The sequence below is a fragment of the Caulobacter sp. GW456-12-1-14-TSB4 genome (genome assembly GCF_059424195.1).
Window position 1 is genome coordinate 1 of record NZ_JBWKZF010000017.1, and the last position, 57,671, is coordinate 57,671.

Sequence of the window (57,671 nt, forward strand, 5' to 3'; positions counted from 1 at the left end):
GCCCAACCCCACCCCGTGGACGCAGCAGGCGGCCAGGGCGGGCAAGCCTGACCAGGGATCGACCAGGAACAGCGCGCCCGCGACGATCGCCAGCGCCGTGAATCCGATCGCCGGCCGCAGCACGCCGTCCCCGGTCTTCAGGCGGGTGATCACCATCGGTCCGACCAGGGTCCCCAGGACCAGGGCGAACAGCAGCGCCGCGCCCGTGTGATCGTCGGGTCCCGCGCGCTCGACGAAGGTCACCATGCGCGCGGTCATGCTGAGCGGACCGGCCTGGGCGGCGGCGGCCAGCAGCAGGCGCGTGATGCCGCGCGGCGTCTTCAGCCCGACCGTGGCCGGTTTGGCCGGGATCGCCCGCGCCGGCCCCGCCCAGGCGAGGATCCAGCTGGCCGTCGCGGCGATCAGGACCGCGATGACGGCGACCACGACGACTTCCCGCCCGGCCGGCGTCCCCTGCCCGACGATCAGGAAGGCCAGCGCCGCTACCGACAGCCGCGCCAGCGCGCTCAGCACCTGACGCCAGACGACGTACTGGTGGGCGTCCGCTTCGTCTCGCGGCAGCAGCGAGACCAAGGCGTTCTGGGACACGTCATAGACCGCATAGGCCGTGCGCAGCAGGGCCAGCGTCAGGGTCAAGTACAGGAAAGGCGTGATCGCCCCCAACGGCGGCGTGAACACCACCAGCAGCGTCCCAGCCGTGGCCAGCGCAGCGACGAACTGAATCTGCAGAATCCGGCGGCGACTGCCCTCGGCGCGCCGCAGGACGTAGGCCATCGCCACGTCCAGCCCCGCGCCATAGGCCATGGACAGGAACAGCAGCAGTCCCGTCTCGCCCGCCGACAGCCCCATGCGGACATTGGCGTAGTAGGCCAGCAGCAGGTCGGTGAACGTCCAGGCCAGGCTCTTGGCGAAATGGCCGGCGCCGTAGGCCGATCGCAGCAGCGTCGCCTGGCCGCGATCGCTCGTTCGGACGTGCTGTTCGATGGCCGCCATGCAGCGTCTATGGAGCGCGATCAAAACGGTTCGATGACGCCCGAGGGCCATTGGCGCTGTCGTCCAACTGTCATGGGTGATCGATAAGCAGGCCCGAGCTTTCCTTGGGCCATCACGCCGGGCATGTCCGCCTGTTTCCGCACCTGTGTGATCGGGGTCTCCCTGCTGCTGCTGCCGGCCCATGCTGCGATCGCCGCCGCGCCGATCAGTCTGGGCGATCGTCTCACGAAACTCGCCGCCGACATGGACATCGTGATCCTCTACGCGCCGGACTTGGTCGCCGGACGGTCGGGCCGCGCCCCGCCCTCGGGCCTGCCAGCGCGGGCGACGATTGAGGCGCTGCTGATCGGGACCGACGCTAGCGTTCGGGAGGTTAGACACGGCGTCTTCGTGCTGGAAAGGCGCGGCGTGGTCGCATCGACACGCCCGGCTGGCGGATTGGAAACCCCCGGTTCCAGCGAGGTGGAGGCGGTGACCGTCACGGCCGCCTACGCCGCCAGCCTCGACCGGTCCCTGGCCCTCAAGCGCGCCTCGGCCTATGCGCTGGACGCGGTCAGCGCCGAGGACATCGCCCGCCTGCCCGCCGCCAACGCCGCCGAGGCGCTGCAGCTTGCGCCGGGCGTCAGCCTGGAGCGGCACCGGGGCGTGGGCCTCTATGTCAGCGTCCGGGGCCTGGGTCCCCAGTTCCAGAACGTCCTGCTGAACGGCCGGCCGTTGGCCATGAACGACCTCGTCGAGAACGGCGGCTTCCGGGGGCGGCAGTTCCGCTTCGAGGTCCTGCCCGCCGACGTCATCGACCAGATCGAGGTCGCCAAGTCGACCACCGCCGACATGGACGAAGGCGCGCTGGGCGGCAATATCGACGTGCGAACGTTCAAGCCGCTGGATCGCGGGCGGCGCTCGATCGTCTCGGTGCGCATGTCCGAAGGACGGGCCGACCGGACCGATCCGTCCGTGTCCGGCGTCTGGAGCTGGGTCGACGACAGCGGGCGCTTTGGCCTGCTGGCGGGCGGCGTGGTCGAGCGGCGGCGTATCCGCAACGATCGTCTCTACCAGACCGGCTGGAACCTGAATCGCTTCACCAGCGTGCTGGGTCCCGGCCTCTACACCCCGACCCGCACGCGGCCGACGATCGAGCTGGAAGACCGTCGCATGGCGTCGGGCGACTTCACCCTGCAGTGGCGGCCCTCGCCGCACTGGCGGCTGGACATCGATCTGCTGGCGACGCGCTTGGACGCTCACTACGACGAGTACGGCCTGGACATCTATCCGGACGACGCCTCGATCTCGAACCCGCGTTTTGTGCCGGGAAGCCAGGTCGTCAAAGGCGATACGGTGCAGGCCGGGATCATCGAGGACGCCCGCTGGATGGCCTCGCAAGAGACCAGCCTGAACCGCCACGACCTGTTCGCCCTCGGCATGCACGAGCAGTGGACGGGCGGCGCCTGGACGGTCGACGCCGACTACGCCTTCTCCCGCGCCCGCAGCTATCATCCGGACGGGCGGGGCACGGTCCGCGCCCGTGTCGCCTTCTACGCGCCGCTGGAATACGACTTCAGCCACGGCCTGGCGGGCGGCCCGACCCTGCGTACGACCCGCGACTACGCCGATACCGCCAGCTTCGCCGGCCAGACCTTCGACTACACCTGGAAGGACTCGCGCGACACCGACCAGCTCTATCGGTTGGACGCGCGCCGCGACCTCGGCGACGACAAGCTGTCGTTCGGCTGGGAGTCGCACATCCGCAAGCGCGACTATCGGCGGCGCGACTGGAATCTGAACACCCTGGTCGGCACGCCCCTGACCAGTCTGGGACCCCAATACTACGGCCGCACGCCCTTCGACGACTTCCTGGCCGGGACGCCGGCCGACCTGCCGCGCCGCTGGGTCGCGCCCAACGCTCGCGCCTTCTACGACCTGCTCTACACCCCCGCCGTCGCCGCTCAAGCGCCGTCCCTGGCGGACCTGCGCAATTCGTTCGTGGTGCGCGAGGCGATCACCTCGGCCTACGCTCGCTACGACTTCGCCGCCGCCGTGCTGGGTCGGCCGGTCAGCGGTGACGTCGGCCTGCGCTATGCCCGCACCCGCCAGACCTCGGTCGGCGTGGTCTCCAGCGGCGACGATCCCCTGCCCGCCCAATGGCGAAAGGACTATGGCGACTGGCTGCCCAGCGCCAATCTGCGGATCGACCTGACGTCGAACCTGCTGCTACGCTTGGCCGCCTCACGGGTGGTCAACCGACCCAACGTCATCGACAGCGCCCCGCGCATCACCCTGGCGCGCGACACCCCGACCGCCAACGGCGGCAATCCCGAGCTGGCCCCATTCCTGGCCACCCAGGCCGACGTCTCGCTGGAATGGTACTTCCCCGGCGGCGGAGCGATCAGCCTGGCGGCGTTCGACCGACGGCTGGACAACTACATCACCGCTCAGAACACCTTCATCGAGGTGCCGGGGCGCGGCCAGATTCTGCTGTCGACCAATGTCAACGGCGGCGACGCGCGGTTGCAGGGCCTGGAGGCCACCTTCAGCCGGATGTTCCGCGAGCTGCCGGCGCCGTTCGACGGGCTGGGGGTGCAAGGCGCCGCCACCCTGGTGCGCAGCCAGGCCAACTACTTCGCCGGCGACCGGATGATCAGCAACGCGCTGCTGGGCCTGTCGCGCTCGACCTGGAGCGCGCTGGTGTTCTACGAGAAGGGCCGGGGCTCGGTGCGACTCGGCTACAACTGGCGCGGTTCGTACCTGACCTCGATCGGCAGCTCGGTCACCGCGCCAGCCACCACGGCGGCGTTCGGATCGCTGGACGGCGCGGCCTCGTGGCGGCTGAACCGCCAAGCCACCCTTTCCCTGGAGGGCGTCAACCTGGCCGACGCCCGCCGTTACGTCTATGGCGAGAGCCGCGACCAGCCGATGGAAATCCATCACTGGGGCCGGTACCTGTCCGCGAGGATGAGATGGGCGTTCTGACCTTCCGTGGCGCGGGCACGCGCGCTGATCCGCCCGACGGGCCCAGCGAGTCCGCGCCGGCCAATCCGCCGCTGGAGGCGCCGCGCTTCGAGGCGCTGGTGTCGCGCTATCGTCGTCCGTTGCTGCGTTTCTTCCAGCGCCGGTCGGTCGGGGTCGAGGACGCCGAGGACCTGACGCAGGAGGTCTTCATGCGGCTGTCGCAGCGGTTCTCGCGCCTGCACTGGGGCAATCCGGACGGGCTGGTGTTCACGGTCGCCTCGAACGCCCTGGTCGACCACGAACGTCACCAGCGCTCGCGCCAGCGCGGACGCCATGTCGAGGTCGATCCCGCCCTCCCCGCCGACGAGCCGAGCGCCGAGACCGCCCTGGCCGGACGCGAGCGACTGGCCAGGCTGGTGGCTGCCCTGGACGACCTGCATCCGAACGCGCGCGCGGTCTTCGTGCTGTGCCGCTTCGAGAACCTGACCCAAGCGGAAGCGGCGGCGCGCCTGAACCTGTCGCTCAGCGCCGTCGAGAAGCACATGATGAACGCCCTGGCCCGCCTGCGCGACGCCATCGAGACCGCGCATGACGCCTGACCAAGACCTCGATCCCCGCCGCCTGATGGCGGCCAGCCTGACCCGAGACCTGACCGCCGTCGAGCAAGCCGCGCTGGACGCCTGGTCGGCCTCGTCCGCCGAGGCCCGCGAAGAAATCGCCCGCACGCGCGAGGTGTGGCTGGCCATGGGCCTGGCCGCCGATGACCCGACCGTCCGCGCCCTGCGCCGCGACGTCCGCCGCGAGGCGCGCCTGGACCGCCCGGCCGCGCCGGACCGCCGGCCACTGATCGCGGGCCTCACCCTGCTCGCCGCCGCCCTGGTCGTCGGGGTCGTGCTGAAGGTCCAGCCGCAGGTCGACACCTATGCCGCGCCCGCCCACGCCTCGGCGCGCCTGACCCTGGCCGACGGCAGCCACGTGGTGCTCAGCCCCGGCGGTCGCCTGACCACCCGCTTCAAGGCCCACGCCCGCGACGTCTCGCTGAACGCCGGCGACGCCTTCTTCGAGGTCGCCCACGACAAGACCCGGCCGTTCGAGGTGGCGACCTCGGGGCGGACGCTGACCGTGCTGGGCACCCGCTTCAACGTGGCCGGCGGCGATCGGCTGACCGTGTCGCTGGTCGAAGGCTCGCTGCGCGTCAGCCAGCCGGGCGCGGCCAGCGTGCTGCTGCGTCCCGGTCAGCGCTATGTCGGCGCGGTCGGCGTCGGCGGCGACGCTCGAGCTGGCGATGTGAAGGCCGACGCGGCGTGGACCGACGGCCGCGTCGTGCTGGCCGATGTCAGCCTGTCCGAGGCCGCCGAGCGATTGTCGCGTGCCTCGGGCCGCAAGGTCGCCCTGACCGATCCCGCCCTCGCCCGTCTGCGCCTGTCCGGCTCGCTGGACATTGGCCGGATGGACGATGTCGGCGCGGCGCTGGAGGCCCTGCTGCCGGTCCGTGCGCGCCTCACGCCCGGCGGAGACCTGAATCTGTCGCCGGACGAGAGATCGTCTCGACACGGATAAAATCCAGACTTTTCAACAGGATCGTCGCAAATATTTCACCGATGGCGGACTGAGGGCCGGCGTCGGCCCTTCCGTTCTTCTGCCCTGACCCGCGCCTCCCCGCGGGCCCAGCAAAAGATCGGGGGATATCATGTCCAGTTCGAAGTTCCTGTCCGCGCCGTGCGCGGGCGCCGTCGCCGTCCTCGCCTTCGCCGCCCTCGGCGCGGGCCAGGCCCAGGCTGCCGACACCGCCGCGCCGGCCGCGCCCGCCGCCGAACCGGCCGACGCCGTCGACGCCGTCGTCATCACCTCGTACGGCAAGAGCCTGCAGGCCGCCGCCGCCCTGAAGCGCTCGGCCCAGTACGGCCTGGACGCCGTCAACGCCGAGGACATCGGCAAATTCCCGACCCGCAACGCCGCCGACGCGCTGCAGCTGGTCACCGGCGTGACCATCGACCGCCAGCGCGGCGCGGGCCTCTATGTCAGCGTCCGGGGCCTGGGCCCGCAGTTCCAATATACCGAGCTGAATGGCCGCTCGATCGCCGTCAATGACCTGATCGAGAACGGCGGCGCCAAGGGCCGTCAGTTCCGCTTCGAAGTGCTGCCCACCGAGCTGATCTCGCAGATCGAGGTGGTGAAGACCCCGACCGCCGACATGGACGAAGGCGCCCTGGGCGGCAACATCAACATCAAGACGTTCAAGCCGTTCGACCTGGGCAAGAAGGCCGCCTTCTCGGTGCGCGAGACCTATGGCGACGTGCGCAAGAAGGCCGATCCGTCGGTCTCGGGCCTGGGCAGCTGGACCAATGCCGACAAGACGATCGGCGTGCTGGCCTCGGGCCTCTATGACGAACGCCACGTCCGCAACGACCGCCTGTACCAGACCGGCTGGAACCTCAACAAGTTCACCTCGGTGCTGGGCTCGGGCCTCTACACGCCCACCCGCACGCGCCCGACCGTCGAGACCGAACACCGCAAGCTCTATTCGGGCGCGATCTCGGGCCAGTGGAAGCCGAACAGCGACTTCCAGACCGATGTCGACCTGCTGGTGACACGCCTGGACGTCGACTACGACGAGTTCGGCCTCGACATCTATCCGGACGACACCACCTTCGCGACGCCGCAGTTCGTGGCCGGCAGCCAGAAGGTCGTCGGCGACACCGTCGTGGCCGGCACGATCAACAACGTGCGCTGGATGGCCTCGCGCGAGACCAGCCTGAACCGTCACGACCTGACGGTCTTCGGCATCAAGCAGGCCTGGACGCCCGGCGCCTGGACGTTCAACGCCGAGTACGGCTATTCGCGCGCCCGCAGCTATCACCCGGACGGCAAGGCCACGACGCGTGACCGCATCGCGTTCTTCGCGCCGCTCAGCTTCGATTTCTCGCGCGGCTACACGTCGATCCCGCAGCTGACCACGACCGTCGACTACACCAACCCGGCCAACTTCGTCGGCCAGGCGTTCGACTACACTTGGAAGGATTCGCGCGACAGCGACGAGACCTTCCGCCTGGACGGCGCGCGGGTGTTCGACAGCCCGCTGACCAAGATCGCGTTCGGCGTCGAACAGCACAACATGAACCGCACCTACCTGCGTCGCGACTGGGTGCTGAACGACATTCTCAATGTGCCGCTGACGACCCTGGGCTCCAACTTCTATGAGCCCATGCCCTATAAGGGCTTCCTGAGCGACTTCGCCGGCAACACGCCGCGCACCTGGGTCACCCCGACCCGCAACGCCTACTACGACAAGCTGTACACGGCGGCCGTGGCGGCCCAGCCGTGGTCGGCGGCCGACCTGCGCAACTCGTTCATCGTCGACCAGAAGATCCACAGCGCCTATGTGCGCGGCGACTTCAAGTTCGGCCTGGGCGGCGTGCCGGTCAGCGGCAACCTGGGCGTCCGCTACGCCGAGACCAAGCAGCTGGCCAGCGGCACGCTGACCAGCGGCACGACACCGGTGCCGGTCGGCTATCTGAAGGAATACAAGAATTGGCTGCCCAGCCTGAACCTCAAGTTCGACCTGCGTGACGATCTGGTCGGCCGCCTGTCGGCTTCGCGCGTCGTCAACCGTCCCAACGTCACCGACAGCGCCCCGCGCATCAGCGTCAGCCGTGACTCGCCAACGGCCTCGGGCGGCAATCCGGACTTGGATCCCTTCCTGGCCGACCAGTACGACGCCTCGCTGGAATGGTACCCGGCCCCGACCACGGCCGTGACCGCCGCGGTGTTCATCAAGACGATGGACAACTACATCACCGCCCAGAACACCACGATCCAGGTGCCGGGCCGCGGCGACGTGCTGCTGTCGGCCAGCGTCAACGGCGGCGACGCCGAGGTGCGCGGCTTCGAGGCGGCCTACAACCAGTCGCTGTCGTTCCTACCCGGCCTTCTGGACGGCCTGGGCGTACAGGCGTCGGTGACCCTGGTGGACAGCAAGGCGAACTACTTCGCCGGCAACCGCCAGATCAAGGACGACCTCGTGGGCCTGTCCAAGACCAGCTACAACCTGGTCGGCTACTACGAGAAGGGCCCGATCAGCGCCCGCCTCGGCTGGTTCTGGCGCTCGCGCTATCTGCAGTCGATCGGCAGCACCACGACCGCCCAGTCCTACATCGCCGCCTACGGCTCGCTGGACGGCTCGCTCTCCTACCAGGTCACCCCGCAGTACGCGCTGACCCTGGAAGGTTCGAACCTGACCGACGAGGTCCGCTTCACCTACGGCAAGACCACCGACCAGCCGATGGAGATCTATCACTGGGGCCGCACGGTCTCGCTGACGCTCCGCGGCAAGTTCTAAGCCATCCCCTGAACGCCCTCTCCTTTTAGAGGACGTCACCTTACGCGGGCCGGTCGCATCCCGACTGGTCCGCGCTTTTCTCATTCTCACGAGGTCGCCATGCGCTCGCTGTTCCTCGCCGCCGCCCTGTCGGTCGTCGCCTTCGCAACCCAGGCGGCCGAAGCGCCGAAGATCAACGGCCTGCATTGGCTGGGCTCGCACAACAGCTATCGACCCGAGCTCGATCCCGCCGCCCTCGCGCACCAGCGCCAGGTGATGGGCGAGCGCTCGCGCGGCGTCGAGTACGGGCACCCGCCGATCAAGGCGCAGCTGGACCTGGGCGTCCGGCAGCTGGAGTTCGATCCCTACGCCGACACCGCCGGCGGCCTCTATGCCGCGCCGTACGCCAACGATCCCACCAAGCTCGCGATCATGAAGCAGCCCGGCGCCAAGGTGCTGCACGCCCCGGTCGTCGACGCCCGCACCCTGTGCCTGCGCCTGTCCGACTGCTTCGCCGAGGTCGCGACCTGGTCCAAGGCCCATCCTGATCACCAGCCGATCCTGATCTTCGTCAACACCAAGGAAGAGCCTTTCAACAATCCGGCCATCCAGAACCCGCCGCTCTGGACGGAGACCGACTTTGCCGGGATCGACGCCGACGCGATCAAGGCGTTCGGCCGCGACCGCATCGTCACGCCAGACGACATCCGGGGTGCGCGCGCCACCCTGCGTGAGGGCGTCACCGGCGGCGGCTGGCCGACGGCCGCCAGCGCACGCGGCAAGGTGCTGCTGGTGCTGGACGCCAATCCCCGTATCGAGGAAGCCTACCGCGCCGGCCACCCGTCGCTACAGGGCCGCGTCCTGTTCGGTCTCTATGCCGAGGACCAGGCGGAGGCGGCGGTGTTCAACATCCAGGATCCGCGCCCGGAAGAAGCCCACATAAAGACCCTGGTCGCCCAGGGCTTCCTGGTCCGCACGCGCAGCGACGCCGACACCACCGAGGCCCGCAACCACGATCTTGGCCGCCTGAAGTCGGCGGAGCGGTCGGGCGCGCAGATCGTCAGCACCGACTACTATCCGGGCGCGCCCGACCCGCTGGACCTGGACTTCGTGGTGCGCCCGTCCTGGTTCGCGCCACATCGATAGACACAGGATCCCCCGCGGGGCCCAGCGACGCCCGCCGCCTCATCGCCAATTGGTCGAGGCGATCCGTTGGTGAGGTTGGTCGAGCTTTCCGAGCCGCGGCCGATCTCCCTCCAGGAAATCGGCGATCAGGAGGGTCGATAACAGGACAGATCAAATAAGTCCTACAGCACAGCTTGTGCTTCGCCATCACGTCGCGTCAAGATCATCGGCAGGCGCTCGCTTCGCCGGCCTGTAGGCTGTCGAGAATACGAGTTTGCCGTGAGCAGCTTGAGATAACGTGGAAAGCTTAGCCTTGCGAACTCTTCATATCTCAAAGCGCGGATATCCCTCGTCAGCGACAAGACCTTTCTAGTCGGTCATTTCCGCTCCCGAATTGGGATAGGCCACCTTTGCGCCCCAAGGTATAGGGGGTTCACATCGCACCAATAGGACGCAAAAAGTGTATCGGATCGCCGAAGGATCTCTAACACTGGCCTCCGAATGGCAGGATCAGAGCGTCAACGTGCTTTTGCCGATGGGCGCCAAGGCGCATGGCGCAAATCTTGTCATCGCGAGGGACCGTCTACCGCTTGGCATGACCTTCCACGACTATGTCGCTCAGATGCGCCAGAACTTCATGGCGCAACTGGCGGGATGCGAGATCTTCGCCGACACGACCAGTCAGGTCGATGGTCGCGAGGCTCAGCTTATGGAGCTCAGCTGGCGTAGCGACGGCAAACCCATCCATCAGGTCATGGCGCTGGTGCTGCACGAAGCCAATGCCGTACTCACCTTCACTGGATCGATCCCGGGCGGACGCGACGAGGAAACGCGAAACGCGCTGATCTCGGCGATCATGTCGTTCACCTTCGCCCCGTGACCGACGCGACCCCCATAGCCCACGACAAGCTACGCGAGCTTGGCGAGCGCACCGCGGCCACGAGCAACGCGAGCACGGTGTCGGCGATTGCAACGACGGGGCACGTCGCCTCCGCTGGCATCGTGGCCGCGGGGGCCTATTCGGCCTACAGCTCGGGCGGATTGACCGCGCTGAAATGCTTTGGCGGCCGTGTCGCCGCACCGATCGCGGGGGCCATGGCGGGCGCATGGATCGCCGAGCAGGTCCATGCCGACGAAGGGGCGTTCTGGGTCGCGCAGCAATTTGGCGCCCAGCGCCTCGCGGGCCCTGGGAAACAGGCCGCGCACGTCACGCACCAGATCGCGCATAGCAACGCCTTTGCGGGTCTGCTCGCCGGCATAGCCGCCGGTATCGTCGTCGGGGCCCTTGTCGCGGTGAGCGCCGCCGCGATCATCGGTACGGCCGGGATGGCCGCGCCGCTCGTGGGCGCGGCGGTCGCCTTCGGCGCCGGCGCGGCGGGCGGGTTCGTCACCGCCGCGATCGCGGGCGCAGGCGCCAAGATGGCCACCCTGTCCGGCCCGATCGCCAGCGGCTCTCTCAATGTGTTCTTCGAAGGCAAGCCCGCGGCGCGCGTCACCGACATAGCCGCCTGCACCAAGCATCCGTCGGTCCCCTCGCTGATCATCGAGGGTAGCAAGACCATCTTCATCAACGGCCTGCCGATGGCGCGCATCGGCCACAAGCTGTCGTGCGATGCCGTCGTCCAACAGGGCTGCGACACCGTGCTCGGCGACGATACGACCGGCAGCTACGGAACCCCCGACGCCGAACTGTCGATCGCCGAGCAGCTGTTGCTCTCGGTGGCCGAGGTCGTGGGCATGCGGTCGGCCGTGCGCCAGGGCGGGTTGCTGGACGGCAGGCTGCGGCGGCTGTTCGGCGAGCCGGTCGATATCGTCACAGGCGACTACGCCGACCAGCGGACCGACTTCCACTATCCTGGCATCCTGCCCCTGCGATTGGAGCGGACCTATCCTGGGCGCATGCAGGTGGAGGGCATGCTCGGCCCGCGCTGGATCTGCAATTGGTCGCAGCGGGTGCTGCTCGACCAGAAGGCGGGCACGGCGCTGCTCGAGGATGCGGAAGGCCAGCGGCTGTTGTTCGCGATCGGCAGCGCGTTCCAGATCGACGCCCGCCACCTCAAGGCGCCCTATTATTGGCTGACCGGCACGCGCGACCAGCTTCGCCTGTTCGACAGCCGCACCCAGCAGTTCCTGCTCTTCGCGCCCGCCGGCGACGCGGGGACCCTTGAACTGGAGGGGATCGAGGATCGCAACGGCAACCGCATCCTGTTCTATCGCGACGCCAAGGGGCGCCTGACGAAGATCCGCCATGCGGACGGCACGATGTTCAACGTGCAAACGACGCCGCAGGGCTGGCTGATGACGCTGTCGATAGAAGGCGAGCGCGAGCCGCTCGTACGCTACGACTATGATACGGACGGGCGCCTACTGAATGTGGTGGGCGCGTTCACCGGCGAATTCCATTATCGCTACACGTCCGAAGGCTGGCTGAACGGATGGCGTGACAGCGGCCTGACCGAGGTGGAGATCGCCTACGATTCGGCCGGCCGGGTCGTCGGCACGCACACCGGCGAAGGGATGTTCAACGATCGCTTCCTCTATTTCCCGGAGGAGCGCCGCTCGCGCTATGTCGACGCCACCGGGGCGGTCTCCAGCTTCCGCTACGACGACAACGGCCTGGTCGTCGAGGAGGAGGATCCGCTCGGCGCGCGCACGATCAGCGAATGGGACTCGCTCGAGCGATTGCAGCGACGGATCGATCCCGCCGGCCGCGAGACGCGCTTCGCCTACGACGGCGACGGGCGCCTGATCGATGATACCGATTGGGCCGGACGCAACACCCGCTGGGCCTATGACCGCTGGGGCGCGCTGGTCGGTTTCGAGGGGCCTGACGGCGCCGCCAGTTGGACCCGCGATGCGCGCGGCAACATCGTCGCGTGGAAGGAAGCCAGCGGCACCTCTGGCCATGCGGAATATGACGCGCGCGGCGCACTGGTCCTTGAGCAACTCGCCGGGTTTGGCGCCACGCATTGGGAAAACGACGCAGCCGGCCGTCCCCTCGTCCGCCATGATCCTGGCGACCGGATCACGCGCTACGAGTGGGATCGGATGGGACGCCTGCTGGCGCTCACCGACCCCGCAGGACGGACCAGTCAATGGGCGTACCAGTCCTCGCCCGATAATCCGCGCGGCGCGATCAGTCATTCGCACACGCCGGATGGCGGGGAGATGCGCTTCGCCTACGACGGCGAAGGACTGATCAAGGCCCGCATCCGGAGCGACGGGCAAACCGTCCGCTTCGTCCATGGCGCGTTCGACACGTTGCGTGAGATCATCGACCCACTCGGCGCCACGACGCAATTCGCCTATGACGGCGCGGGCCGCCTGGCGGCGATCACCGACGCTGTCGGACAGCAATGGCGCTTCCAATATGATCCCGCCGGGCGGCTCTCCGCCCAGCTCGACTGGGCGGGCCGCGAGACGCTCTATCACCGCGACGTCCTCGGCCGCATCCAGAGCAAGCGGATGCCGGACGGGGCGGAACAGCATTTCGAGTGGGACTCGCGAGACCGCATCGCGCGGGTGATCGCGGGCGAAGACGCGATCTCGTATCGGTATGACGATCGCGACAGGCTGGTCGGCGCCAGCACCTGGATCATGGCCGATGGCGCGCCGCGGCGGATCGCCGATGTCTCGCTGGCCTACGACGGCAAGGGCCGGCTCGCCCGCGAGGAGCAGAACGGGATCGTGGTCGCCTATCGCTATGACGAGGCGGGGCGTTGCGTGGGCCGCTCCAGCCCTAGCGGCGAGACGGCGCTGGCGTTCGACGAGGCCGGGCTGCTCACGCGCTACGAAAGCAACGGCCACGCGCTGCGCTTCGCCCACGATGCGAGCGGGCTCGAGACGCTGCGCGAGCTGGCCGCGATCGGTACGCCGACCGCGTTCCAGCTTCGCCAGCGCTACGATCTGGGCGGGCGGCTGGCGGAGCAGCGCGCGGGCGGCGTCACCGTCTTCGCGGCCGGGCGGAAAGAGCCCGACGCCCTGGCGCGCCGCTACGAGTGGGATCGTCTCGGCCGCCTGGCGGGGGCCGCGGAGACCGGCTCGGCGGCGGGCGAAGGCGTGACGCGCTATCATTACGACCTGCGCGACCAGGCCGTGGCGGTGGAGCGCAACGGCGGCCGCGAAACCTATCGCTACGACGCGTTGATGAACCTCGCCGAGGGCCTGGCGGGCGAGCACCGCTATTGGCGCGACTGCGTGGTCGAGGCGGGACCCAACCGGTTCCGCTACGACGCGCGCGGGCGCATGACCGAGCGCATGCTCACGCAAGCCGGTTTCCGCCCGCGTCGCTGGCGTTACCGTTGGGACGGGTTCGACCGCCTCGTGGGGCTGGAGACGCCCGACGGCGCGCGCTGGCGCTACACCTACGACGCGTTCGGGCGCCGGGTGGGCAAGGTGCTCCTCGACGAGCCCAATCGCCGCGTGGACTATGTGTGGCAGGGTCAGGCCATCGCCGAGGCGTGGCATCGTGGCGGCGACGGCTCTGCCGGCTCCAATGTGCTCTGCATCGAACGCTGGCATTTCGAGCCGGATGGGGTGCGCCCGCTCGCCAAGGAACTGGTCGGCGCCGGAGACGACGGCGCACCCGCATGCGGCGATACGGAACTTCTGCCGATCCTCGCCGACCAGATCGGCGCGCCTCGCGCATTGTTCAATGCGGAAGGAACGTGCCGCTGGCGCGCCGAGCCCGAGCTATGGGGCCGCACACGCACAGCGCGCGACCTGATGCGCGAACGGCATGGCGAAGCCGGGCGCGAGACGGACGAAACGTCATGCGCCCTGCGCTTCCCGGGCCAGTGGGAGGATGCCGAGAGTGGCCTGCACTACAACCTAAACCGCTATTACGACCCGGAGACCGGACAGTATCTGTCGCCCGACCCCATCGGGGTTAGCGGGGGCCTGAGAACCCATGCCTACGTACATGATCCCGTGCGGTGGATGGACCCCCTCGGCTTGGCCGAATGCAATTGGGGCCAATGGTTCGCCAACAAGACCGGGACGTCGCCACCCGCAGGCATGCCTCGCCCGCACGCGCACCACATTGTCTACAAGGGCCCGTTCGCCAACAATCCGGCGATGCAGTCGGCGCTTGCCCGCAGCCGGGGCGTCCTGTCGAAATACGGCATCGACGGAGTCAATGACCCCGACGCCCTTATGTGGGCCCCCAACAAGGGCCACAGCGTCGCCAATGCGCGCACGGTGGCCTCCCGGTTGGAAGCGGCCGATGCTCGTGTTTCGGCGCAAAACTTGCCCAAGGCCGATGCGACAACGGCTATGAAGACCGAGCTGCAGCAGATTGGCCAGGACGTGTTCGGCTGGCCGTGATCGAAAGGACGCACGCGTGAACTGGAATGCGGAAGTAGAGAAGCTCCGGGCGGCGACAATCGCAGCGGCTGATGCCTTGACTTCGTCTATCGAAGGGCAGCGCCTCTATGCAATCTGTCTTCATACAGCGGATGACGGCATGAGCGTTGGATTCTGCGCCAATACCGAAGAGGGATATGCCGAGAAACGCGCCTCCGAGGCCGAAATCGAAGACATGACTCCGGACTACTTGGCGTATCTGCGCTGGGCTCCCGCGGAGTGGCGGTACGAAATGTTCGGCGACGACCATTTCGCGGACGTCAACAGCGACCTCACCGCGGCGAGCCTCAATGGAACCGAGAATTTCAGCGTCTATTTCGACCGCCTCATCGACGCGATGATCGATGCGCTCACCCATCTGCGAGCCGAGCGGGCGCAGGCGCTCGACGGCGTCACCCTATTCGTGACGATCTCCGACAGCGAAGAGGCCGAAGCGGTCGAGCAGCGGTCCGCCAATCGCCTGAATCCGCCAACGCTCGCCGGTGAGTTCAAGCAACCATTGCAGCAGAACTAGGTCGCTCAGCCCCACGTCTTCGGCCCCATCTCCCAGCTGTCCGAAAAACGCAGGTTGTCGCCCTCGCGGAGATGAGTTGTGAATTGGAAAGAAATTTCTGAAGAAATTCAATCATCCACACTCAAGGCGATTGGGGCGCTCTTGCCTCGATATGATAAAGAGCACCTGTATGCGCTGGCTCTGTTCACGTCCGATGACGGCGCAAACGTCTCGATGGCCGCAAACACCGAAGAAGGCTATCGGGCGCATTTGGCCGCTGAAGCCGAGGACGAGCCGAACTCGCCTGAGGATGAAATCTATCATCGCTGGGCGTCTGCCGAATGGGTCGTGGAAGGCTGGGACAGGGCTGCCTTTCTCCGGGTGAACGCGCTGCTCGCGCGGCAGGAGAAGTCGGATTTCGACAGCTACTTCGGCAATCTTATCGAAGCGATGACCACTGCGCTGGCGGCGGTCAAGGAGACGCTGAGCGAGCGACTCGCGGATGTCACGGCTTTCGTTACGGTCACGGACAGCGACGCCGCCGAAGAGATCGAGAACGCTTCGGTCTCGCGTATCAACGCGCCCGATCTCGCCAGCCGCTTCTTGAACCGCTTCGATTGAGCCCAGGCCGGTGTCGAGTCCAATCCACATCTCCTGGGACGAGTGGGGTGACAGCTCCGAACATTGGCGCAGGCGGCTAGGCGCCTGCTTCTAAGGAGAAAGGCCAATGTCATATGCCGACGCCCTTGCCGACCTCGTCCCCGCCGCCAGAAAAGCCGACCTCACGATCGCGCCGAAGAAGCCCGAAGGCGACGTGGCTCGGCTTTGCACAACGGTCTTCGGGCCGACGCTCGCCGCAGAGATCATTCCACTGGGCTATCCGAAGACGTTCCATCTGCCCTGGATCGTCGAGGATCTCTATTTCTATGGCCTAGACGAACTTTCGGACCGCCAGGCCGGATACCGTTTCCACGGAATCACCGGTGAGCCGATCGCCACCTGGCCCGCCGATCGCTTTGTCATCGCCGCGTGGACGGGTAGTCCGGTCAGCGTCGGACAGGACGGTTCGATCTGCTACTCCCGCCACGGCGCTGGGACATGGACTTTTGCACGCCTCGCCCCCGACCTCCTCGCCTTCCTCACCCTGCTAGCCTCCTGGATCCAGTATTTCGTAGCGGAGCACGGCGGTGACCTGTTCGACGAGGATGACGATGATTTCGAAGTCTCGGAAGAGATGCGAGCTGAAATCCGTCGCGATGTCCTCGGCGTCGTGGCGGAGGCCGACAGGGACGCCGCGCTCGCCTTTCTACTTGGAGAATAGGCCCAAAGCACCTTGGTGGGCGAACTCGCTTTGGGGCGACATGAGCGGCGTCGCGGCATCCAAACGTTGATGCAAGTGGCCTGGCACCTTGCCCTATCGAGCCAGCCTTCGGAGTCAGCCGCCCTAAACTGCCCTAGGCCGCCAGATAACGGTCGGCGGCCGTGACCAGCTTGTCGCTGGCGACCGGACCCGAGATCAGCGACGTCAGCCACGGATCGGGATTGCGGCCGGTGTCGCTGACCGGGATGATCAACTGGATGGAGCCGCCGGCATAGGATCGCCGCGTGGCGCGCCCGCCGCGATCCTGTTCGGCGGCCGACACCTTGGGCTGGAACTTGGTCGCGCCCCAGCAGGCCGGAACGGCCTGACCACGCGGCACATCCATGAACCAGACCAGGCCCTTGTCGCCCCAATCGTCGCAGACGGCCCATCTCTGGCTGACTTCCTTGACCAGGTGCTTGCCCGACGGGCCTGCGGCCAGGATCTCGGCCACCTCGCTACCATAGAGCCAGAACCGGCCGAGGCGGCCGTTCGCGCCCCGGCCAGAGTCGCTGAACCGCACCAGGCGAATAGGCCCGGCGATCGTGGTGAAACGGAAGAGCCCGCCTTCGAACGACTGGGCTTCCTGGACGCTGATATCGAAGGGACTCAAGGAGCACCTCTCTGAAGAAGCGACTTTGCCGGATCAGGCCTTCAAGGTGACGTTGACACCCTGGGACTTCAGCTGGCCGCTCATCCACTCGGCGACCGCCAGGGCGCAGGCGCGATCACCGACGACGTCGGCCCAAGGCACGCCGCCGGCGGCCCCGTGCGTGCCGGTGAACTTCTTCTCTTCCAGAGTGCCGTGGCCATCCAGCCAGCGACCCGTGTTGTAGAAGTAGAACCGCGACTTCACCGGATTGCGGATCCAGAAGGCTACGCTTCTGGCCGTGCGCGCGTGGGCGACGAAGTCGACATTGTCGGGAATGGTCTGGGACAGGCCCAGCTCGCTGGTCTGCATATCGACGGCGTCGAACAGGAACATCGCCTTGACGCGCTTGCCCTGCGCCTTGAGCCGCTTGGCGGTGATGATCGCCGTGCAGCCTCCGCGGCTGTAGCCCACCAGCATGATCGGACCCGACCCGCCCTGCGCTGCGCCGACGGCGCGGTCGGCGATCTGCGACACCTCGCTACCCGTCAGCGATGGCCCTCGAAAATAAGTACTTCCAACAACTTGCTTGGCTATCTGGCTGGGGAAGGAGTTCCCCATCTCTTTCGCATACTCCTTGTCGTCGCTCGGTCCGGTTCCATCGATGATGACAATCATACTCTCTCTCGCTGGCCAGAGGTCGCGGGAGCCTAGCGTCAGCACTCAGCACACTCAATACAGATCAACCACCTTTTGTTGTATTTTTAAGAAACTTCATATTGCTCAACTAGATGGTGCCAAATCAGTTAAAGCAAAGCTTGCTGATGTTTTCGAAGAAAACTCTCGGAACCTTTTTACGACTTACCCGTTTTGCGCCGCCCGCAGGCTATCGATCCTGTCGCGCTCCTGATGAAACGCCTTCAAAGCTTGACCATTGATGGCTCGCCCCTCGTTGAGACGGAAGCCCATCGGATCGACCTGGACGCCCTTGACGATGACTTCGTAGTGCAGATGCGGCCCGGACGAGAGGCCGGTATTGCCGGAGAAAGCGATCGGCTGGCCCTGGCGCACTGTCGCCCCGACGACGACGCCCGGCGCGAACCGCGACAGGTGGGCGTAGGCGGTTTCCAGCTCGCCCTTGTGGCGGATGCGGATGAACTCGCCGTGCCCGCCGTGAGGCCCGACGAACTCGACCACCCCGTCACCCGACGCATAGACCGCGGAGCCTACCGGAACGGCGAAGTCCGTCCCCTTGTGGAGCCGGGTATAGCCCAACACCGGATGCAGACGCGGCCCGAAGCTGGAGGTGATCCGCGCCCCATTCACCGGCGTCCGCATCAGCCCGCGCACGACACTGACGCCATTGCCGTCGAACCAGCTTGGCCGGACATCGCCGGGCGGCTGGAAGGCGTAGAGGGCGCGAGACTTGGTCGCCGTCTGCAGCGAGACGTAGACAAGCCGCTCGCTGCCGACCACAGCCCCCTCGCCGTCAACCTGGCGCTCGAACGCGGCCTCAAAGATGTCGCCTGGCTTGATCTCGCGCTGGAAATCGAAGTCGAACGCGAACGCGGCGGCGAAGTCGTCGATCAACGAGTCCCGCACGCCCGCCGCCACGGCGGAGGAGTAGAAGCTGTTGGCGTCCATCTCGCCCCGCACGACCTTGACCTCGACAGTCCGATCGGATTTCAACGACCCGGCCTCGACCATGCCCGCGCCGTCGCCGCGCAGCAGCAGGCCCGAGCCGTCGGCGCGCCGCAGTTCGACGTCCTCGACCACACCCGGATGGGCAGTGCGGAAGCGCAATGTCACCCGCAGCTGTCCCGGGGAGGCGTCCAGCTTCTCGTTCGCAACGAGACCTAGCTTGATCGCTCGATCTTGGCTCACCCCCTCCGCGACCAGCGCGGCGGCCAGATCCTGGACACGCGCGATCGCGAAAGCCCGCCGCAACCCCTGCGACGCCGCCGGTGCGGCGACCGAAGGTTGAGGCCGCGCCGGCTTGGCGGTTCCGCGCCACAGCAACCACCCCGCCCCTCCGGCTACGATCAATCCTAACGCGCCGCTAATCATGACAAGTCCACGACGCCTTACGGTCAAGCTTTTTACGGCCAAGCTTGATTGTTCCGGCGACGATTCGGATTTCACAGAAGCTTTCCTCACCCAGCGACGGGGATCGAAAGATGTTTCGTCTTCTGACCGGCGATGCATCCGTTTCTCTTTGCTTGCGTTTCCCAAAGCATAGCTTCGCGGGGCGGGCAAACCAGGGTCTATATCTGGGAAATTCGGCTTCCTTAGCTCTACCGACTAGTGTTTAAGTGCAACCCCCAGGGGAACGAGGGAAGCGTATGCAGAGCGACAGCCGCGTCGCGTGGCGCGAAGGTCTTTTCCTTCGACAACAGCACTTCCAACAGCAGGATCGCTATCTGGAGGCGCTGATTACAGCCAGGGCCAGCGGCCTGCGTCCTTATCCCTGGGGCGTATCGCAACTCAAGATCAACGCGGACCTGGCCGCCCTGGGCAAGTTCGCGGTCGAGTCGATGTCAGGCGTGCTGCCGGATGGGGCGCCGTTCTCGATTCCCGGAGACCTGCCGCCGCCGCCGCCGCTCGACATCCCCGCCGACGCCCGGGACGTCGTCGTCTATCTGACCCTGCCCGCCCGGCAGGCCGGCGCCGTGGAGTTCAAGGGCCGCGAGGAGCGTGACACCGCCGCCGTGCGGTATCTGGTCGATGAGGAGGACGTCACCGACGCCTTCTCCGAGGAACGCGGACAGGAGCCCATCGAGGTGGCGCGCCCGAACCTCGCCTTCGGCGTCACCCAGGACCAGACCTATGGCCGCGTCCTGCTCGGCTTGGCGCGCATCCGCGAGGTTCACAACGGCGGGCTGGTGTTCGACGAGCGCTACATCCCGCCGGCGCTGGACATCCAGGCCAGTCGCCGCCTGTCGGGCTTCCTCAGCGACATCATTGGCCGAGCGGCCCAGCGCATCGACGAGCTGGCGCTGCGCGCGGTCGAGACTACCGACGGCGGCGCCGAGACCTTCGCCAGCTTCCTGCTGCTGCAGACGCTGAACCGCTGGACACCTCAGCTGCGCCATCTGGCCGCCCTGCCCGGCGTACATCCCGAACGCCTCTACGAGACCTTCCTGGGCATGGCCGGCGAACTGGCCACCCTGACCCGCCCCGACCGCCGGCCGCCGCCGTTTCCCGACTACGTCCACGAAAAGCTGCAGCCGACCTTCGAGCCGGTCTTCGAGGTCCTGCAGTCGGCGCTCTCGGCGGTGTTCGACCGCTCGGCGATCCAGCTTCCGCTGCAGATGGCCGGACCGGGCGCCTACACCTCGCGGATCACCGACCATAACCTCTACAAGAACGGCTACTTCTATCTCGCCGTGAACGCCCGCGCGTCGCTGGACGACATCCGCGGCCGCTTCCCGTCCGTGGCCAAGATCGGCGCGGTCCAGAAGATGCGCGAGATCGTCGATTCAGCCCTACCCGGCGTGCCGCTGCGCCACACGCCGACGCCGCCGCCCCAGCTGCGGGTCATTCCAGGCTACGTCTATTTCGAGCTCGACCGCTCCGTTCCCGACTGGCGCGATTTCGCCAGCGCCGCGGCCCTGGGCCTGCACGTCGCCGGCGACTGGCCCGAGCTGAAGCTTGAGCTCTGGTGCGTGAAGGGGAACGGCCGATGAACGGCGACGAAGACCCCGAGAACCCGAACAAGACCGTGTTCCGGCCGTCGCCCTTGCAGAACCTGCGGGCGGCCGGCTCGCCGCCCTCGCCCGCGTTCAGCCCGGCCTATGCCGGGAACCTCTCGCCCCCATCCGCCCCGCTCCGGCGCCCTCGAACCGCCGGCGACGACGACATTCCCCTGCCCCCGCCAGCCGCCCGGGCGCGGAACCCAATGATGCTGGCGGCCGCGCCGGTGCTGTCTCTGATCATCGGCGTCCGGTCTGGACGCGTGCGGATCGACCTGCCGGAACTGCACCGCAGCGCTTCGGCCGGCGTCGCGGCCTTCGACAAGGCGCTGCACGCGGCGAACTACGACGCCGAGACCCGGCAGCGCGCCCTGTACGCCGTCAGCGCCACCGTCGATGACGTCGCCCAGAACCTGCCCGGCCAAGCGGCCGACGGCGCTGAATGGGCCCGCCGCAGCCTCGTCGTCCAGGCCTTCAACGAGAATATCGGTGGGGACCGTTTCTGGCGCCTGCTGGAGGACATGCTGGCGCGTCCCGCCCAGTTCGCCGACCTGATCGAACTCTATCACGCCTGTCTCGCCGCGGGCTTCGAGGGCCGCTATCGCGTCTCGCCCGACGGCAAGCGCCAGCTCCACGAGATCATGGCCAGCGCCTACGCCGCCCTGGACCACACGCGTGGTCTGTCGCAGACCGAACTGACCCCGCGCTGGCGAGGCCACCCGACGCCCGCCGCCCGGGTCAGCTTCTGGGCCGTCCTGGCCCTGGCCGGCGCGATCGCCCTGGGCGTCCTCCTGGCGGCCTTCATCCTGCTCCGCGTCGTGCTGATGCAGACGGGGGAGCCGTCCCTGGCCGCGTTGAAGGCCATCAACCCCGACCAGCCGCTGCGCCTGTCGCGGCAGGCCGCGCCGCCGCCGACGCCAACCAGCACGCAGCTTGAGCGGATCCGCGCCTTCCTGGCGCCGGAGATCGCCCAGCACCTGGTCGCCGTCGAGCAGGACAGCAAGTCCATCCGGGTGCGGACGACGATCGGTACGCTGTTCAAGTCGGGCTCCGACAAGCTGGAGCCGAACGCCGACAAACTCTTCGCCCGGATCGGCCTGGCCGTCGAACCCGAACGCGGCGCGGTGCGCGTGGAAGGCCATGCCGACACCGATCGACTGGTCAGCGTCACCTTCCCGGACAACTTCGCCCTGTCGAAGGCGCGCGCCGAAGCGGCCGCCCGCATCGTCCGCGACCAGCTCAGCGACAAGGCGCGCGCCAGCACCGAAGGCTTCGGCGACAGCCAGCCTATCGCTCCCAATGCCACGGCGGCTGGCAAGGCGCTGAACCGCCGGGTCGAGATCGTCATTCCGCGTGGTGAACAGGCGCAATGAAGCGTTTCCTTTTGAACTGGTGGCTGCTGACCGGCCTGGCCGCGATCCTCACCATTGTCCTGTTCGTCCTGGTCCTGCCGCTACTGGCGCCGTTCCTGCGGCCCTGGTGGGTCCGGCTGTTGTTGGCCGTTGGCGTCGCCGCCGTCTGGGGCGTCTTCGCCACGCTGCGCATCCTGCACGCCCGTAAGGCGTCGGCCGCCATTGTCGCCGAACTCTCCGCCCCCTCCCCCGGCGATGTCGAAGCCGAGGCGTTGTCAGGCCGGATGCGCGCGGCCCTGGCCAAGCTGAAGACGGCGGCTGGCGACCAGCGCGACTACCTCTACGCCCGGCCCTGGTATGTGATCATCGGGCCGCCGGGCGCGGGCAAGACCACCGCCCTGCTGAAGTCGGGCGTGCGCTTCCCCTTCGCCGATGCCGCGCTCAAGGGCGTCGGCGGCACCCGCAACCTGGACTTCTGGTTCGCCGACGAGGCGGTGTTGGTGGACACCGCCGGCCGCTACACGACCCAGACCTCCGACGCCGCCGTCGATCAGAAGGGCTGGGAGAGCCTCCTTGGCCTGTTGCGCCGGACCCGGCCGTTGCAACCGATCAACGGCGTGCTGGTGGCCATCGGGCTGGACGAGATTCTGCACGCCGATCGCCCGGGCCTTGACGATCACGCCATGGCCGTGCGCCACCGCCTGGCCGAACTGCGTCGCGTGCTGGAGGTCTCGGCGCCGGTCTATGTGCTGTTCACCAAGGCAGACCTGCTGGCGGGCTTCGGCGAGTTCTTCGAGGACCTGGATGTCGAAGGCCGCCGCGCGGTGCTGGGCGCGAGCCTGCCGCTGGACAGCGCCTACGACCTGGAAGGCCTGCTGGCCGAATTCGACGCCATCGTCCAGGCCCTGTCCGACCGCGTCGCCAAACGCCTGCAGGAGGAGACCGATCCACATCGGCGCAGCCTGATCCTCGGCTTCCCGGCTCAGGTGGCGTCACTTCGCACGCGCCTCGCCCGCTTCCTCGATGGCGCGCTGGTCGCCGAGCAGGACGCGCCGGCCAAGCTGCGCGGCTTCTATTTCACCAGCGGCGTCCAGGAAGGCGCGCCGCTGGATCGCATCCTCGGCGACGTCGCGGCCGTCTATGACGCCCCCGCCGCTCTGCGCGCCGGCCAAGCCGGACGGGCCTATTTCCTCAATCGACTCCTCAAGGAGGTGATCTTCGCCGAGGCCGGGCTGGTGCAGGCCTCGCCCCAGGCGCGCGCGCGCCGGCGCAACGCCTTGATCGGCGGGATCAGTGCGATCGCCCTGGCCTCAGTGGCGATCCTGTCGTTGTGGACCGTCAGCTTCGCCCGGAACCGCGACCTGCAAGATCGTCTGCTATCCGGCGCCCAGAACATCAGCGCCGAGGTGCGTGACACGGGCGTCGATCTCGTGGAGGTGCGCGACGGAGACCCCGATCTCGAACAGGCCCTGTCCCTGATCCGAGCCCTGCGCCAACTGCCGCGCGGCTACGGCGACCAGGCCAAGGGCGGTCCGCCCCTGATGGCGCGCTGGGGTCTCTTCCAGGGCGGCCACGCCAAGGCGGCCAAACAGGCCTATCTCGACTCGCTGCAGCGCATCCTGCTGCCGCGCCTGCTCCTGCGCCTCGAACGCTACATGCAGGAGCACGCCCGCGAGCCGCTCAAGGTCTACGAGCCGCTGAAGGTCTATCTCATGCTGGGCGGGCTGGGCCCGCTGGACGCCAAGGCCGTCAAGGCGTGGGTGACCGAGGATTGGGCCGAGACCGTGCTGCCCGGCGACGATCGGGCCGAGGTGCGCGCCGAGCTGGCCTCGCACTTGGACGCCATGCTGGCCGATCCGCAGTTGGGCCGCGTCTGGCCCGGGCGCGAGGCGCCGCTCGATGGAGCGTTGATCGAGTCGACGCGCGCCTCGATCCAGACCCTGTCGCTGGCTGACCGGGCCTACGCCATCCTTCGCCAGAAGGCCTCGGCTAGCGACCAGCCCGACTGGCGCGCCGACACCGTGCTCGCCAGCGGCGACCGACAGGCCTTCCTGAACGGCGACTCGGTCCTGCAGACCAACGTGCCCTACTTCTTCACGCGGGCGGGCTTCGAGCGCGCCTACCAGCCGGGCCTGCAGACCGTCGCCGCGGATCTGGAGAAGGACCTCTGGGTCATGGGCGGCGACGCCGACAAGGCGGCGATCCGCAGCCAGATCACCCAGGTCCGACCGGGCGTGGCCGCCCTATACGCCAAGGAATACATCGCCGCGTGGGACGGTGTCGTGCAGGGCCTCAAGCCGGCCGACTACTTCTCCAATCCGGCCGCCCTCGGGGCCTTCACGCGCACGCCGTCGCCTCTGAAGGTGCTGCTGCTGGAGGTGCGCAAGAACACCACCTTCAGCAAGCCGCCGCCGATCCGCGCGCCCAGCAAGCTGAAGGCCGCCGCCAAGATCGTCGGCGGCGCGGTGCTGGAGACGGGCGGCGTCGACGCCGGCAAGACCATCACCGGCTACTTCCGTCCGCTGGCGGACTATGTCGGCGATGGCAAGGGCGCCGCGCCGATCGACGAGTTCCTCGCCGCGGTGAAACAGGCGGCCTCGGCGAACATGGCCGCGGGCGTGGCGGGCGGCGGCTTGGGCGGCGTCTCGGCGCAGGGTGAACTGGCCTCGGCCCTGGGCCAGGTCGCCACCGCCGGCGTGGTCGCCCCGCCGCAACTGCAAGGCTTCGTCACCGAGGCGACGCGGACGGGCAAGGGCGCGGCGGTGTCCTCGGCCCAGAACGCCATCGCCCAGGAATACGCTTCCGGCCTGGCCGGCGCGTGCCGCACCGCCAGCGAGAACCGCTACCCCTTCTACGGCGCGGCGCGCAACGACGGCGCGACCGGCGAGATGCTGCAGGTCTTCGGTCTCAACGGCCAGTTCGACAGCCTGGTGCGCGACCGCCTCCAGCCGTTGCTGGTCACGTCGGGACCGGTCTGGCGGTGGCGTAACGAGGATCCGATCGCCGCCACCTTCGACCCGACCAGCGCCGAGCAGTTCCAGAAGGCGGCCCAGATCCGCGACCTCCTCACCTCCGGCCTGCCGCTCAAGGTCGAGGCGGCCGGCTTCGGCGGCGCGATCACCGCCGCTGAGTTCTCCGCGGCCGGAACCACCTATCGCTTCGAGCCCAGCACTGTCGGAGCCAAGCCGGTGATGTGGTCCATCTCCAGCCTGCCGGAAGCCCGCCTGGTGCTCTATTCTGGCGCCAAGGAGGTTCGGCGCTTCGAGGCCCAGGGGCCGTGGGCGCTGTTCCACCTGATGGACGCCGCCCAGAAGGAGAATGCGGGCCCGACGACGCTGAAGGCGACCTTCGGCCAGGGCGCGCAGTACTTCTCCCTCAAGGTCGGCCTGCCATCGGACAAGAACCCGTTCGGCCGCGGGGGTCTGTGGTCGTTCCGATGCCCGGGGAAGCTGTGAGCCCCCCGCGCGTCTTCGCGTTCGGCAAGTTGCCGGCGCATGGCGACTTCGTCTCGCGCGGTCTGACGGCCGACGAGCGCGAGACCTGGGACGCCTGGTCCAGCGCCGGCCTTGAGGCGGCGCGCGCGGAGTTCGGCGACGCGTTCGAAGACCGGCACGACGCCGCCCTGCCGGTCCGCTTCACCTTCGGGCCCAGCGCCTTCGGACCTGGGTGGGCCACCGGCGCCCTGACGGCTTCGATCGACGCGGCGGGCCGGCGCTTCATCGTCGTTCTGGGCGTCCGCACCGAGGCGGCGCCGTCGGCGCGCGAGCAGGTCGCCCAGGCGGCTGAGAACGAGATCTACCGCGCGTTCGAAAAGGGCGCGGACATCGACGCGATGGTGGCCAAAGCGCAAGATGTCTTTCAAACTCTGGAATCAGAAGACGAGCCGGATGTGCATGGACGCTTCTGGCGACCGGTCTCGCCCTTCGATATCTCCGCCGGCCAACCGCCCGCCGATCTGATCACCCGGGCCTTGACGATATAAGGAGCTGTCATGGACGACGGAAACCTGCGGTTCCGCGACGCGGTTCTCACCCACCCCGGCCGGGTGCGCAGCGACAACGAGGACAATGTCCTAGCGCGCCCCGAGGAGGGCCTGTGGGTCGTGGCCGACGGCATGGGCGGCCATGCCAACGGCAAGTGGTCGTCCAGGACCATCGTCAACGCGCTGGAGGCCACAGCCCTGCCCGCCGACTTCGACGCGGCGTCCAAGGCGGCGGCGGCGGCCGTGCACAAAGCCAACGAGCGGATCTGGCTGAAGGCCGGCGGCCAACCCATGGGCTCGACCGTGGTGGTGCTGCTTCTGCGCGAGCAGCGCTTCGCGGTCTTCTGGGCGGGCGACAGTCGCTGCTACCTGCTGCGCGCCGGCAAGCTCTACCAGCTGACCGTCGACCACTCGCAAGTCCAGGAGATGGTCGCCGCCGGACGCCTGACGCCGGAGGAGGCCGAGAACCACCCCATGGCGCACGTGCTGTCACGCGCCGTCGGCGTGGGACCGCGCCTGGAACTGGACGCGGTGTCGGACGAGGCCCGGATCGGCGACGTCTTCCTGGTCTGCAGCGACGGCCTGACGCGGGTCATCCCGGACGATGAACTGGCGGCGATCATGGCGCGCGGCAATCCCGGCGCCATGGTCGATACCCTGGTCGCCACCTGCCTCGAACGCGGCGCGCCGGACAATGTCAGCGTGGCCGTGGTGGCCTGCGACGAGACCACCTTGCTGGCCCTGGCCTAGGTCCGGGAAGAGGATTTCGCCTTGGCCTTCATGTCGGCGGCGATCCGCTCATAGGCGTCGCGGAATTCCTTGGCGAAGACCTCCATGAAGGCTTCGTCCGATCCGCGCGTGACCCCCTCGAACTCCCGCTCATAGGCTTGCCACAACGCCGCGTCGCGCGCGCTCGGCAGGATCTTGGCCAACAATCCCTTGTTCTCGGCGCGACCGCGGATCGCCGACGGGGAGAAGCGGTCCAGCGTCGCGGCCAGCGCGCCCTGCATGGCCGATAGCGTCGCCATCTGATGGGCCTGCAAGTCGCGGAAAGCGTCCTCCACCGCCCGGTCGGAGGGCATGAAGCCGCGATCCGGCCGGTTCAGCATCTGGGCCAGAGCCCGATCGGCCGAACGCGTGAACTTCAGCGGATTGTTGCCGTCGAACTCCAAGGCCGTGCCTTGGGCGCCCAGTTGGGCCTTCGCCCGGGCGCGGGCCTCCAGCATGACGACCAAGCCGCCCATCAATCGCCGCAACAATCCGCCGGCAGTCGCCAGCACCTGCTGCGGGGACTCGCGGAAGTCCTCGGCCTCCAGGCCCGCTCCACCCAGGAAGGCGTTCCAATCGGCGCCGCCTCCGGGCGAAGACTGGGGCGCGCGCGGCGGAATCGGCGCTTCCGCGACGGGAGCCTGGACCGGAGCGGTCGTCCCTTGGTCCCAGGCCGGCGTCGCGGGCGGCGGCGCGGCGACCGGGGCCGGCGCGAAGCCGCGATCCCAGTCCACCTCGTTGGTCACCGCCAGCCGGCCCCAGACATCGTCGGCCGTCGGCGCGGCCGGCGCCCGGGGTTCGCTGGACCAGGCCGAGGGCGGCGGAGCCTGGGGCGCTTCGGCCGCCCAGGCGGAAACCGGCTGCGGTTCCGCCTGCACCCGAGGCGGCGCCCAAGCGCCGGCTGCCGCGCCCTGCCCCGTGATCGCGGCCCGGGGCGTGGGCTGGTCCCAGCGCCCCGGATCGCCGACGACCTCGCGGCCGCCGTGACTGTCCCACCCGCTCCAGGCCAGCGGATCGCGCGCCAAGTCATTGGCCACGGCCTGGTTCAGCCGGGCCTCGATTTCGTAGTGGCCGATCAGGATCACGTCGCCGTCGTCGATACGGTGCGGCGCCGCGAGTCGCGCGGTCGATCGGTTGACGAAGGTGCCGTTGGTGCTGCGGTCGACCAGCACGTAGCCGCTGTCGCGATACTCGATCTCGCAATGCGAGGAAGAGATGTAGCTGCGCGGGTCCGGCAGACACCAGTCCATGTGCGGCGAGCGCCCAATTCGAGCCCCGTGGCGGTCAAGGGTGAGTTGCGCCGCCTCGCCGTTGTCGAGTCGATCCAGGGACTTGATGGTCAGAACAAGGGTCATTGAGGAGCGTCTTCGCTGCCGACGGCCAGAGCGTCGCCCAGCGCGAGGGCCGCGCGCAAGCCCTCCTGTCGACGACCGCTACGGGTCGCGGCCGTCAGCACCGCCCCGGCCGCGAAGGCGCCCAGGGCGTCCTTGGGCGCCGGTAGCGGTTCGAGGTCCGGCGGCGCCAGCGATCCGCCCGAGAAGAACACCGCCAGAGCGCACATCCGCTGCGCGCTGACGCTGCCGGCGGCCTCCGCCGCATCGAACGCCGCGCGCCGGCGGCTATCGCTTGGGTCGCGCAGCCAGTGTTGCGCCGCGTCCAGGGCGGCGGCGTCGCGCGGCGCCAGGTCCGGAGGCGATAGCTCGCGCACGGTCCTGACGGCCCAGGCCACGACCTCGTAGCGCGGCAGGGCCTGACCCAGGAACAGGACCGCATCGTCGTCCCGGCCTTCCTCGCGCAGGCGATCGAAGACGGCCTCCGGCAAGTCTTGGTCATGCTCCGACACGGGCCATTCCAGGATCGCGGTGACTTGGCCCGCCTCCGTCCAGCGAACCTGTTTCCAGCGTTTCATGCGGGTCCTAGTTGATCTTGACCATGCCGCCCGTGACCGTGGTCATGGTCGTGCCGTTGACCTCGGTCTTCTTGCTCGTGACCCTTTGCACGACCTTGGCGTCGCTGACGATCGTCAGCGAATCCAGGGTGATGCTGGACGGATCCATCGTGATCGTGCTCTTGCCGACCTTCAGGGTGATGCTCGTGGCCGCGGTGATCGTCACCGCCCCCTTGTCGACCGTGACCGAATAGTCGCCCGACCGGACGGTCGTCGCATCATTCTTCTCGATGGTCGTCGTGCGCTTGCCCGCGCTGACCTCGTGGGTCTGGTCGCCGGTCTCGACGGTCGTGGTCTCGTTCCGTTTGATCGCCGTCACCCGATCGCGCCCCACCCGCGTGGCGCGGTCGCGCTGGACGGTCAGCTTGTCGTCCAGCAGAACGTCGCGCACCATCTCGCGCTGGGCGTGGATATAGATCTCCTCGGACCCGCCCTTGTCCTCCAGGCGGATTTCGTTGAACCCGATGCTGTTGGCGGGAGGGGTCTTCTCGGCGCCGCCATAGTCTCCCAGGCGGCCGACGGTCTGGCTCTTCCACAACGACCGGGTCTTCTGGACTGGCAGGTCGTAGGCGTGCTTGCGCTGACCGTTGTAGACGCGGCCGGTGATGATCGGGCGGTCAGGATCGCCGTTCAGGAAATCGACGATCACCTCCTGGCCGACCCGCGGATGGTCGACATTGCCAAAGCCCTCGCCGGCGGCGTGGTGCGAGACGCGCATCCAGCACGAGGTCTTGCCCGGCTGGTCAGGCGAGCGATCCCAGTGGAACCGGACCTTCACCCGGCCCCATTCGTCCACATAGATCACCTCGCCGGGAGGTCCCGTGACGGTCGCGGTCTCGACCCCGGTGGACACTGGCTTGGCGGCCGTCAGTGGCGGTCGGAACAGAGTCTCGCCAGGAATGGCGATGACATTGACCCGCCGCGCCTGGCGGTCATCGCCGCTGCGGTGGCTTTCGGCTTCGATCACGTGGTTCAGGCCGGTGATCAGATATTCCTGATTGAAGCGATCGACGCCCGCCTCCGTCAGCGTGAACAGGCCGCCGCAGGCCAGGCCCAGAACATCGCCGCCGCCCGTGTAGAGCCGGCGCGGCGCACGACTCGCGGCCAGGCGTGACTTGCCCCGCGCCTCGCCGTCGGCCTGCTCGGTGAAGTCGCCGAGATATTCGTAGACCTCGAGGGCGTCGCCAGGATGCTGTTCGGCGCTGTTGGCCACGGCCTCGACCGGGCTCTGGGGCTTGGTGAAATCGAAGCTCCGCAGAGTCACCTTGGCCTGGCTGGCCGAACTGACGCGCTCATTCCAGTCCGACAGGGTGTCGGGCGTTGTCGCCTCGTCGCCCGCCACGGGCAGGAAGCGGATGGTCTCGTAGCCCGGCGCGGGCTGGTGCGCCGACTTGCCGTCGCAGAGCACCAGCTTGTGGGCCGCCTCCTCGTGTCGGAAATAGTAGTAGACCCCCTCGTCCTCGAAGAGGCGCGACAGGAAATTGAAGTCGCTTTCCTTGTACTGAACACAGTACTCGCGAGGCTTGTACGCGCCGGTGAGCTTGTCGAACTCGACATCTTTTATGCCCGCGTCGGCGAAGACCTGTTTGGCGATGTCGATGATGCTCTTGTCCTGGAAGATCCGGTAGTTCCGGTTCTGGTCCAACAAGGCGAACCACGGCTTCACCGTCAGACGGTAGTGCGCGCCGCTGATATCGACCTTGGTCAGGACCGCGTCCGTCAACAACCCATGGAAGTAGCGGACGTGATCCATCTCATCGCCGACATCGAACGAGACCGGTTTGCCGACATGCGGCAGGAAGTCGATCTCATCGATCGAAAAACCTTCGGCAATAATGGTGAATGGCTCGCTCAGACGCTCAAGACATTCAAAACGCTCAAGGTTAAGCTTAGCCGTACCAAGCGAGACAGATATGGCCGCCTGCCGATCCATTAATCGCTCCCGTTACTAAGCTCTACCATACGGACATCGAGGCTATTCAACTAGGTGTAGCCGCTAAATATCAAATCTCAACCAGATGCACTTGCCAAATTCGTTTCTTTGGCCACACTCCGCGCCACCCGTCGATGCCCCACCCTCTCAAACCGAGGTTGAGGAATTCCGGGTTCGGAACAACGGCAGCGGCTTCGAACATGGCGCTTGATCTTGGTCGACTGTTGGCGCCGGTCTCCGACGAGGACCCCACCGGCCCCGACCTCGCCTATGACCCGGGGCGCTACGAGATCGAGCAGGCATTTGAAACGGAAGTCTCGATCGACGCCTCGGGCGTCGAGAGCCTGCCCTCCGAGGTCGACTGGCGCACGATCGTCGATCGCATTGTCGAGCAAAGCGACCGGACCAAGGACCTGTGGCTGGCGGCCTATCTGTGCCGCGCCGGCGCCCGGGCCGGTCAGCTCGATACGGTCGAACTCGGCGCGCGCAATCTCTCGGGTTTGCTGGAGAGCTACTGGCCCAGCGTGCATCCACGGCTTGAGGAATACGGCTTCCAGGGCCGCAAGGGCCCCTGCGATTCCCTGGTCAGCCAGGCGCAGTTCCTGGCGCCGCTGCGCAAAATCACTCTGATCAGTCATCCACGCCTTGGTCGCTATTCGATCGACGACTTCGAACGGTTCCGCTTGAGAGGTGAAAGCGAGGAAGGCTACGGAATGTTCCGCGCCGCCCTCGAGGATTTGAACTACGAGGGCCTGGACGAGATCGTCGGACGCCTGGATGCGATCGCCGACAACCTCCGGCGCGCCGATCTGGTGCTGACATCCAACGCCGACGATGCGGGCGCGACCAATTTCAAGGCCGCCTACGAGGCCCTGGGACAGATGCGTCGCGCCATCCAGGCCTTCAGCCCCGACCCCGTCGCGCAAGAAGCCTCGGAACCACCCGTGCAGCCGCACGTTGCACCGTCAAGCTTTTCAAATGTCGCCGTGGTGGCGGCGCGGATCGAGACCCGGGACGATGTCATCCGAGCCCTCGATGCGCTCAGCGACTACTACCAGCGCAAGGAGCCGGGACATCCGATCCTGACCTTGATGCGCCGTGCGAGGGAATGGGTGGGTCAGGATTTTATGTCGATCCTCGAAGATATCGCCCCCGGCAGCCTCGATGAGGCGCGCTCAGTTCTCCAATCCCGAAAGCAACGCGAACAGTCTTGAAATATTATTACAACATCGCTTGACATCTTGCCGAGATAGAACAAGCCTTAAATATCCACGTAAACTCTAATTACGGGTGACTAGTCATGGCGTCGAATAAAGGCGGGCAGCGGTTTATCAAAGAAAACCGTGCGCCTCGCGTCCACATCGAGTACGAGGTCGAAACCTTCGGCTCGCGCCAGAAGATTGAGTTGCCGTTCGTGGTCGGCGTGATGTCCGATCTTTCGGGCAAGTCCAACGTCGAGAAAAAGCCGATGGACAAGCGCGACTTCGTCGAATTCGACATGGATAACTTCGAGCAGAAGATGGAGGCGATCGCCCCGCGCGCCGCCTTCACGGTCGAGAACACCCTGACGGGCGACGGCAAGATCGGCGTCGATCTGACCTTCAAGTCGATGGAGGACTTCTCGCCCGGCCAGGTGGCCAAGAACGTCCCGGCCCTGGCCAAGCTGCTCGAGGCCCGCCAGCAGCTCAACGACCTGATGCTCTACATGGACGGCAAGGACGGCGCTCAGGACCTGCTCGACAAGGTCCTGAAGGACCCCGAGCTGATGAAGGCTCTGGCCGCGGCCAGGCCGCCGGCCGACGCCGACAAAGTCGCAGACAGCAACGCGTAGTCCTGGGAGCCCATTCGATGGCAGAGACCCTTCAACAGACGGTCGCCCCGGTCGCCGACGAGACCGTCACGGTCGACGACTTCACCGCGCTGCTGCAGCGTGAGTTCAAGCCCAACACCGACGCCAAGCAGGCGCGGATCGAAGAGGCTGTCCGGACGCTGGCCCAGCAGGCGCTGGTCGACACCCAGATCATCGGCGGCGACGTCTTCTCGACCGTGGACGCCCTGAAGGCCGCGATCGATCGCAAGCTGACCGAGCAGGTCAACAAGATCATCCACAACGCCGAGTTCCAGAAGCTCGAGTCCGCCTGGCGCGGCCTCTGGTACCTCGTCGGCAACACCCCCACGGGCAAGGACCTGAAGGTCCGCGTGCTCAACGTGTCGAAGGACGAGACCCGCAAGATGCTGCGGCAGTTCCGCGACGCGGCCTGGGACCAGAGCCCGCTGTTCAAGAAGATCTACGAGGCCGAGTTCGGCCAGCTGGGCGGCCAGCCCTATGGCGCGTTCATCTGCGACTACGCCTTCGACCACACCGCGCCCGACATCGAGGTGATGAAGGGCCTGGCCAAGATCGGCGCGGCGGCGCACGCCCCGTTCATCGCGGCGGCGGACTCCGAACTCCTGGGCATGCAGAGCTGGCAGGAGCTGGCCAATCCGCGCGACATCGCCAAGCAGTTCGACGCCACCGACTACATGGCGTGGCGCTCGTTCCGCAATTCGAACGACAGCCGCTACATGGCGCTGACCCTGCCCCGCTTCCTGGGTCGCCCCCTGTACGGCGCCAACAGCGAGCCGGTCGAGGAGTTCGCCTTCGAGGAGGACACCGACGGCGGCCAGCACGACAACTATCTATGGCTGAACGCGTCCTATGCGCTGGGCGTGCGGATCACCGAGGCGTTCAAGACCTACGGCTGGTGCACGCGCATCCGGGGCGTGGAGTCCGGCGGCACGGTCGAGGATCTGCCGACGGCGATGTTCCCCACCGATGACGGCGCGCTGGACGCCAAGTGCCCGACCGAGATCGCCATCTCGGACCGGCGCGAGGCCGAGCTGTCCAAGGCCGGACTGATGGCCCTGGTTCACCGCAAGAACACCGACCAGGCCACCTTCATCGGCGCCCAGACCCTGCACGCCCCCAAGGCGTACGAGGACGCGGACGCCACGGCCAGCGCCAACCTTTCGGCCCGCCTGCCCTACATCTTCGCCAGCTGCCGCTTCGCCCACTACCTGAAGTGCATGGTGCGCGACTGGATTGGCAGCAGCCGCGAGGCCCCCGCCCTGACCAGCGACCTGCAGTCCTGGATCATGCAGTACGTGGACATGCAGCCCGACTTCTCGACCGAAGAAGACAAGGCCCGCAAGCCCCTGAAATCCGCTTCGGTGGATGTCATCCCCGACCCCGAAAACCCAGGCTACTACCGCGGTGTCTTCCGCATGGTGCCGCACTACCAACTCGAGGGGATGGACGTGTCGCTCAGCATGGTTTCGCGTCTCCCCAAGAGCGCGAACTAGTCATCAGTAATCATTTCTCGTGAGGAGAGCGCCTTATGGCCGTGGATATGTTCCTGAAACTTGAAGGCATCAGTGGCGAGTCCAAGGACAGCACCCACAAAGGAGAGGTCGACGTCCTGGCCTGGAGCTGGGGCATGACGAACTCGGGCACCGCCCATGTCGGCGGCGGCGCCGGCGCTGGCAAGGTCAACGTCCAGGACCTCTCGTTCACGAAGTATGTCGATCTGGCCTCGGCCCCGCTGATGCTGGCCGCCGCCAACGGCAAGCACATCAGCAAGGCCACCCTGGTGGTCCGCAAGGCCGGTGAGAACCCGCTGGAATATATCACGCTGACCATGACCGACGTGCTCGTGACCTCGGTCTCGACGGGCGGCAGCGGCGGCGAGGACCGTCTCACCGAGAACGTCTCGCTGAACTTCGCCAAGGTCGAGGTCTCGTACAAGGAGCAGTCGCAGGCGGGCAAGGCCGCCGGCACCGGTGACTTCAAGTGGGATATCGCGGGCAACGTGAAGTTCTAAACGGCTCGCGCCGGTTCTCGGCGAGATCATGAAATCAATGACGATAAACGCCGACGACCTGTTGCGTGCCGGTGATCTGGACGGCGCGCGCAAGGCCCTTGTCGAAAGGGTCAAGCGCGCGCCGGACGACCAGCCGGCCCGCATGTTCCTGTTCCAGTTCTTCTGCATCCTGGGTGAGTGGGACAAGGCCCTGGCCCAACTGAAGGCGCTGGCCCAGCTGTCGCCCGAAGCCCAGATGCTGGTGGTCGCTTACAACACGGCGATCAAGGCCGAGCTCGAACGCGAGGAGGCCTTCGCCGGCCGCGTCCCGCCCGCCCTGCTCGTCGGCGGCGAGGCGTGGACGAGCGACCTGGCCACCGCGCTGGGCGCCACGATCCAGGGCCGGAGCGACGAGGCCGAGGCCGCGCGCGACCGCGCCTTCGACGCCGCGCCCGACACCCCCGGACATTTCAACGACCAGTCCTTCGACTGGATCGCCGACGCCGATCCGCGCTTCGGCCCCTCTTTCGAGGCCTTCGTCCACGGCCGCTGGGGGCTGATCCCCTTCGAGGCCGTCGCCAAGATCACCAGCGAGGGTCCCCAGGACCTGCGCGATCTCGTGTGGCTGCCCGTCGAGATCGAGTTCAAGACCGGACGATCGGTCGGGGCTCTGCTGCCAGCCCGCTATCCCGGCACGCCCCGAGAAGCCGACGCCAACCTGCTGCTGTCGCGCGCCACGGACTGGCGAGACGGCCCGGCCGGCGCTCAGGCCGTCGGCCAGAAGCTGTGGTCGCTGGGCGGCGGCGACGAGGTCGGCGTCCTGGCTCTGCGCCGCCTGGTGCTGGCGTAATGGCGACGCGGATCAACCCTACCCTGTTCGACAAGCTGGTCGCCGATCTCGACATCGAAGGCCTGCGCGACGATCCCAAGATCGAGGCGGGCCAGGTCAGCCGTGCGTCCACGCTGCGGCTGTACCCGATCATGAAGCTGGAGCGCTTCAACGAGTCCGCGTTGCGGGCGACGGTGCTGCGCGAACTGAACTGGATCCTCAACACCACCCATCTGGGTTCGGTCCAGAACCTCAAGGCCTATCCCGAGGTGGCGACCTCCGTCCTGAACTATGGCGTGCCGGACATGGCGGGCAAGCTGCTGCAACGCGGCGCGATCCAGGCCCGGGCGCGCGAGATCAAGGAAGGCATCCGTCGCTATGAGCCGCGCATCGCCCCGCGCCGGCTGGAGGTGACGGCCGCCACCGCGACCTCCAAGCCCAACGCGGTCACCTTCGTCATCCGCGCCGACGTCACCAGCGCCGTGAAGGCCCTGCCGGTGGAGTTCAAGACGGACGTGGAGATCGACACCGGCTCGGCGACCCTGCGGGAATAGGCGCATGGATCCCCGGCTGCTCAGGGCCTACAACGAAGAACTGCTCTATCTTCGCGAGACAGCGAAGGAGTTCGGCGAGGAATACGAGTCCGTCGCCGGCCGCCTGGGCCTGAACGCGCCCGCCGACACCGACCCCTATGTCGAGCGCCTGCTGGAAGGCGTCGCCTTCCTCGGCGCGCGGGTGAAGCTGAAGCTGCAGGACCAGTTCCCGGATTTCACCCAGCATCTGCTGAACGCCATCCAGCCACACTACCTCGCGCCGACCCCGTCGATGTGCGTCGTGGCGCTGGAGCCGCGCGAGGGCGACCACGCGATCGCCGCGGGTTTCAAGGTGCCGCGGCTGACCGAGATGTCGGCCACGGGCCGAGACGATGCGGCCACGCCCGTGACCTTCCGCACCGGCCAGGATGTCACCCTTTGGCCCCTTCGGATCACCGAAGCCGAATACCTGCCGACCCGCGCCGCCGTCTCGACCTATGCCGGCGCCGCGGACGTCAGGGCCGAGGCCGGGCTGCGCCTGAAGTTCGCGGGCCTGGGCGGCATTCCCCTGTCGGCCTTCGCGCCGAACGCCCTGCCGATCTATCTCGACGGCTCGGAACTGGTGCCCGGCGAGCTTTATCGACAGCTGATCGGTGACTCCGTGGCCATCATCGCCCGTTCGGCGGATTCCGCCGCCGGCGCCAAGGCCTGGGTCAAGCTGCCTGTCGTGGAGCAGCATGGCTTCGAGGAGGAGTGCGCCCTGTTGCCCAACGGCCGCCGGTCGTTCCGGGGCTATCGGATTCTCTCCGAATATTTCGCCTGCCCCGAGCGCTTCCTGTTCGTGCGCCTGCGCGAGCTGGGCAAGGCCTTCGCCGGCTGTCAGGGCGAGTGCGAGGTCGTGCTGCTGTTCAACCGCTCGGCCAGCGCCCTGGCCGGGGCGGTGTCGCCCGCGAATTTTCGGCTCTTCGCCACGCCGGCCATCAATCTGTTCGAGAAGCAGATCGACCGGGTCGCCGTCACCGAATTCGACCACGAGCACCAGCTGATCGCCGACCGCACCCGGCCGCTGGATTTCGAAATCTATCGCGTCCTCGACGTCACCGCCTATTCGCAGAAGAACGGCGACGCTCGTCCGGTCGCGCCGCTGCATGCCTTCGGCAGCCTGCTCTACGACTGGAGCGAGGCGCTGTTCTACATCACGCGGCTGCGCCATCGACGCCTGTCGACCAAGGAACAGCGCCTGCGCCGTCGCGCCGACTATCTGGGCACCGAGACCTGGATCAGCCTGGTCGCGCCGGGCGAACCGAAGCGGTTGGAGAGCGTCTACGAACTGGGCGTCCGGGCCTTGGTCACCAACCGTGAACTGGCCGAGAATCTACGCGTGGGCGGAGCCACCGACTTCCGGATCAGCGGCGTTCCGGTCAAGGCCGCGACGATCGTCCGCGCGCCGACCAAACCACGCCCGCCGATGGGCATCAGCGACGGAGCCTGGCGGGTCATCGGCCACCTGACCCCGAACTACGCCGCTTTCGCGGTCGACAATGACGACGACCCGTCGGTGCTGCGCGATCACCTGGCGCTCTACGGCCGCACCGACGACCCGCACCTGCGTCGCCAGATCGACGGCGTGCTGGCGGTCCGCTCCGAACCCGTGACGCGACGTGTGCCGGGCGCCGGCCGCACCGCCTTCGCTCGCGGTCAGCGCCTGCGCGTGAAGCTGGACGATGCGCCGTTTGAGAACGGGCGGATGTTCCTGTTCTCGGCGGTGCTGGAGCGCTTTCTCGGCGAGTTCGCCACCGTCAACGCCTTCACCGAAAGCGTCTTCGACAGCCCTCAGGAAGGAACCTTCGCGCAATGGCCCCCGAGAATGGGCGAACGTCGCAACATCTAGACTTCCTCCGCCGAGCGGCGGGGCAGGCGCGGCGGTTCGGCCTGTTCGGGCTTCTGCGCGCGGCGGAGTCGCGCGCCGTGGACCTGCCGCGGATCGGCGACGCCCGCCTGCCGTCCCAGAACCTGGTCGATCTGGCCCAGACCCCGGCGCTGGGGTTTCCGGGATCGACGCTGGATAGCATCACGGTCAACGGCGGCCGCGCGCGAGTTCAGGGCTACTGGTTCGGCCTGACCGGACCGATGGGCCCACTGCCCCTGCACATGACCGAGTTCGCGCACTATGAGCGCCGCTACGCCAAGAACCATCCGTTCGGCCGCTTCCTGGACGTGCTGGCCGGGCGCATGCTGCAGTTCTTCTACCGCGCCTGGGCCGAGTCCAATCCCGCCGCCAATGCCGACCGCCCGCGCGACGACCGCTTCGCCGGCTATCTGGCGGCCCTGACCGGCGCCACCGACGGCGTGCGCGAGGACGCGGCCTTTCCAGCCCGCGCTCGTCTCTACTATGCCGGCCTCTACGCCTCGCGCCGCAGCGCCGCCGGGATCGAGGACGCGGTCGCCGACCTGGTGGGTTCGCCCGTTCAACTGATCGAGTATCAACAGCGTTGGCGCGATATCGAGCCCGCCGATCAGACCCGCCTGGGCGGCGCCTTCAGCCAACTGGGCGGCGACGCCGTCTGTGGCCGACGCACCAGCACGATCAGCGACGCCTATCGCATCGCCGTCCATGTCGACACCTATCGCGACTACGAGGACCTGATGCCCGGCGGCCCCCGTTTCGCGGTCGTGGCCGAGGCCCTGGACTCGTTCGCCCCCTCGCACCTGGAATGGGATCTCGAGGTCGAGGTCAGCGAGGCCGCGCAGCGTCCCACCGCCCTGGACGGCCGCGCCCGCCTGGGCTGGACCAGCTGGATGAATCCGCCGCTCGGCTGTGGTCCGCGCGCCGAGACCCGCCTGGGTCCCAGCGCCCGCCGTATCGCCCGTACCGCCGTAAAAAGAGGTGTAGCATGACCGAGATCAACCGCTCCGCGCTGTTCGGTCGCCTCAGCCCCACGGGCCTCAAGAGCATCGAGACGGCCACCGGCTTCTGCAAGCTTCGGGGCAATCCCTATGTCGAGCTAGCGCACTGGATGCACGTCCTGCTGCAGGATCCGCGCAATGACGTCGGCGCCGTCCGCGCTCGCTTCGGCCTGGACGAAGTCAAACTGGTTCGCGACGTGGTCGCCGCCCTGGACTCCCTGCCGCGCGGGGCGACGGCGATCTCCGACTTCTCGCCGCAGATCGAGGAGGCGATCGAAAAGGGCTGGCTCTACGCCTCGCTGATGTTCCAGGCCGGCAAGGTCCGCACGGGCCACCTGCTGTTCGGGATGCTGAAGACGCCGACCCTGCGCAACGCCCTGTTCTCGATCTCGCCGGAGTTCCGAAAGATCGCCCCGGACACCCTGGCGGACAGCTTCGACCAGATCGTTGCGAGCTCGGCCGAAGTCGGCGGCGCGCCAATCGCGGAAAGTGTCGCCGAGAGCGCCGGCGGCCCCGCCGATCCCTTCGCCGCCGGCGGCGAGACCCTGGCCAAGTACTCGGTCGACCTCACCGCCAAGGCCCGCTCGGGCGAGATCGACGCCATCGTCGGCCGCGACGCCGAGATCCGCCAGGTCATCGACATCCTGCTGCGCCGGCGTCAGAACAATCCGATCCTCACGGGCGAGGCCGGCGTCGGCAAGACGGCCGTGGTCGAAGGCCTGGCCCGCCGCATCGTCGACGGCGACGTGCCGCCAGCCCTGAAGGACGTCACCCTGCGCGCGCTGGATATCGGCCTGCTGCAGGCCGGGGCGGGCGTGAAGGGCGAGTTCGAGAAACGGCTGCGCCAGGTGATCGACGAGGTCGAGTCCTCGCCCAAGCCGATCATCCTGTTCATCGACGAGGCCCACACCCTGATCGGGGCCGGCGGCCAGGCTGGCTCGGGCGACGCGGCCAATCTGCTTAAACCCGCTCTGGCGCGCGGACGCCTGCGCACGATCGCGGCCACCACCTGGTCGGAGTACCGGCAGTATATCGAGAAGGACCCGGCACTGACCCGCCGCTTCCAGACCGTCAATGTCGGCGAGCCCGAGACGAACGTCGCCGTCTCGATGCTGCGTTCGGTGGCCCCGGCCATGGAAAAGCACCACGGCGTGGTGATCCTGGACGAGGCGGTCGAGGCCGCCGTGAAACTGTCGCAGCGCTACGTTCCGGCCCGTCAACTCCCCGACAAGGCCGTCAGCCTGCTCGACACCGCCGGCGCCCGCGTCGCCGTCTCGCAGCACGCCACGCCCGCCGCTGTCGAGAACCGTCGCCGCCGCGTCGAGCTATTGAATGTCGAGCTGGAGATCGCCACCCGCGAAGCTGAGGGCCACTACACCGACGACGGTCGCGTGACCCGGCTGAAGGACGAGATCGTCACCGCCCAGTCCGAACTCGACCTGATCGAGACCCAGTGGGTCGCCGAGCAGGACGCGATCGCCAAGCTGAAGGAAGCCCGCCACGCCCTGGCCGAAGCCAAGGCCGCCGACGCCCCGGACCTGGTCGACCGCAAGGCGGCCCTGGATTCGGCCTTGCGTGCAGTCACCGCCGTCCAAGGCGACAATCCCATGGTCTTCGCTGAGGTCGATGCCGACGCGGTAGCCGCCGTGGTCGGCGACTGGACCGGCATCCCGGTCGGGCGGATGGTCAAGGACGAGATCGCCTCGGTCCTCACACTCGCCGATCAGCTCAAGCGCCGGGTCGTGGGCCAGGACCACGCCATGGACGCCATCGCCAAGCGCATCCAGACCAGCCGCGCCAAGCTGGACAATCCAAACAAGCCGGTCGGCGTCTTCATGCTGGCCGGCCCCTCGGGTGTCGGCAAGACCGAGACCGCCCACGCCCTCGCCGAACTGCTCTATTCGGGCGACGACAGCCTGATCGTCATCAACATGAGCGAGTTCCAGGAGGCCCACACCGTCTCGACCCTGAAGGGCGCTCCCGCTGGCTATGTCGGCTACGGCCAAGGCGGGGTCCTGACCGAGGCGGTGCGTCGCCGCCCCTATTCCGTGGTGCTGCTCGACGAGGTCGAGAAGGCCCACCCGGACGTCCACGAGATGTTCTTCCAGGTCTTCGACAAGGGCTACATGGACGACTCCGAGGGTCGCCATATCGACTTCAAGAACACCCTGATCCTGCTGACCTCCAATGTCGGCTCGGACCTGATCGCCTCGCTGTCCGAGGATGAAGAGATGAAGCCCGAGGCCGAGCCCCTGGCCCAGGCCCTGCGACCGGAGCTGCTGAAGGTCTTCCCGCCGGCGCTGCTGGGTCGCCTGATCGTGCTGCCCTACTACCCGCTGTCGCCGGCCATGCTGGAGGGCATCGTCCGCCTGCAGCTCGACCGCATCAAGAAGCGGATCGCCGAGAACCACGGCATCGTCTTCGCCTACGACCAGGCGGTCGCGGCGCTGATCGTCTCGCGCTGCACCGAGGTGGCGTCGGGCGGCCGGATGATCGACGCCATCCTGACCAACACGATGTTGCCCGAATTGTCGGTCGCTCTGCTGGAGCGGCAGATGGCCGGCGAAGAAATAGCGAAGATTACCGTCTCGGTTGAGAACTCAACCTTCACCTACGCGTTCGAACAGGTGGAAGCGTCACCACAGAGCGACGCCGCTGTTATCCAGGAAGCCGTGGCCTGAGTATGTCCGACGATCCCGCTGACGACGTGGCCTCGACCACCGGCTTCACCCAATCCTCGTTGGGCAGGCGCGGCTCGCGAAAAGCCGGGCGGCAGGGCATCCTCCCGATCGGCTTCGTCCTGAACGGCATCTACGAGGTCAAGCGCTTCATCGCCCGAGGCGGCATGGGCGAGGTCTATGAGGGCGTCAACGTCAACGCCGACGAGCGCGTGGCGATCAAGGTCATCCTGCCTCACCTGGCCGCCGATCCGAAGGTCCAGGCGCTGTTCCGCAAGGAGGCCAAGACCCTCATCAGCCTGGCGCACCCGGCTCTGGTCCAATACCGCGTGCTGGCTCGCGAGCCGCGCAAGGACCTGCTCTACATCGTCACCGACTATATCGACGGCGCGCCGCTCACCCAGCTGATCGGCAAGGGCCCCGCGCCCGCGACGGTGGAGCTGGTTCGCCTGACGCGGCGCCTGGCCGAGGGGCTCGAGGCCGCCCACAGCCACGGCGCCATCCACCGTGACATCTCTCCGGAAAACATCCTGCTGCCCGACGGTGTGCTGAACCGCGCCAAGATCATCGACTTCGGTATCGCCAAGAGCATGGAGATCGGCGCCCAGACCGTTGTGGGAGACGGCTTCGCGGGCAAGCTGGGCTACGTCGCCCCCGAACAGTTCGGTGATTTCGGCCGTCGCATCGGTCCCTGGACCGACGTCTACAGCCTGGGCCTGGTGGCCCTGGCCCTGGCCGGCGGCAAGGCGCCCGACATGGGCGCGACCCTGGTCGATGCGATCGACCGTCGCCGGGCCGGTCCGGATATCGATGCGGTGCCGGCTATCCTGCGGCCGCTGTTCGCGCGGATGCTGAGCCCCGATCCCGGCAACCGTCCCCAGACCATGGCGGAGCTGATCGCGGCCCTCGACGCGCTGGACCTGTCGAACGAACCGTCGACGCCCTCCGCGCCGTCCTGGGTCCCCGCCCGCGACGCCCTGGCGTCGGACTTGGTGGAGGACAGCGAACGGACAGTCGTGCATTTCGGCTCCGAGCCGCCGTCGTGGTTCAGCGCCGAACCCCGCGCGGAGGAGACCACCCCGCCGATCGTCGCCAGTCCCGAATTCCCCAGCGCCGACGCGCCGCTCGAAGCGCCCGAAGAGCCTCCGCAGGGCCGCACGGTCTTCGCGCCCTCTCCCCTTCCCCAGCCCCCGAAGGCGACCGAAGCGCCGCCTTCACCGATCGCGCGAGAAGAGACGCCGCTCCCGGAGCGCACCGTCTTCTCGACCGCGCCCGCCGCCGCCGAACCCGCTCAGTCGATCGAGGACGAGGCGGACGTCGCTTCCGAGATCGCCCACCTCAGCGTCCCGCCGCGCGACGAGGAGGTCCTTGTCGAGACGCCTGCACCGGTGGCTACGGATGAGGACGACGACGGGAACGACGACGAGGACGCAGTCTCGCCTGCTCCACCCGCGATGGACTTCGCTTACGGCTCGGGTCCGGACGACACCGAAGCCGCCTCGCCGCCACCGGAGCCTTCGCGTGTCAGGCCTCGCCCCAGCGGCAAGCTGATCGCGATCGGCGCGGCGGCCGCCGTGATCGTCGCGGGGGTCGGCGTCACCATCCTGTCGTCGCAGAGCAAGGGCCGACTGCCCGCCGCGCCGGCTGCGACCGCCCCTGCCCCGCCCGCCTCGCCGGACGTCGTCCAAGCCGAACAGGCGATCGCCGCCGCGCTCCCGAGCATCCCCTGCTCGTGGCTGACCGTGGGGCACGGCCAGGCCGGCGACGGCTCGACCGTCATCCAGGTCTCCGGCGCAGCCGGCGACCCTACGGCCGTGAACCGCGCGGTGGCCTCGGCCTCCCGTCGCGCTGGCGCGTCAGGCTTGCAGATCGATTCCACCGGCATCCTGGCGGCGGACCAGGCCACCTGCCCCCTGCTGGACGCTGCGCGTGGCGCGCGCGACCTCAAGGCCGTCGCCGCGCCCGCCGTCGTCGCCCTCCAGACTCGCTTCGAGATCGACCGGGGCATACAGGGCTGCCCCAAGGGCCTGTGGGCGCAGCCGGTCATCAACATCGCGCCAGATCCGTCGAAGAACTACAGCCTGGTCGCGGTCCAACCCTCCGGTCGCCTGGAGCAGTTCGCCGCCAGCCGCGAGCAGTTGGACAGGCTCGCCGCCCGCAATCCCAACCTCTATCAGGACCTGGGGAACGGCCGTCACCGCGTCTCGATGTGCCTGAGCGAGCCGGGCCTGGCCGGATTGCTGATGGTCGAGGGCGCCGGCCCCTTCGATCTCGGTCTCCGTCCCGGCGTCGTCGCCAAGCCGCCACGGGACTTCGCCCAACGGCTGGGGCAGCTCGCCAAGTCCAAGGGCTGGACGATGCAGATGGCCTGGTTCCAGCTCGCCAACGATCAACCGGACCAGCCAGACGTCCCGGCCGTGGACCCCACCGCGCTACGCGCTCAGAAGCTGGCCGAGGCCGCGCAGAAGGCAGCCGCCGCAGAGGCCGCCGCCAATGCCGCTGCGCCCGTGGTGACCGCGCCGCCGCCGGAGCCCGAAAAGCTTCCCGCCGATCACGTGGCTTGTCGCCGCTTCGCCAGCGGCGCCTGGGAAGAGCTGGGCTATGCGCCCCGCGCAACGTGCGTCGATCGCGTGTTCGCCGGACGCTGCGACGTCCAGACGGGCCGCTCCGGCGACATCGAGCTGCGACGGAGCGGCGACAACCTCCAGGCCAAGACCGGCAAGGGGTTCCGCAAGTGGCAGAACGTCGGCAAGTCCGACTGCAAGGGGTAGCGCGCGGCAGAAGCGGAGCTTGGATACGGGAAGCTGACACTCGGATCAGACCTGCGCGTCGATATTGGGATCAGGTCCTCAGACGTTTTCACGCCGCTACGCGTTCAAACTCCGAAAGTGCTGATGCTGAGCTTCCCCGGGGGACGCCTGGCAAGGCCTTAGCGACCGCGTGAGCGTCAGGACCATTTTGTGATCGATCATAACCGCGCCGCCAAACGGCAGATCGCCGACCATGGCGTCATCGGCAATCTCTCCACCGCCGCGCTCGTGGCCACAGACGGCGCCATCGACTTCCTGTGCTGGCCTCATTTCGACAGCCCGACGGTATTCGCCGCGCTGCTCGATATCGACCAGGGCGGCGCTTTCGAATTGAGCCCCCGGATCGAAGACGCCCGCACGATCCAGATGTACGTGCCCGAGACCAACGTGCTGCTGACCCGGTGGCTAGGTGAGAGCGCCAGCCTCGAGGTCATCGACCTGATGCCGCCGCCGGACGACACGGGCGAGTGCTTCTCGCGGGTGATCCGCAGCATCAGAGCCACCCGCGGAACGGCGACGATCGACCTGCGCTGCGCGCCGCGGTTCGACTATGCGCGCGTGCGTCCCGATGTCCGCGTGATCGACGGGAGCGTGCTCTTCTCGGCGCCTGGCTGCCCTACCCTGCGCCTGACCGGACCCGTGACCTTCACGATCGAGGACGATGGCGCGAACGCGCGCTTCACCCTATCAGCCGGCGAACGGGCGGATTTCGTTCTGGACGACGAGGCCTCGCCACTGCTCGCGGGCGACAATCTTGACGAGGTGATCGTCAGGACCACCCGGTACTGGCAAGACTGGGCCGCGCACTCGACCTACAAGGGTCGCTGGCGGGACGCGGTGACCCGCTCGGCCCTGGTGCTCAAGCTGCTGACTTCCCACAAGCACGGCTCGATCGCCGCGGCCGCCACATTCGGCCTGCCCGAGGCGTCGGGGGGACCGCGCAACTGGGACTACCGCGCCACCTGGATCCGCGACGCCTCGTTCACGGTCTACAGCCTGATGCGGCTGGGTTATCTGGACGAGGCCACCGCCTTCACACGCTGGGCGGCCGATCGCGCTACCGACACCGCGGGCCGCCTGGACGTCATGTACGCGATGGACGGCTCGCCCGAACCGCCCGAGACCCTCCTGCCCCATCTGGCCGGTTATGGAGGCGCTAGGCCCGTCCGGATCGGCAACGCGGCGGCCGGGCAGCTGCAGCTCGACATCTACGGCGAGTTGCTGGACTCGATCTACCTCAGCAACAAGTACGGCGAGGCCATCTCGCACGAAGACTGGTTGGGCGTGCGCGGCGTGGTCGACTATGTCTGCGAAAACTGGCGCTCGCCCGACGCCGGCATCTGGGAGGTCCGGCGCGAACCGCGCGAGCACCTGCATTCGCGCCTGATGTGCTGGGTGGCCGTCGATCGCGCCATTCGCCTGGCCAGCAAGCGCTCGCTGACCGCGCCCTTCGATCGCTGGATCGAGACCCGCAACGCCATCAGCGACGACATCTGGGCCAATTTCTGGAATCCCTCGCTGGGCTGGTTCGTCCAGAGCAAGGGCAGCCGCGAGCTGGACGGCGCGATCCTGATGATGCCGCTGGTGCGCTTCATCGGCGCCAAGGACCCGGCTTGGCTTTCGACCCTGGACGCCATCGGCGAACAGCTGACGGATGACGGCCTCGTCCGCCGCTATGTCAACGCCGACGGCCTGGCCGGACAGGAGGGCAGCTTCGCGGCCTGTTCGTTCTGGTACGTCGAGTGCCTGGCGCGAGCCGGCCGCCTGGAACAGGCGCGGACGAACTTCGAGAAGCTGCTGCGCTACGGCAACCACCTGCAGCTCTACGCCGAGGAATTCGACCCGCGCGCCCAGCCCATCGGCAACTTCCCACAGGCCTTCACGCACCTGGCCATGATCAGCGCCACCTTCTATCTGGACCGGGAGATCGACGGCGGGCTGGGTCTGCAGTGGCGCGCGTGAGCCGCCGCCATAGAACGCTGTAATATGGCGGAACCGCCGCTGTTCGGATCGGGTTTTGTCGGCAGTCCGATCGCCTCGGTCGGAGCCAGGCGGCGAAGCTTTCGCGGGAGATGCAGATGGCGGATCGAACGCTGGCGTCCGGAGATCGCGACCTTGATGCGCTCGCCATAGACACCCTGAGGACCTTGGCCATCGACGCCGTCGAGAAGGCCAATTCAGGCCATCCCGGCACACCAATGGCCATGGCCCCCGTCGGCTACACTTTGTGGAGCCGGTTCCTGCGCTATGATCCCGACCGCCCCGACTGGCCTAACCGCGACCGCTTCGTGCTCTCGGCGGGCCACGCCTCGATGCTGCTCTACGGCCTGCTGCACCTGACAGGCGTCAAGGAGATCGACGCCGATGGCAAGACGACCGGTCGGCCGGCCGTCAGCCTGGAGGACATTCGCCAGTTCAGGCAGTTGGATTCCAAGACCCCAGGACATCCCGAATACCGGATGACGACGGGCGTGGAGACCACCACCGGTCCTCTGGGCCAAGGCTGCGGTAATTCGGTGGGCATGGCCCTGGCCGAGCGCTGGCTGGCCGCCCGCTTCAATCGCGACGACGCCATGCTGTTCGACCACGATGTCTACGTCCTGTGCGGCGACGGCGACATGATGGAGGGCGTGTCGGGCGAGGCCGCGTCCCTGGCCGGCCACTACAAGCTTTCGAACCTCTGCTGGATCTACGACAGCAACACCATCAGCATCGAGGGCCACACCAGTCTCGCCTTCACCGAGGACGTGGCGGCGCGGTTCCGGGCCTACGGTTGGCGGACGCTGCACGTCGCCGACGCCAACGACGTCGAAGCCCTCGCCCGGGCGATCGAGACCTTCAAGGCCACCGACGACGCCCCGACCCTGATCGTCGTCGACAGCGTCATCGGCTACGGCGCCCCGACCAAAGCGAATACCGAGAAGGCCCACGGCGAGCCCTTGGGCGCCGATGAGGCCAAGGCCGCCAAGCGGTTCTACGGTTGGCCCGATGAGGCCCAGTTCCTGATCCCCGACGGCGTCGCCGATCACGCTCGCGCCAGGCTCGCCGAGCGAGGCCAACCGCTGCGCGAGGCCTGGAACGACACTTTCGCCCGCTACCGCGAACGCTATCCGGACGAGGCTCAGGCCCTCGACCGCCTGCGCGCCGGCCAATTGCCGGACGGCTGGGACAAGGACATCCCGACCTTCGCGCCCGACGCCAAGGGCGTCGCCTCGCGCGACGCGGGCGGCAAGGCGCTGAACGCCATCGCCAAGGCCGTCCCCGGCCTGGTCGGCGGGGCCGCCGACCTCTCGCCCTCGACCAAGACCAACCTGACCTTCGACGGCGCCGGGCAGCTGCAGGCGGACAATTATGGCGGCCGCAACATGCATTTCGGAGTGCGGGAGCACGCCATGGGCGCGATCGCCAACGGCATGGCCCTGTCGTACCTGCGCCCGTTCACCGCCACCTTCCTGGTGTTCAGCGACTACATGCGCCCGCCGATCCGGCTGGCGGCGATCATGGAGATTCCGACCGTCTTCGTGTTCACCCACGACTCCATCGGGGTCGGCGAGGACGGGCCCACCCACCAGCCGATCGAGCATCTGGCCGCCCTGCGCGCCATCCCCGGCCTGAACGTCATCCGCCCCGCCGACGCCAACGAGACGGCGCAGGCCTGGCGGATGGCCATGACCCAGACCCATGAGCCCAGCTGCCTGATCCTGACCCGCCAGGCCCTGCCCACGATCGACCGCGCCCGCTACGCCTCGGCCGACGGGGTGGCCAAGGGCGCCTACGTGCTGGCCGAGCCGGAAGACGGCGCGCCCCAGGTCATCCTGATGGCCACCGGCAGCGAGGTGTTCCTGGCCTTGGCCGCCCATGAGACCCTGGCCATCGACGGCGTGCGTTCGCGCGTCGTGTCGATGCCGTCCTGGTCGGTGTTCGAGACGCAGGACGCCACCTATCGGGAAAGCGTCTTCCCCCGCGCCATCCGCGCGCGGCTCGCCATCGAGCAGGCCGGGCCGATCGGATGGGACCGCTATGTCGGCCAGGACGGCGAGACCATCACCATGAGCACCTTCGGCGCCTCGGCCCCGCTGGCCAAGCTGCAGGACAAGTACGGCTTCACGCCGGACAACGTGGTCGCGCGGGCCAAGGCGCTGATCGCCAAGCTGGGAGAGGACGCATGAAGAGCCGCCTGAAGACCCTCGCCGAGGCTGGCCAAGGCGTCTGGCTGGATTTCGTCGATCGCGGCTTCCTCGAAGAAGGTGGCCTAGACACTCTGATCGCCGAGGACGGGGTGACCGGCGTCACCTCCAACCCGTCAATCTTCGAGAAGGCCATCGGACAGGGCCAAGCCTACGATGCGACGATCGACGACTTCGTGAAGACCCATCCCGAAGCCGACGCCACGGCGGTCTACGAGAGCCTGGCGATCGCCGACATTCAGTCCGCCGCCGACAGGCTGGCCGCGACCTACGAACGGCTGGAGGGCCGGGACGGCTATGTCAGCCTGGAGGTCTCTCCCTACCTGGCAAACGACACGGACGGCACGATCGAGGAGGCCCGGCGGCTGTGGAAGGCCGTCGACCGCCGCAACCTGATGATCAAGGTCCCCGGCACGGACGCCGGCGTTCCGGCCATCCGCGCGCTGATCGAGGATGGGCTGAACATCAACGTCACCCTGTTGTTCTCACTGGACTCCTACAAGGCCGTCGCCGAGGCGCACCTGGCCGGTCTGGAGGCCCGCGCGGCCAAGGGCCAGGCGATCGACCGCATCGCCGGCGTCGCCAGCTTCTTCGTCAGCCGTATCGACACCCAGATCGACAAGAAGATCCAGGCCTTGGTCGAGGCCGACGATCCCAAGGCGTCCGAGGCCAAGTCTCTGCTTGGCAAGGTGGCCATCGCCAACGCCAAACTGGCCTATGCTTGGTACCAGGACATGATCACCGGCAACCGCTGGAAAGCCCTGGCCGCCAAGGGTGCTCGCCCTCAGCGGCTGCTGTGGGCATCGACCGGGGTAAAGAATCCTGACTACCGCGACGTCCTCTATATCGAGACACTGATCGGCCCCGACACGGTCAACACCGTGCCGCCCAAGACCCTGGACGCCTTCCGCGACCACGGCGAGGTCGCCCAGACCCTCACCGCCGATATCGACGACGCCAAGGCGGTTCTCGACAAGGCACAGGCCTTGGGATTGGACTTGCCCGGCGTCACCACGGCCTTGGTCGAGGACGGCGTGAAGCAATTCTCGCAAGCGGCCGACACCCTGCTGGCGGCGGTCGAGGAAAAGCGCCGCGCTTCCGTTCAAGACGCTCCGCACTAGTCGGCGTCGCCTCACCGCCCGACAACAGCTTGAAGGACTCCTATCATGAAGATCGGTGTGATCGGCCTTGGCCGTATGGGGGCCAACATCGTGCGCCGCCTGATCCGCGGCGGCCACGAGGTGGTGGTGCACAACCGCTCGCCCGAACCCGTGCAGGAATTGGCCAAGGAAGGCGCGATCGCCTCGACAGACCTCGCCGACATGCAGGCCAAGCTAGGCGAGACGGCGGTCTATTGGGTGATGCTGCCGGCAGGGGAGATCACCGACGAGACGATCGACGAGATCGCCGGTTTCGCCAAGCCCGGCGACATCATCATCGACGGCGGCAACAGCTTCTACAAGGACGACATCCGCCGCGCGAAGGCCCTGAAGGACAAGGGCCTGCACTATGTCGACGTCGGCACCTCGGGCGGCGTCTGGGGGCTGGAGCGCGGCTATTGCATGATGATCGGCGGCGACGAGGCCGTCGTGAAGACGCTCGACCCGATCTTCGCCACTCTGGCCCCGGGCCTGGGCTCGATCCCCCGCACCAAGGGTCGTGAGGACGCCGACGACCGGGCCGAGCGCGGCTATATCCACGCGGGTCCCGCCGGCGCCGGTCACTTCGTCAAGATGGTCCACAACGGCATCGAATACGGCCTGATGCAGGCCTATGCCGAGGGCTTCGATATCCTGAAGAACAAGAGCTCGGACCGCCTTCCCGAAGACGAGCGCTTCGACCTGAACCTGACCGACATCGCCGAGGTCTGGCGGCGCGGCAGCGTGATCAGCTCGTGGCTGCTGGACCTTTCCGCCTCGGCCCTGGCCCAGGACGGCGCGCTGGACCACTTCAACGGCAAGGTTGCCGACAGCGGTGAAGGCCACTGGACGATCGAGGCGGCGATGGAGGAAGCCGTGCCAGCCAACGTGCTGTCGGCCGCGCTCTATGCCCGCTACCGCTCGCGCAGCGACAACACCTTCGGCGAGAAGCTGCTGTCGGCCATGCGCTTCGGGTTTGGCGGCCACGTCGAGCTTCCGAAGTGACGACGATCAAGCTCGTGGTGTCCGACGTCGACGGCACCCTGGTTCGCGGCGACAAGACCCTGTCGCAAGCCACGATCGACGCCTTCACTCGCCTGCGGGCGGCCGGCGTGCAGGCCAGCCTGATCAGCGCCAGGCCGCCCAGCGGCATGCTGAGGCTGGCCAAGGCCCTGGGCCTGCCTGGCCCGCTGGGCGCGTTCAACGGCGGTACGATCATCGACGCCGACGGTGTGGTGATCTCCGCCCAGCGCCTGACGCCCGAGGCGGCGGCGACCGCCCTGGCCCTGCTGGAGGCGGCCGGGCTCGACATCTGGCTGTTCGCGCACGGCCTCTGGTACAGCCGCAACACCACCAATCCGCACACGGACCACGAGCGCCTCGCCGCCGACACCGACGCGACCCTGGTCAGCGAGTTCTCGGGGATCGACCAGGTCGACAAGATCGTCGGGATCAGCGACGACCACGCGGCCTTGGCGCGCCTGGAGACGGAGGTGGTCGCGGCGATCGGCGCAGCCGCCGCCATCGCGCGCTCGCAGCCCTACTATCTCGACATCACCGCGCCGGCCGCCAACAAGGGCGACGGGGTCGTCGCGATCGCCCAGGCCGCCAACGTCGCCCTGGCGGAGACGGCGGCGCTCGGCGACATGGCCAACGATCTGCCGATGTTCGCCCGGGCCGGCCTCTCGATCGCCATGGGCCAGGCCCCCGAGGCGGTCCGAGCGGCGGCGCGGCTGGTGACGGCGTCCAACGATGAAGACGGCGTCGCCCACGCGATCGACCATTATATCCTTGGGGCGGCTTCGACATGAGCCGCCCAGTCAAGATCGCGCCCTCGGTGCTGGCGGCCGATTTCACGAAGCTGGGCGAAGAGGTGCGCGCCGTAGATGAAGCCGGCGCGGACTGGATCCACATCGACATCATGGATGGGCGTTTCGTGCCCGAAATCTCGTTTGGACCTTCGGTGGTCAAGGCCATCCGCAAATGCACGACCAAGCCGCTGAACGTGCACCTGATGATCGTAGAGCCCGAGCGCTCGGTGGAACGCTATCGCGACGCGGGCGCCGATCACCTGCTCGTCCAGGCCGAACCCGGCTCGACGATCCACCTGCACCGGGTGCTGAGCCAAGTCCGAGAACTGGGATGTCGTCCCGGCGTCGTGATCGATCCCGCCACGCCGATCGCCTGGATCGAGCATGTGCTTCACCTCGTCGACATCGTCTTGGTCATGACGGTCAATCCCGGATTTGGCGGCCAAGCCTTCTTGCCCGAGATGCTACCGAAGATCGCCGACCTGAGGCGGTTGTTCGAGACGCGCGATCTCAACGCCCATATCGAAGTCGACGGCGGCCAAGATGCCCACACCGCTCGCTTGGCGATCGAGGCCGGCGCCGACGTACTGGTCGCGGGCACATCGATCTTTCAGTCCGACGACTACGCCAAGGCTATTTGCGATCTCCGCGCTGCGGCGCATCCGGCAGGACTCGCCTGAACCCAGGTCTCGCCGGCTCCGGTCGCGCATCAGGGGCTGGGAGCAACAGCCTCCTTGAGATTGCGGGATGTCAGATTTGATGATCCGAGACGTCGGGGTGCGACGGCAATCATGATGCTCGTCCGTCAGGTGCACCTCGAAAGACCGTTCCGATCGGCACAACAACGCAGGTGCGCGAGGTTTTGCGAGAACGTCCCAATCGCCGCCCTCAGCACCCGAGAAGCGCCGCCAATCGTACGATCTTCCCTGTTTTCAGGCGCATATCGGTGGTTCTGGCGCGCCAGATCGTGCTGTGACGTACAAACGGAGTTGGCGCGCCCTGCTGGATTCGAACCAGCGACCGCTCGCTTAGAAGGCGAGTGCTCTATCCAGCTGAGCTAAGGGCGCGCGCTGGCCGGCCTGGTCCGCAAGGCCCTAGTGGGTCCAGGGCTGCTTGCGGTTGGCGGCGAAGTTGTCGGCGTAGGCCTTGATGATCTTCTTGGGCGCCTTCGGTTCGAAGAGCTGGAAGGAGATCTCGTGGCGCTGGGCGTAGGCGACGGCCTCGTCGCGCGTCTCGAAGGTGAGACGAATCTGGCCGTTCATGTCGCTGGACGTGGTCCAGCCCATCAGCGGGTCGGGCTTGCGGGCCGAGGCCGGTTCGAACTCCAGCACCCAGTCCTTGGTCTTGGCCTTGCCGGACTGCATGGCGTTCTTGGCGGGGCGATAGATGCGGGCCAGCATGGACCTCTCCCAAAGTACCTTGCCGATGGTCGGAGCGGCAGGATTTGAACCTGCGACATCCTGGTCCCAAACCAGGCGCGCTACCAGACTGCGCTACGCTCCGAAACATCGGCAGGCGCGTGCTCTACAGGGGTTCGAAGCGCGGATCAACGATCCGAACGCCTCAATTCATCCCTTCGGGAAGATTCGATGCAGCACCCGGTCGCCAGGCAGGATGCCCAGCTGCGCCGCGCGGCCGCCAGCCAGCTCCAGGACACCCAGGACAAGGCCGCCGGACGCCAGCGGCGTCTCGTCGTGCGGGCGGGCGTTGCGGGCGATCGACAGCACCCGGCCGTCCGGCGCGATGTAGATGATGTCCAGCGGGATCAGGGTGTTCTTCATCCAATACGCCACCCGCTGGGGCTTGGCGTAGGTGAAGAGCATCCCGCGATCGGGCGCCAGGCTCTTGCGGAACATCAGCCCGCGTTCCTGCTGGGCGCGGGTGGCGGCGATCTCGACCTGGAAGCGCGGGCGGCCGCGCATGGTGACGATTTCCACCGTCTCCAGCTTGCCCGCCGGAGCGGCTCCAGGCGCGGCCAAGACTCCGCTCCCCGCGCCGACGCCAAGCATCAACGCGGCGAGCAGCGTCCGCCTTCCGATCATCCGTTCCGCCACGCAACACCTCGGTGAAAGCCCATCTCGGTCGAGACTAGCTTCCCCCTGAGAACAGCGGAAGTCAGGCGTCGCCCGCGGTGATTTCCGCGACCACCAGGCCCTTGGGCCCTCGCGCGAACCGCACCAGCACGTCGTCGCCCGGCTGCAGGTCCTCGAGCCCGCCCCGGCGGAGCGTCTCGATATGCACGAAGATGTCGCCCGGCTCGGCGTCGCGGATCACGAAGCCATAGCCCTTGGTGCGGTTGAACCACTTGACCTTGGCGTGCTCGGCCGGCCCTTCGGGCTCCAGGGCGTGGCGCCCATGGCCTTCCCGCAGCAGGTCCCGACGCGGCGGCCCCTCGGCGAAAGTTCGCCTCTGTCGCTCGATCGGCGCCGAAGCGCAGCTCTCGTCGAGATTGACGACCTCGCTGACCTGCCAGCCTTTCGGCCTTCGCACCACGTCGCACACGATCACCGCCCCCTCCATGGCGGTTTCGCGGCCGCAGTTACGCAGCGATGTCACATGCAGAAGCACGTCCTTGAGCCCGGTCTGGCCCGGATCATCCGGTACGATGAACCCGTAACCCTTGCCGGCGTCGAACCACTTCACCTTTCCGCTGATGCGCACGAACTCTTCGTGCGCCGCAGCGTCCTCAAAATCGAAACCAGACATCCCACCCCTCTGGCTTGCCCAATCAGCCCATCGGAGCAAGCACTACGAGAACAGTGTTCTCGCGTAAGGAGAGCCGTCAATGACGAAATCACGTCAAAACCCCAGGTGGGGGCGATCCGCGACATTTCGTCGCAGAAACAACACAGTAACAATCCTGAAATACAGCCGAAGGTGGCAGTCCCTAGGGGAGTCGAACCCCTCTCTCCAGATTGAAAATCTGGCGTCCTAACCGATAGACGAAGGGACCACATCGCCGCCGAAGCGGAAAGCAGCCGGTATATAGTCCTCGCGGGTGGCAGTCCCTAGGGGAGTCGAACCCCTCTCTCCAGATTGAAAATCTGGCGTCCTAACCGATAGACGAAGGGACCACGGCCCCGCGAGGAAGCGGGTGTATAGCCGCGACCTTTGGGGTGCGCAAGCGGGCGAAAGTCATTTTTTCTGTCCGCCTACATCGCCCGCCAGAAAGGGCCTAGTCGGCGTAACGGGCCCTGGGGTCGTGAGCGTCCTCGATCTCCAGCTGGACGCCGTTGCGGCCCATGTAGTCGTCCGGCTTCAGCTTGCCCACGACGTCCAGCGCGCCGCCGCCGGCCAGCAGGCGCTGGCCCAGCGGCGTTTCGGCGCTGCGCCAGCTGATCGCCTTGATGCGGTCGCCCGTGGGGCCGACCAGGTCCATCCGCACGTGACCGCCCTTCAGGGCCGAGACACGGTCGGGCCGCACCTGGGTGAGCGCGAACATCGGCTCGGGATTGCCTGGACCGAACGGGGCCAGGCGCTGGAAGTCGTCGAGCAGCGCCCGATTCGCCGCGCGCGGCTGCACCAGGGCGTCGATCTCGACCGATTCGATTCCCACCGCCTCCATCTCCCCGGCCAGCTGCTCCTCCAGGAAGGCGCGGAACTCGGGAATCATCTCGGGACGGATGGAGAGGCCCGCGGCCATGGCGTGGCCGCCGCCGGCCATCAGCAGGCCCGCCTCGAAAGCGGCCTGGATGGCGCGGCCCAGATTGACGCCGGGCTGCGAGCGGCCCGAGCCCTTACCGACATTGGCGGCGCGATCGACGCCGATCACCACCACCGGCTTGCGATAGCGTTCGCGCAGGCGGCCGGCGACGATGCCGATGACGCCGGGGTGCCAATCCTCGCCGGACACCACGATCACCGGCGCGTCGGTATTGAAGTTGCCGCGCTCCAGCATGGCGGCGGCTTCCTCGACCACGGCGGCTTCGACGGCCTTGCGCTCGGTGTTGAGGCCGTCCAGCTCCTCGGCCAGGGCGGCGGCCTCCAGCGGATCGTCGGTCGACAGCAGCATGGCGCCGAGGTCGGAGCGGCCGATGCGACCGCCGGCGTTGATGCGCGGACCCAGGATGAAGCCGGCGTGGAACACCGACGGCTCGCCCGAGCCCTTGCCGACCTCGAACAGCGCCTTCAGGCCCGGATTGGCCCAGGCGCCCATGGTCTTCAGGCCCAGCGCCGTCAGGGCGCGGTTGAAGCCGACCAACTGGGTGACGTCGCAGACCTCGCCCAGGGCCACGAGATCCAGCCACTGGCGCAGGTCCGGCTGCGGCCGCTCCTCGGTGAACAGGCCGCGCTGGCGGGCCTCACGGTTCAGGGCGGCCAGCAGTACGAAGGTGACGCCGGCGGCGGCCAGGACCCCCTGCCCGCTCTGGCAGCCCGGACGGTTGGGATTGACCACGGCGGCGGCGGCCGGCGGGTCTTCGCGCATCAGGTGGTGGTCGATGACCACGACCTCCAGGCCGATCTCGCCGGCGCTGGCGATGGCGTCATAGGCGGCCGCCCCGCAGTCCAGGGTCACGACCAGCTCGGCCCCGCCGTCGCGGATGGTCTTGAAGGCCGCGGGGCTGGGGCCATAGCCCTCGGTCAGGCGGTCGGGAATGTAGATGGGCAGCTCGACGCCCATATAGCGGAACCAGCGGACCAGCTGGGCGGCGCTGGTGGCCCCGTCGACGTCGTAGTCGGCGAAGACCATGGTCGGCCGGCCGCTGACCAGGGCGTCGATCAGGATCTCGGCGGCCCGGTCCATGTCGGTGAAGCTGGACGGATCGGGGAACAGCGCCTTCAGGGTCGGGCGCAGATAGTGCTCGGCCTGCTCCAGGCTGACGCCGCGCGAGGCCAGGGCCCGCGCCAGGGGCTCGGTCAGGCCGTGGCGCTGCTGGATGTCACGCACCACGGCCATGTCGGCCGGCCGTTCGCGCCAGGCGCGGCCGCTCAGCGAGCGTTCGACGCCCAGGAAGGCGTTGGCGGGAATTTCGGTGACACCATCGGCAGGCATCGCTGGAGAGTAGCTGGTCACGTGGATTCGGACCATGCGGCGCCGAAACGACAGTCCCGGACGTGGGTTAGCCGGCCTTGGCCTCGCTCCGGATCACCTCGACCTCGTTGGCCGAACCCAGCACCACCGGCACGCGCTGGTGCAGCTTGGTCGGCTGGATGTCGAGGATGTCGGTCAGCCCTTCGGTCGACTTGCCCCCGGCCCGCTCGACCAGCAGGCTCATCGGGTTGGCCTCGTACATCAGGCGCAGCTTGCCGGGCTTGTCCGGCTCGCGGGCGTCCCACGGGTACATGAAGACGCCGCCGCGCATCATGATGCGGTGGACGTCGGCCACCATCGAGGCGACCCAGCGCATGTTGAAGTTCTTGCCGCGAGGACCGTCCTTGCCCGCCAGGCAGCCGTCGATATAGCGGCGCACCGACGGCGCCCAATGGCGCTGGTTGGACATGTTGATCGCGAACTCGGCCGTGTCGGCCTTGATCGAGATGTTCGGGTGGGTCAGCAGCCATTGGCCGTCGGCGCTGAGCGTGAAGCCGTCGACGCCGCCCGACAGGGTCAGGACCAGCATGGTCTGCGGGCCATAGACCGCGTAGCCGGCCGCGACTTGGCTGCGGCCCGTCTGCATGAAGTCGGCTTCGGTCGGCGCATGATCGGCCGGTGCGGACAGCACCGAGAAGATCGTCCCGACCGAGACGTTGACGTCGATATTGCTGGAGCCGTCCAGCGGGTCGAAGGTCACCAGATAGCCGCCGACGCGGCCGGTGGGCTCGACTTCTTCCAGCTCCTCCGAGGCCAGGCCCGCGACGGCGGCGCAGCCCTTCAGGGCGTCGCTCAGCATGTCGTTGGTGATGACGTCGAGCTTCTTCTGCTCCTCGTCCTGGACGTTGGTGCTGCCGGCCGCGCCCAGGCTGCCCGACAGGGCGCCGCTGGCGACGACGCGGCTGATCTGCGCGCACGTGGCGGCGATCGTCTGGACGACGTCCTTGAGGGCGGCGTCAGCCGGCTCGGCCGCGAGCCGGGCGGCCAGGTCGACGAAGGCGGTCATCTGGTATCCTCGAACCGAATAGTAGAACGGCCGCCCC

The 57,671-nt window shown here is 67.6% G+C and carries 43 protein-coding genes and 4 tRNA genes; 31 read left to right on the forward strand and 16 right to left on the reverse strand.

What is annotated here, in order from left to right:
- A partial coding sequence (locus AC07YH_RS16245; protein WP_494748003.1) for an MFS transporter occupies window positions 1–993 on the reverse strand: 993 nt, incomplete at its 3' end.
- 123 nt (window positions 994–1,116) lie between these two features.
- Here AC07YH_RS16245 and AC07YH_RS16250 point away from each other — a divergent pair.
- From AC07YH_RS16250 to AC07YH_RS16295, 10 genes are all read left to right on the forward strand, one after another.
- Window positions 1,117–3,960 carry a TonB-dependent receptor gene (locus AC07YH_RS16250; RefSeq protein WP_494748004.1) on the forward strand — a complete coding sequence of 948 codons (2,844 nt, stop codon included), beginning with the start codon at window positions 1,117–1,119 and terminating at the stop codon, window positions 3,958–3,960.
- On the forward strand, window positions 3,948–4,538 hold the full coding sequence (locus AC07YH_RS16255) for an RNA polymerase sigma factor (protein ID WP_494748005.1): 591 nt from the start codon (window positions 3,948–3,950) through the stop codon (window positions 4,536–4,538). The genes AC07YH_RS16250 and AC07YH_RS16255 overlap by 13 nt, the downstream gene beginning before the upstream one ends.
- Window positions 4,528–5,499: a FecR family protein gene (locus AC07YH_RS16260; protein WP_494748006.1), complete on the forward strand. Its 972-nt coding sequence runs from the start codon at window positions 4,528–4,530 to the stop codon at window positions 5,497–5,499. The genes AC07YH_RS16255 and AC07YH_RS16260 overlap by 11 nt, the downstream gene beginning before the upstream one ends.
- 130 nt (window positions 5,500–5,629) lie before the next feature.
- On the forward strand, window positions 5,630–8,278 hold the full coding sequence (locus tag AC07YH_RS16265; RefSeq protein WP_494748007.1) for a TonB-dependent receptor: 2,649 nt from the start codon (window positions 5,630–5,632) through the stop codon (window positions 8,276–8,278).
- Window positions 8,279–8,377: 99 nt separating this feature from the next.
- Window positions 8,378–9,403, forward strand: a complete 1,026-nt coding sequence (locus AC07YH_RS16270; RefSeq protein WP_494748008.1) for a phosphatidylinositol-specific phospholipase C domain-containing protein — start codon at window positions 8,378–8,380, stop codon at window positions 9,401–9,403.
- Window positions 9,404–9,842: 439 nt separating this feature from the next.
- The gene (locus tag AC07YH_RS16275; RefSeq protein WP_494748009.1) at window positions 9,843–10,262 is read left to right on the forward strand and encodes a DUF1795 domain-containing protein; all 420 of its coding nucleotides are present in this window, start codon (window positions 9,843–9,845) and stop codon (window positions 10,260–10,262) included.
- Window positions 10,259–14,707 carry an RHS repeat-associated core domain-containing protein gene (locus AC07YH_RS16280; protein WP_494748010.1) on the forward strand — a complete coding sequence of 1,483 codons (4,449 nt, stop codon included), beginning with the start codon at window positions 10,259–10,261 and terminating at the stop codon, window positions 14,705–14,707. The genes AC07YH_RS16275 and AC07YH_RS16280 overlap by 4 nt, the downstream gene beginning before the upstream one ends.
- A gap of 16 nt (window positions 14,708–14,723) precedes the next feature.
- Window positions 14,724–15,260, forward strand: coding sequence for a DUF4303 domain-containing protein (locus AC07YH_RS16285; protein ID WP_494748011.1), 537 nt, complete (start codon window positions 14,724–14,726; stop codon window positions 15,258–15,260).
- Window positions 15,261–15,338: 78 nt separating this feature from the next.
- Entirely contained in the window at window positions 15,339–15,860 is a 522-nt protein-coding gene (locus AC07YH_RS16290) for a DUF4303 domain-containing protein (protein WP_494748012.1), read from the forward strand.
- A 106-nt stretch (window positions 15,861–15,966) separates the two neighbouring features.
- Window positions 15,967–16,560 (forward strand): hypothetical protein, encoded by a 594-nt coding sequence (locus AC07YH_RS16295; protein WP_494748013.1) that lies wholly within the window; start codon window positions 15,967–15,969, stop codon window positions 16,558–16,560.
- 133 nt (window positions 16,561–16,693) lie between these two features.
- Here AC07YH_RS16295 and AC07YH_RS16300 read toward each other — a convergent pair whose 3' ends face one another.
- The 3 genes from AC07YH_RS16300 to AC07YH_RS16310 all read right to left on the reverse strand — a co-directional run bounded on the left by AC07YH_RS16300 (window position 16,694) and on the right by AC07YH_RS16310 (window position 19,207).
- Entirely contained in the window at window positions 16,694–17,212 is a 519-nt protein-coding gene (locus AC07YH_RS16300) for a hypothetical protein (RefSeq protein WP_494748014.1), read from the reverse strand.
- Window positions 17,213–17,245: 33 nt separating this feature from the next.
- Entirely contained in the window at window positions 17,246–17,725 is a 480-nt protein-coding gene (locus tag AC07YH_RS16305; protein WP_494748015.1) for a thioesterase domain-containing protein, read from the reverse strand.
- A gap of 324 nt (window positions 17,726–18,049) precedes the next feature.
- Complete coding sequence (locus AC07YH_RS16310) at window positions 18,050–19,207, reverse strand: peptidoglycan DD-metalloendopeptidase family protein (RefSeq protein WP_494748016.1); 1,158 nt, start codon at window positions 19,205–19,207, stop codon at window positions 18,050–18,052.
- A 323-nt stretch (window positions 19,208–19,530) separates the two neighbouring features.
- Between AC07YH_RS16310 and tssK the strand changes: the two genes are divergently transcribed.
- Genes tssK through AC07YH_RS16335 form a run of 5 tightly spaced genes read left to right on the forward strand, consistent with a single transcriptional unit; the run spans window position 19,531 to window position 26,964 of the window.
- On the forward strand, window positions 19,531–20,874 hold the full coding sequence (gene tssK, locus AC07YH_RS16315) for a type VI secretion system baseplate subunit TssK (protein ID WP_494748017.1): 1,344 nt from the start codon (window positions 19,531–19,533) through the stop codon (window positions 20,872–20,874).
- A complete protein-coding gene (icmH, locus tag AC07YH_RS16320; RefSeq protein ID WP_494748018.1) occupies window positions 20,871–22,253 on the forward strand; it encodes a type IVB secretion system protein IcmH/DotU in 1,383 nt (460 codons plus the stop codon). The genes tssK and icmH overlap by 4 nt, the downstream gene beginning before the upstream one ends.
- Complete coding sequence (tssM, locus tag AC07YH_RS16325; protein ID WP_494748019.1) at window positions 22,250–25,687, forward strand: type VI secretion system membrane subunit TssM; 3,438 nt, start codon at window positions 22,250–22,252, stop codon at window positions 25,685–25,687. Before icmH ends, tssM begins: the two co-directional genes overlap by 4 nt.
- Window positions 25,657–26,214 carry a type VI secretion system-associated protein TagF gene (tagF, locus tag AC07YH_RS16330; RefSeq protein WP_494748020.1) on the forward strand — a complete coding sequence of 186 codons (558 nt, stop codon included), beginning with the start codon at window positions 25,657–25,659 and terminating at the stop codon, window positions 26,212–26,214. Before tssM ends, tagF begins: the two co-directional genes overlap by 31 nt.
- Before the next feature lie 9 nt (window positions 26,215–26,223).
- Window positions 26,224–26,964, forward strand: a complete 741-nt coding sequence (locus tag AC07YH_RS16335; protein WP_494748021.1) for a PP2C family protein-serine/threonine phosphatase — start codon at window positions 26,224–26,226, stop codon at window positions 26,962–26,964.
- Here AC07YH_RS16335 and tagH read toward each other — a convergent pair.
- From tagH to AC07YH_RS16350, 3 genes are read right to left on the reverse strand one after another with little or no spacing between them, the layout of a single operon-like run.
- On the reverse strand, window positions 26,961–28,337 hold the full coding sequence (gene tagH / locus AC07YH_RS16340; RefSeq protein WP_494748022.1) for a type VI secretion system-associated FHA domain protein TagH: 1,377 nt from the start codon (window positions 28,335–28,337) through the stop codon (window positions 26,961–26,963). The genes AC07YH_RS16335 and tagH overlap by 4 nt on opposite strands.
- Window positions 28,334–28,891 (reverse strand): DUF6931 family protein, encoded by a 558-nt coding sequence (locus tag AC07YH_RS16345; protein ID WP_494748023.1) that lies wholly within the window; start codon window positions 28,889–28,891, stop codon window positions 28,334–28,336. The genes tagH and AC07YH_RS16345 overlap by 4 nt, the downstream gene beginning before the upstream one ends.
- Before the next feature lie 7 nt (window positions 28,892–28,898).
- A complete protein-coding gene (locus AC07YH_RS16350; RefSeq protein ID WP_494748024.1) occupies window positions 28,899–30,863 on the reverse strand; it encodes a type VI secretion system Vgr family protein in 1,965 nt (654 codons plus the stop codon).
- A gap of 200 nt (window positions 30,864–31,063) precedes the next feature.
- Between AC07YH_RS16350 and AC07YH_RS16355 the strand changes: the two genes are divergently transcribed.
- The 16 genes from AC07YH_RS16355 (at window position 31,064) to rpe (ending at window position 52,276) form a co-directional block, all read left to right on the forward strand.
- The gene (locus AC07YH_RS16355; RefSeq protein ID WP_494748025.1) at window positions 31,064–32,077 is read left to right on the forward strand and encodes a type VI secretion system protein TssA; all 1,014 of its coding nucleotides are present in this window, start codon (window positions 31,064–31,066) and stop codon (window positions 32,075–32,077) included.
- A gap of 86 nt (window positions 32,078–32,163) precedes the next feature.
- On the forward strand, window positions 32,164–32,694 hold the full coding sequence (gene tssB, locus AC07YH_RS16360; protein WP_494748026.1) for a type VI secretion system contractile sheath small subunit: 531 nt from the start codon (window positions 32,164–32,166) through the stop codon (window positions 32,692–32,694).
- Between the two features lie 17 nt (window positions 32,695–32,711).
- Window positions 32,712–34,205: a type VI secretion system contractile sheath large subunit gene (tssC, locus tag AC07YH_RS16365; RefSeq protein ID WP_494748027.1), complete on the forward strand. Its 1,494-nt coding sequence runs from the start codon at window positions 32,712–32,714 to the stop codon at window positions 34,203–34,205.
- A 35-nt stretch (window positions 34,206–34,240) separates the two neighbouring features.
- Window positions 34,241–34,723, forward strand: a complete 483-nt coding sequence (locus AC07YH_RS16370; RefSeq protein WP_494748028.1) for an Hcp family type VI secretion system effector — start codon at window positions 34,241–34,243, stop codon at window positions 34,721–34,723.
- A 37-nt stretch (window positions 34,724–34,760) separates the two neighbouring features.
- The gene (locus AC07YH_RS16375; protein WP_494748029.1) at window positions 34,761–35,552 is read left to right on the forward strand and encodes a type VI secretion system accessory protein TagJ; all 792 of its coding nucleotides are present in this window, start codon (window positions 34,761–34,763) and stop codon (window positions 35,550–35,552) included.
- A complete protein-coding gene (tssE, locus tag AC07YH_RS16380; RefSeq protein ID WP_494748030.1) occupies window positions 35,552–36,085 on the forward strand; it encodes a type VI secretion system baseplate subunit TssE in 534 nt (177 codons plus the stop codon). Before AC07YH_RS16375 ends, tssE begins: the two co-directional genes overlap by 1 nt.
- Window positions 36,086–36,089: 4 nt before the next feature.
- On the forward strand, window positions 36,090–37,955 hold the full coding sequence (gene tssF / locus AC07YH_RS16385; RefSeq protein WP_494748031.1) for a type VI secretion system baseplate subunit TssF: 1,866 nt from the start codon (window positions 36,090–36,092) through the stop codon (window positions 37,953–37,955).
- Window positions 37,919–38,962, forward strand: a complete 1,044-nt coding sequence (gene tssG / locus AC07YH_RS16390; protein ID WP_494748032.1) for a type VI secretion system baseplate subunit TssG — start codon at window positions 37,919–37,921, stop codon at window positions 38,960–38,962. Before tssF ends, tssG begins: the two co-directional genes overlap by 37 nt.
- Window positions 38,959–41,652: a type VI secretion system ATPase TssH gene (gene tssH, locus AC07YH_RS16395; RefSeq protein WP_494748033.1), complete on the forward strand. Its 2,694-nt coding sequence runs from the start codon at window positions 38,959–38,961 to the stop codon at window positions 41,650–41,652. The genes tssG and tssH overlap by 4 nt, the downstream gene beginning before the upstream one ends.
- A 2-nt stretch (window positions 41,653–41,654) precedes the next feature.
- Complete coding sequence (locus AC07YH_RS16400; protein ID WP_494748034.1) at window positions 41,655–44,420, forward strand: serine/threonine protein kinase; 2,766 nt, start codon at window positions 41,655–41,657, stop codon at window positions 44,418–44,420.
- 189 nt (window positions 44,421–44,609) lie between these two features.
- Window positions 44,610–46,421, forward strand: a complete 1,812-nt coding sequence (locus AC07YH_RS16405) for a glycoside hydrolase family 15 protein (protein ID WP_494748035.1) — start codon at window positions 44,610–44,612, stop codon at window positions 46,419–46,421.
- Between the two features lie 116 nt (window positions 46,422–46,537).
- A complete protein-coding gene (gene tkt / locus AC07YH_RS16410; RefSeq protein ID WP_494748036.1) occupies window positions 46,538–48,628 on the forward strand; it encodes a transketolase in 2,091 nt (696 codons plus the stop codon).
- Window positions 48,625–49,767, forward strand: coding sequence for a transaldolase (tal, locus tag AC07YH_RS16415; RefSeq protein ID WP_494748037.1), 1,143 nt, complete (start codon window positions 48,625–48,627; stop codon window positions 49,765–49,767). The genes tkt and tal overlap by 4 nt, the downstream gene beginning before the upstream one ends.
- Window positions 49,768–49,812: 45 nt before the next feature.
- Window positions 49,813–50,790 (forward strand): phosphogluconate dehydrogenase (NAD(+)-dependent, decarboxylating), encoded by a 978-nt coding sequence (gene gnd / locus AC07YH_RS16420; protein ID WP_494748038.1) that lies wholly within the window; start codon window positions 49,813–49,815, stop codon window positions 50,788–50,790.
- Window positions 50,787–51,596: a Cof-type HAD-IIB family hydrolase gene (locus AC07YH_RS16425; RefSeq protein ID WP_494748039.1), complete on the forward strand. Its 810-nt coding sequence runs from the start codon at window positions 50,787–50,789 to the stop codon at window positions 51,594–51,596. The genes gnd and AC07YH_RS16425 overlap by 4 nt, the downstream gene beginning before the upstream one ends.
- Window positions 51,593–52,276, forward strand: coding sequence for a ribulose-phosphate 3-epimerase (gene rpe, locus AC07YH_RS16430; protein WP_494748040.1), 684 nt, complete (start codon window positions 51,593–51,595; stop codon window positions 52,274–52,276). Before AC07YH_RS16425 ends, rpe begins: the two co-directional genes overlap by 4 nt.
- Window positions 52,277–52,586: 310 nt before the next feature.
- Here the strand turns inward: rpe and AC07YH_RS16435 are convergent.
- The 9 genes from AC07YH_RS16435 to AC07YH_RS16475 all read right to left on the reverse strand — a co-directional run bounded on the left by AC07YH_RS16435 (window position 52,587) and on the right by AC07YH_RS16475 (window position 57,634).
- A tRNA-Arg gene (locus AC07YH_RS16435) sits at window positions 52,587–52,663 on the reverse strand.
- Window positions 52,664–52,690: 27 nt separating this feature from the next.
- Complete coding sequence (locus AC07YH_RS16440) at window positions 52,691–52,996, reverse strand: ETC complex I subunit (RefSeq protein ID WP_494748041.1); 306 nt, start codon at window positions 52,994–52,996, stop codon at window positions 52,691–52,693.
- A gap of 26 nt (window positions 52,997–53,022) precedes the next feature.
- Window positions 53,023–53,099, reverse strand: a tRNA-Pro gene (locus AC07YH_RS16445).
- A gap of 65 nt (window positions 53,100–53,164) precedes the next feature.
- On the reverse strand, window positions 53,165–53,605 hold the full coding sequence (locus AC07YH_RS16450) for a DUF192 domain-containing protein (RefSeq protein WP_494748103.1): 441 nt from the start codon (window positions 53,603–53,605) through the stop codon (window positions 53,165–53,167).
- A 106-nt stretch (window positions 53,606–53,711) separates the two neighbouring features.
- Window positions 53,712–54,302 carry a stationary phase survival cold shock domain protein CspD gene (cspD, locus tag AC07YH_RS16455; RefSeq protein WP_494748042.1) on the reverse strand — a complete coding sequence of 197 codons (591 nt, stop codon included), beginning with the start codon at window positions 54,300–54,302 and terminating at the stop codon, window positions 53,712–53,714.
- A 172-nt stretch (window positions 54,303–54,474) separates the two neighbouring features.
- A tRNA-Glu gene (locus AC07YH_RS16460) sits at window positions 54,475–54,549 on the reverse strand.
- Window positions 54,550–54,595: 46 nt separating this feature from the next.
- Window positions 54,596–54,670, reverse strand: a tRNA-Glu gene (locus tag AC07YH_RS16465).
- Between the two features lie 101 nt (window positions 54,671–54,771).
- Window positions 54,772–56,589, reverse strand: a complete 1,818-nt coding sequence (recJ, locus tag AC07YH_RS16470) for a single-stranded-DNA-specific exonuclease RecJ (protein WP_494748104.1) — start codon at window positions 56,587–56,589, stop codon at window positions 54,772–54,774.
- Window positions 56,590–56,656: 67 nt separating this feature from the next.
- Window positions 56,657–57,634 (reverse strand): class 1 fructose-bisphosphatase, encoded by a 978-nt coding sequence (locus tag AC07YH_RS16475; protein ID WP_494748043.1) that lies wholly within the window; start codon window positions 57,632–57,634, stop codon window positions 56,657–56,659.
- Between the last annotated feature and the right edge of the window lie 37 nt (window positions 57,635–57,671).

Coding starts and splice junctions, on each gene's coding strand:
- AC07YH_RS16295 (WP_494748013.1), top strand. CDS start 15,967: ATGTCATATGCCGACGCCCTTGCCGACCTCGTCCCCGCCGCCAGAAAA.
- AC07YH_RS16250 (WP_494748004.1), top strand. CDS start 1,117: ATGTCCGCCTGTTTCCGCACCTGTGTGATCGGGGTCTCCCTGCTGCTG.
- AC07YH_RS16345 (WP_494748023.1), bottom strand. CDS start 28,891: ATGAAACGCTGGAAACAGGTTCGCTGGACGGAGGCGGGCCAAGTCACC.
- AC07YH_RS16440 (WP_494748041.1), bottom strand. CDS start 52,996: ATGCTGGCCCGCATCTATCGCCCCGCCAAGAACGCCATGCAGTCCGGC.
- AC07YH_RS16375 (WP_494748029.1), top strand. CDS start 34,761: ATGACGATAAACGCCGACGACCTGTTGCGTGCCGGTGATCTGGACGGC.
- cspD (WP_494748042.1), bottom strand. CDS start 54,302: ATGTCTGGTTTCGATTTTGAGGACGCTGCGGCGCACGAAGAGTTCGTG.
- tssE (WP_494748030.1), top strand. CDS start 35,552: ATGGCGACGCGGATCAACCCTACCCTGTTCGACAAGCTGGTCGCCGAT.
- tal (WP_494748037.1), top strand. CDS start 48,625: ATGAAGAGCCGCCTGAAGACCCTCGCCGAGGCTGGCCAAGGCGTCTGG.
- tssC (WP_494748027.1), top strand. CDS start 32,712: ATGGCAGAGACCCTTCAACAGACGGTCGCCCCGGTCGCCGACGAGACC.
- AC07YH_RS16355 (WP_494748025.1), top strand. CDS start 31,064: ATGGCGCTTGATCTTGGTCGACTGTTGGCGCCGGTCTCCGACGAGGAC.
- tssF (WP_494748031.1), top strand. CDS start 36,090: ATGGATCCCCGGCTGCTCAGGGCCTACAACGAAGAACTGCTCTATCTT.
- tssG (WP_494748032.1), top strand. CDS start 37,919: ATGGCCCCCGAGAATGGGCGAACGTCGCAACATCTAGACTTCCTCCGC.
- AC07YH_RS16475 (WP_494748043.1), bottom strand. CDS start 57,634: ATGACCGCCTTCGTCGACCTGGCCGCCCGGCTCGCGGCCGAGCCGGCT.
- rpe (WP_494748040.1), top strand. CDS start 51,593: ATGAGCCGCCCAGTCAAGATCGCGCCCTCGGTGCTGGCGGCCGATTTC.
- AC07YH_RS16270 (WP_494748008.1), top strand. CDS start 8,378: ATGCGCTCGCTGTTCCTCGCCGCCGCCCTGTCGGTCGTCGCCTTCGCA.
- AC07YH_RS16370 (WP_494748028.1), top strand. CDS start 34,241: ATGGCCGTGGATATGTTCCTGAAACTTGAAGGCATCAGTGGCGAGTCC.
- tssK (WP_494748017.1), top strand. CDS start 19,531: ATGCAGAGCGACAGCCGCGTCGCGTGGCGCGAAGGTCTTTTCCTTCGA.
- tssH (WP_494748033.1), top strand. CDS start 38,959: ATGACCGAGATCAACCGCTCCGCGCTGTTCGGTCGCCTCAGCCCCACG.
- AC07YH_RS16335 (WP_494748021.1), top strand. CDS start 26,224: ATGGACGACGGAAACCTGCGGTTCCGCGACGCGGTTCTCACCCACCCC.
- AC07YH_RS16450 (WP_494748103.1), bottom strand. CDS start 53,605: ATGCTTGGCGTCGGCGCGGGGAGCGGAGTCTTGGCCGCGCCTGGAGCC.
- icmH (WP_494748018.1), top strand. CDS start 20,871: ATGAACGGCGACGAAGACCCCGAGAACCCGAACAAGACCGTGTTCCGG.
- AC07YH_RS16350 (WP_494748024.1), bottom strand. CDS start 30,863: ATGGATCGGCAGGCGGCCATATCTGTCTCGCTTGGTACGGCTAAGCTT.
- tkt (WP_494748036.1), top strand. CDS start 46,538: ATGGCGGATCGAACGCTGGCGTCCGGAGATCGCGACCTTGATGCGCTC.
- AC07YH_RS16400 (WP_494748034.1), top strand. CDS start 41,655: ATGTCCGACGATCCCGCTGACGACGTGGCCTCGACCACCGGCTTCACC.
- recJ (WP_494748104.1), bottom strand. CDS start 56,589: ATGCCTGCCGATGGTGTCACCGAAATTCCCGCCAACGCCTTCCTGGGC.
- AC07YH_RS16255 (WP_494748005.1), top strand. CDS start 3,948: ATGGGCGTTCTGACCTTCCGTGGCGCGGGCACGCGCGCTGATCCGCCC.
- AC07YH_RS16260 (WP_494748006.1), top strand. CDS start 4,528: ATGACGCCTGACCAAGACCTCGATCCCCGCCGCCTGATGGCGGCCAGC.
- tagH (WP_494748022.1), bottom strand. CDS start 28,337: ATGACCCTTGTTCTGACCATCAAGTCCCTGGATCGACTCGACAACGGC.
- tssM (WP_494748019.1), top strand. CDS start 22,250: ATGAAGCGTTTCCTTTTGAACTGGTGGCTGCTGACCGGCCTGGCCGCG.
- tssB (WP_494748026.1), top strand. CDS start 32,164: ATGGCGTCGAATAAAGGCGGGCAGCGGTTTATCAAAGAAAACCGTGCG.
- gnd (WP_494748038.1), top strand. CDS start 49,813: ATGAAGATCGGTGTGATCGGCCTTGGCCGTATGGGGGCCAACATCGTG.
- AC07YH_RS16265 (WP_494748007.1), top strand. CDS start 5,630: ATGTCCAGTTCGAAGTTCCTGTCCGCGCCGTGCGCGGGCGCCGTCGCC.